Source organism: Roseateles sp. GW835-FHT13E02 (assembly GCF_058794035.1).
In genome coordinates, this window is sequence record NZ_JBXAGJ010000019.1 from 39600 (window position 1) to 97270 (window position 57671).

Consider the following 57671-nt stretch of genomic DNA (forward strand, 5'->3'; position numbering starts at 1 on the left):
CAGCTGACCAGCAGCACGCAGAGCGCCAAAGCCGACATCGCGGCCAAGGTGATCTCCGCCGGCGCGTCCAGCGTGGCCAGCAAGGTCTACGACGGCAGCACCGCCTCCAGCGTCACGGCCGGCGCCCTGCAAGGCGTGATCGGAGGTGACCGGGTCGGCCTGCAAGCCAGCGCCCAGTTCGCCGACAAGAACGCCGGCAAGGACAAGGCCGCTACCGTGAGCCTGGCCTTGAACGGCGCCGATGCGGGCAACTACCAGCTGACCAGCAGCACGCAGAGCGCCAAAGCCGACATCGCGGCCAAGGTGATCTCCGCCGGCGCGTCCAGCGTGGCCGGCAAGGTCTACGACGGCAGCACCGCCTCCAGTGTCACGGCCGGCGCCCTGCAAGGCGTGATCGGAGGTGACCAGGTCGGCCTGCAAGCCAGCGCCCAGTTCGCCGACAAGAACGCCGGCAAGGACAAGGCCGCGACCGTGAGCCTGGCCCTGAACGGCGCCGATGCGGGCAACTACCAGCTGTCCAGCAGCACGCAAGCCGCCAAGGCGGACATCGCCCAGCGCCAACTCGGCGCTGCGGCCCTGCAAGCCGAGGACAAACGCTACGACGGCAGCACCCAGGCCAGCCTGGGCGCCCTGCAGCTCCAGGGCGTGTTGGCCGGCGATCAGGTGCAAGGCCAGGTGCTGGGGCAGTTCCTGGATGCAGCGGTGGGCAGCGACAAGCCGGTGCAGATCAGCCGCGTGCAGCTGAGCGGTGCCGACGCGCAGAACTACAGCCTCGCCGCCGCCAGCATCCAGGCCACCGGCAGCATCAGCGCCCCACCGGCCAGCGATGCCACGGCCGCCACCTCCATCACCCCGCCGGGGGGCAACAGCACGCGCTCGGGAGGTCAGGCCGGTGCGGCAACAGGCGCAGCCAGCCCCCTGCTCGGCGGCGATGCCTCGAACGCGGCCGGCAGCCCGCTGGTGGCGTTCAATGCCGGCCCCGGCGCTGCGACGCTGAGCTCCGATGCCACAGGCGGCAGCCAGGCCCTGGGCCGCGGCGGCGCCTCGGAGCTAAAGGGTGGCGGCGGCGTCGCCCGCTTCGACACCGAGCAGGCGCTGTCGGCCCACGGCCGCGTCAGCATCGCCGTGGCGCAGGGCCCTCTGGAGCAGGCGCTGGCGGCCGATGTGCCCCTGTTCAGCCAACGCGCCAGCGAAGCGCTGGAGCCGCTGGGCCAGTTCAAGCTGACCGATCTGGGCGACAGCTTGGCCGTGGTGCGCGGCTCCAGCCAGCCCTCGCCCCTGCCGGAGCCGCAGCGCGGCCTGCGCTACAGCGGTGAAGCCTTGTTGGTGCTGCCGGGGGATCACACCAGCAGCCTGCGCCTCAGCTTTGGTGAAGACGGCAGCCTGCGCGTGCGCACGCCCGTCGCCGCCGCCGAACTGGGCCACGAGCTGCTCAGCGCCTACGCCTTGAGTGCGCTCAAGCGCGATGCCGGCATCGGCGTCGACCAGGTGCGTTCGGTGGTCTTGAGCTACGTGGAGTGAGGCCCAACCCAAGGCGCTGAGCCCGCACGCACGAAAACAACGGAGGAAAGCAGGCCCATCGCGGCCCTGTCGCCAAGCCGGCGCAAGACCGGCATGTCTCGCTCTTCGCAGCAGCCCGGCGCAGACCGGCGCGCAAGAGCCCCCTGGCTGGGGGACGCAGCCCAAGGCCCCGAGACGCGCATCGCGCCGTCCGGGGCTTTGCTTTGTCGATTCTTTCTGAAGCGCTCTCGCGCCCAAAAAAAAGGCCCCGCGGCTGGGCAGCCAACGGGGCCAACGAGGGGAGAGGGCAAGTTTCAGGGGTCGATCAGGGCGCAATCCGCAAGCCGGGCTCGGCCGCATGCGGATTCGGCGCGGGTGCAGGTTCGGGTGCGGGTGCAGCCAGCGCTGCGGCGATCAAGGCAGCGGCGGGGTGTTCTCCACGAAATACTCATGGCTGTCGGCGTTGTCCAGCGCCTTGGTCGGGTTGGACAAGGCCAGGGACTTGGCAGCACTCTGGCCGTAGGCCCAGTCATCCGTGCCCGCCACCACATTGAAATGGGTCATCTCATGGATCAAGGTCCCGGCCTTGGAGTCGGTGCCGGTCATCGGTGCGCTCCAGAAGGCATTGCAAAGGTAGATCTTGTACGGCTGGGTCGGGTAGACGTAGGCGTAGTAGCTCTGCTTGCAGCTGCAGTCCAGCGTGACCGCCTTGTTCTTGAAGGCATCATTGGTGGCGACGAAATGGGCCTTGGCCGTGTTCCAGCGCGCACTGGTGTAAGCGCCAAACCAGGTCTTGTAGCGCTGGGTGCCCGAGCCGGTGCCACTCAAATAGGTCTGGGCAGCCTGGGCATAGTTGGATGCGGCATTGAAGGCGCTGGCCAGCGTGGTCTTTTGCGATGCCGTGCAGTTGCCCGTGTAGCTGACACTTCCGGCCAATGACGGTGACGGCTCGGGGCGGGCCGATACGGGCTGCGGGCTGCGCCCTTCCAGCCAGATATAGGTCGGGGCCAGTTCACTGATCGCGCTGGCCGCCTCGGCCTGCTTGGCCAGACCGATGTACTCGATGGCATAGCGGCCGTTCTGGCTCAGATCGTAGGTGCCGGTCAGCTCGGCCTCGAAGGTCTGGGATTCCCCTGGCGCCAGGCTCAGGTAGTCGGCCTCGGTCAAGGGGCCGCGTTTGACCAGTGGGCCGGTGTAGTCGACAAGCTGGCCGTCACGGCTGATGCGAAACAGCGCCGCCATCGGCGCCGAACCTGGCAGCTGAGAGCGCAGGATCTGGCGCGGCTGGCGGCTGGTGTTGGTGATGCTGACGCTGACATGCACATCGACATCGCCCTTGAGCACCGGCTGAGCCACCGACAGGCGCACCTCCAGACCACTGACCGCCGCCGCGGCATGGGCGCCCCCCGCCACAAAACACACCAGGGCAGCCACGCCCCAGGGTAGCAGCGGGCTGTGGGACGTGGCAGAAGCGGTCGCGGCAGCAGAGGTTCGAAACATGAGTCAGGCACTCCAAGTAACGGTGAAAACAAATGGGGTCAACACAACAGACAGGTCAACACGCCACCAGAGGAACAAGGGGCAGATCCAGCACACCCAGCGCCCTCGATCGATCCGTCATTCGCCAGACCAGACCGAGCGCCAGGGCGTGCCGCCACTCTAGGCAAGCATGGCCCGGCTTCACACTGTCAGCTCTTACAGCTGGGAGCCATTCAGCGCCGCGGCTAGCCACTCGTCGCCCGCATCCGCTGTTCATCGCTCCGGGCCGCGGCGCCGCTCGGCGGCCGCCAACAATGCGCTCCATTCCCAGTCAACGAAGAGGAGACCGCAATGAACAAGCAGCAAGCACCCGGACTGAGCGCCACCCTGTGCCGGATCGGCGCCAGCCTGGCCCTGGCCGGCCTGAGCCTGATCAGCCACACGGCCCAGGCAGCGCCGGAAAAGTTCCAGGACCTGCAGATCAGCCGCAGCGGCGAAGGCCGGCCTGTGCTCATGATCCCCGGCCTGAACAGCCCCGCCAGCGTCTGGACCGAGACCTGCGCCCAGCTGCAACCGGGCGTGCGCTGCCTGATGGTGCAGCTGCCCGGCTTTGCCGGCAGCCCGGCCCTGAGCAAGCCGGAAGACTTTCTGCAGCAGATGAAGGGGCAGCTGCAGGCCCTGCTCCAGCAGGAAGCGCCCCAGGGTGCCACCGTGGTCGGCCACAGCCTGGGCGGCGTGCTGGGCCTGATGCTGGCGACAGACAAGCAGGGCAAGACGGTGAAGCAGCTGGTGGTGGTGGACTCCCTGCCTTTTCTGCCCGGTATCCAGAACCCGGCCGCCACGGTCGAGCAGGTCAAACCCATGGCCGAGGGCATGCGTCAGGGCATGCGCAATGCCCCGACCGAGGGCCTGCGCGCCCAGCTGACACCGATGATGGCCGGCATGACCCGTCAGAGCGAGCGCATCGAGGACCTGGTGCAGTGGGGCCTGAACAGCGACCGCCACACCACGGCCCAGGCCATGTACGAGCTCTGGACCACCGATCTGCGCCCCCAGCTGAGCCAGATCCAGGTGCCGACCACGGTGCTGGGCGCCTGGGCCGCTTACGAGCGCATGGGCAGCACCCAAGCCAGCACCCGCGCCATCTTCGAGCGCCAGTACGCCGATCTGAAGGGCCTGAACCTGCAGATGAGCGACAAGGGCTACCACTTCCTGATGTGGGACGACCCGAGCCTGGTGGTCGGCGCCATCAAGAAAGCCCTGGTCGCTAACTGATCAGTGCTGCGGCATGCTTTGCGGCCAGGCCCAGCAGGGCGCTGGCCGCCAGCACGCGGGGCACGCCCCATTTCCAGCGCATCAAAGCCCAGGCCGCGGCCAGCATCAGCGCAGCGGAAACGCCATCAAAGCGCCCACCCCAACCCTCCGGCCAGAGCAGGTGCAGGGCGAAGAACAGGGCCAGATTGAGGATGACGCCCACCACCGCGGCCGAGATCGCCGTCAGCGGCGCGGTGAAACCCAGGCGGCCATGCGTCGCCTCGACCAGGGGCCCACCCGCCAGGATGAAGACAAAAGACGGCAGGAAGGTGAACCAGGTCACCACCACCGCCGCCAGCGCCCCGCCGGCCCACAGCGCATCCGGTCCCAGCAGCTGCGCGCCCCAGCCGCCGACAAAGCCGACAAAGGCCACCACCATGATCAGCGGCCCCGGCGTGCTTTCGCCCAGGGCCAGGCCGTCCATCATCTGCGCGGCCGTCAGCCATTGCTGCTGCTCCACCGCGCCCTGGAACACATAGGGCAGCACGGCATAGGCGCCGCCAAAGGTCAGCATCGCCGCCTTGCTGAAGAACCAGCCCATCTGCGTCAGCACGCCCTCACGACCGCCCCAGAGCCAGAGCGCCGTCATGCTCAGCAACCACAGGCCCAGGCCCAGGCCCAGGACGCGGGCCAGGCCGCGGCGCGTGAAGTGCGCATGGGCCGGCGTCGGCGTTTGGTCGTCGATCAGCGCCGGCCCTGCCGAGACCGCCTGCGCGCCGCCGTGGCCGCCGCCCGTGGCAAAAGCATCCGGCCGCCAGCGCCCGCCCAGCCAGCCGGCCAGGGCCGCCGCGCCGATGATCAGCGGGAAAGGCAGCTTGAGCGCAAAGATGGCGACAAAGGCCGCCACGCCAATCGCCCAGAGCCAGCGATTGCGCAGCACCCGCCCGCCCAGGCGATGCGCCGCTTGCAGCACCAGAGCGGTCACGGCCGGCTTGATGCCGAAGAACAAACCTGCCACCAGCGGCTGCTGACCATGCACCAGGTACAACCAGGACAGACCGATCAGCAACAGCAAAGAGGGCAGCACGAACAGCGCCCCGGCCATCAGCCCGCCCCAGCCGCGGTGCAGCAGCCAGCCGATGTAGGTGGCCAGTTGCTGGGCCTCGGGGCCGGGCAGCAACATGCAGTAGTTGAGGGCATGCAAAAAACGCCGCTCGCTGATCCAGCGCCGTCGCTCGACCAGCTCCTGGTGCATCAGCGCAATCTGCCCGGCCGGCCCGCCGAAGCTCAGGCAGCCCAGCCAGAGCCAGAATTTGAAGGCAGCCCAGAAGCTGGGCGCCTGCGGCGGCAGCGACGGCGCCGTCGGCTCGGCAGCACTCATGCCGCAGCCCGCGCTCGCCAGGCCGCCCGGTCCATCTCGTACACCGCCGTGTCCATCTCATACCAGCGCTCCTGGCCGCGGTAGACCATGCCCAGCTTCTTCATCACATGGGCAGAGGCCTGGTTGTCGGGGTGACAGACCGCGCAGAGCAGCGGCGCTTGCAAGGTCTCGAAGGCAAAGGCTGCCATGACCTGCGCGGCCTCCGAGGCCAGGCCCTGACCCCAGCGGTCCTGGCGCAAGCGCCAGCCGATCTCGAGCGGCTGGGCCCGGTCCCGCCCCAGATGTTGGATGCAGCCGGCGCCGACCACCTGGCCGCTGGCCGCATCGATGAAGCTCCACCAGGAATAGCCCAGCTCGGCCCAGCGCGCTTGCACCCGCTCGATCATGGCCTGGGTCTCTTCCAGGGTCTCGGCCCGACCCGTGATGTAGCGCATCACCGCCGGGTCGCGGTTCATCTCGTGCAGCCCCGAGAGGTGCTCCGGGCGGCAGGGTTCGAGGCGCAGGCGGGCGGTGTGCAGGACGGTCATGGCGGACTCGCGCGTGAGGGAGTGGTGAGCTTGTTGGCCCCGCAGTCTAGCCAGCGCTCGATGACAAACCCAGCGTCTTCGCCCTCACCGTCGTTTCAAGGCAGAGCGCTGAGCGCGGGCTGCCGCGCTTCATCACGGCGCGGCAAACAAGGCCTCGGCTTCGCCGAAGCCGTAGAAGCGCTCGCCCATCACCTGCCAGCGCCCCGTCTGCAACACTTCACGCCCCAGGTCGCGCAGCAGGCCCATGACGCTGAGCATGGGGCACAGGCCCAGGCTGACACGCTGGGCGCCAGCCTCAAACAGCTCGCCGGCGCTTGGCGCGCCGGGCATGGCCATCAGGTTCAAGGGACCGCCCAGCTGGGTCGCCAGCGCCCGGATCTGCCCGAGATCAAGCAGGCCCGGCACGAACACCATGTCCGCCCCCGCTGCGAGATAGGCTCGGCCCCGCGCCAGGGTCAAGGCCAGACGCTCGTCTGAATCCTGACCTTCTGCCAGCAGCACGCTGTCGATGCGGGCGTTGATCCACAGCGGCAGGCCACTGCGCTCGGCAGCCGCACGCGCGGCCTCCAGTCGTCGGCATTGCTCGGCGATTGCGTACTGGCCCTGCCCTGCCTCGCCATGCCGCCGGTCCTCCAGGTTGACGCCGACAGCGCCGGCCCGAATGGCCGCGGCCGTGCTCAACGCCACCGCCTCGGGCGAGGGGCCATAGCCCGATTCGATGTCGGCATTCAAGGGCAGACGCAAGGCAGAGGCCAAGGTGGCGATCTGGGCCATCATGGCGTCGCGGCCCAGGCGCTCGGCATCACCGAGTCCGTGGGAGTAGGCGATGGCCGCGCTGCTGGTACCGAGGGCAGCGAAGCCCTGCTGCTCGAACAGCCGGGCGCAGCCAAGATCCCAGACATTGGCCAGGAGCAAGCCGCCACGCCGGTTGAGCGCGGCGAACTCCAGCGCCCGGTGGCGCTGGGCCTCACGCTCGTCGCTCTTGTCAGATTGCTGATGTTGATGCTGTTCCTGAGGTTCTTGGGTGTGCAACATGGAATTGAAAGGCCTTGCGGAGGCCTTGCCTTGGGTGATGGAAAGGGGAAAGGGGAAAGGGCCGCCATGGTCGCGAATGCGTCGCCGCTTGGCTCGCGCCTTTCGGACAGCAATATCGTTCGCGACCTTGATGTCCGAAAAGCGCCAGTGCGCAGCACCTCAAGCCACGAGAATTCGCCCATGGACCTGCCCCTGGACCCCGACAGCTGCTACCGCGCCCTGGCCAGCCGCGACGCCCGTTTCGACGGGCGCTTTTTCATCGCCGTGCACAGCACCGGCATCTATTGCCGCCCCATCTGTCCGGCGCCCACGGCCAAGCGCGAGAACGTCAGCTTCTATCCCAATGCCGCGGCGGCCCAGGAAACCGGCTACCGCCCCTGCCTGCGCTGCCGGCCCGAGGCTGCGCCCGAATCCAGCGCCTGGCGCGGCGTGGCCAACAGCGGCCACTCCCATGCGGTCACGCGCGCGCTGGAGCTGATCGAGCTGGGCGCACTGGACGAGGCAGGCGTGGCCGAACTGGCCGATCGCTTGGGCCTGGGCGAGCGCCAGCTGCGCCGCTTGTTTGCCGAGCATGTCGGCGCCTCGCCGCTGAGCGTGGCGCAAACCCGGCGCGTGCTGCTGGCCCAGCAACTGCTGCGCGAAACCGCCCTGCCCTTGACCGAGATCGCTTTTGCCGCCGGCTTCGGCAGCATCCGGCGTTTCAACGAGGTCTTTCAAGCCTTGTTCCAGCGGCCGCCCAGCGCGCTGCGCCACGGGCCCGGGGCGCGCATGCCGGCGCCGCGGGCCGGCGAGGTCAGCCTGCTGCTGCGCTACCGGCCACCCTACGACTGGCCGGCCATGCTGGGCTTTCTGCGCGCCCGCGCCATTCCCGGGCTGGAGCAGGTGGACGACGCCATTGAGGGCGGGCGCTATGTGCGAGTGCTGGAGATCGGCGGTCAGCAGGGCCGGGTCTGCGTCAGCCATGCGCCCGCGCAACAGGCCTTGCGTGTGCAGCTGCGCGCCAGCCACCTCTCCCTGCTGCCCCAGGTGATTGCGCGCCTGCGCCGCATGTTCGACCTGGGAGCCGACCCCGAAACCATCGCCAGCCAGCTGGGCGAGCGCGATGCCCTGATGGCCCGCCTGCTGCAGGAGCGGCCCGGTTTGCGCGTGCCCGGCTGTTGGGATGGTTTCGAGCTGGCCATCCGCGCCGTGCTGGGCCAGCAGATCACGGTGGGCGCTGCCATCCAGCTCGGTGGCAAGCTGGTGCAGCAACACGGGGCGCCCCTCCACGCGCCCGACCCGGAGCTTCCCGGGCTGAGCCATCTGTTTCCGAGCCCCGCCGCGCTGGCCGCGGTGGATCTCGGCCCCCTGGGCATGCCGCGCAGCCGCGCCGCCACCTTGTCGGCGGTGGCCCAGGCCTGCCTCGCCACACCGGCCTTGCTGGAACGCCAGGACAGTCTGGAGCACGCCCTGGCGCAGTGGCGCGCGCTGCCGGGCATCGGCGACTGGACGGCCCAGTACATCGCCATCCGCCAGCTGCGCGAGCCCGATGCCTTCCCGGCCGCCGATGTCGGTCTGATGCAGGCGATCGAGAAGCTCGAAGGCAGCCGCCCCAGCGCCAGGGAGCTGGCCGAACGGGCCCAGGTCTGGCGGCCGTGGCGGGCCTACGCAGCACAGCATCTGTGGACGGCGCTGTCTTCGGCAAGCGCCCGCCCCTCGACAGGCAAGACCACAAACTGAACCCGGGCTTCGCGCGCTATGCGCACCACTGTTTCACTTGGGGTCAGGTCTTGCCTGCCCGCCCATTGGCCGCCCCTGGGGCCACCACGCCGATGCCACGGCAGCTCCGGTGCTGCACCGCCGACCATCGGGGCTAACCCGCTGTCAACTCTTACAGCTGGGAGTGTCTTCACTCGCTGAGAACAATGCGCCCGTGCCGAGACGAGGGCTCACAAGCCTCTCGCCGCTTCTGCCCCCAGTTGGGGCCGGTTCACACCGGACTCGGTCACAAGCCCATCGACTTTGAACCCCACAAGGAGTTTGATATGAGCACCACTGTTACCCAGCACATCGACAGCGAAGCCGCAGCCCTGGTTGCCCAATGGCGCAGCCAGGCCGACGGCAGCAACCCGGCCGGCCCGCTGTTCATCGGCGGCGAGTACGCCGAAGCCGACATCGTCGGCGACACCAGCACCATCTCGGGCAAGTGCGGCACCGCCTGCTCGGGCTCGCGCACCCGCATGTGCTGCTGATTCACCATGGCGTCTGTTCCTGCAGACGCCGGTGAATTCGACACCGTTCTGGCTTGCCTGATCCCGTCCGCGCTGGATGGGCTGGCAAGCCAGCTGCGCGAGATCACCGGATTCCAGCCTGCCGAAGCGCAGGTGCTGCTCGACGCCACGCGCGAGCAATTGCTGGCCCAGCTGCACAGCAAACTCAGCCGCCTGCTGGTGCTGGAGCTCAATGCCGCGCGCGTCACCGGCCAGCTGCGCGCCGAGGACAGCGAAAGCCGCTGGCAAGAATTTCTTCAGTACGCGGCCACGCCCGAGTTCTGGGTCGGCCTGTGGGGCAGCGAGCAGTCGCCCGCCTCCTGCCCCTACCCCGATCTGCGCCAGCGCGTGCAAGGCCTGATCGAGGCCCGCTGCGCCAGTGCGGCCCGCTTTGCCCGGCGCTTTGCCCGCGACCGGGCGGGCTTGAGCGAGCTGCTGGGCCAGGACTGCGGCGCGCTGCAGGCGCTGGAGTTCGGCGCCGGTGACAGCCACAGCGGCGGCGAGACCGTGGCCCTGCTGCGCTGCCAGGGCGGCCGCCTGGTCTACAAACCGCGCTCGGTGGCCGTGGATCAGGCCCTGGCCGATTTCATCACCGAGCTGCAGGCCGATCTGCAAGCCCGCGCCGAAGCACCCAGCAGCATGCGCGTGCCCCGGGTGCTGCGCGGTGCCGATGACGACTGCGGCTGGAGCGAGTTCATCCCCCACCGCCATGCCCAGGGTCGGGCCGAGCTGCAGGCCTTCTACCGCGGCATCGGCCACTGGCTGGCCTTGATGCGCCTGCTGTCGGGCAGCGATCTGCATGCCGAGAACCTGATCGCCCACGGCCCGCATCCGGTGGTGGTCGATTGCGAGACCCTGTTCACACCCAAGCCCACGCCGATTCCCTCGGGCCTGGGCGCGGCGGCCGACCGGGCCGCGCGCCTGGTCGGCGGCACCGTGCTCAATGTCGGCCTGCTGCCCGGCCGCGGCATGGGTCTGGGCTGGCGCGGCGTGGACAACTCGGCGCTCGGCGCCCTGCCTGGCCAGCAACCGCTGCTGCCCCAGCCCGACATCCTGCAGAGCGGCTCCGACCAGGCCCACATCGGCCACCGCCTGATGGAAGCGCCGCTGGCCCAGAACCACCCCAGCGCCGAGCCCGATCTGGCTGAGTACTGGCCGCAGGTGCTGCAGGGCTTCGAGGGCCTGAGCCGGCTGCTGCAAGCGCTGGACCAGGACGGCTTGCTGGCGCCGCGCCTGCGCCGTTTCGAGCCCTGCCGCATCCGCGTGGTGCCGCGCGCCACCGAGGTCTATGCCGAGCTGGCCCGCATGCTCTGGCACCCGGTCTCTCTGCACCGGCCAGCGCCGGCGATCGAGCGGGCCACCGACTTGCTGGCCCGCGCCGCGGCCCATCTGGCCATGGCTCCCAATGACCCGGCCGTGATTGCGGCCGAGGTCGAAGACCTGCGCCAGGGCGATGTGCCCTGCTTCAGCGCCCTGGCCGGCCAAGGCCGCCTGCAAGGCCCCGGCGGCACGCATTGGCTGCCCGCTGGCAACTGGGTGGAAGAAGCGCTGCAGGACTGGCGCGCGGCCGACTTCGACCTGGAGCGCCACTGCATCCGCGCCGCCCTGGTCAGCGCCTTCATCAACGAGGGCTGGATGCCGGCCGAATGCTCGCTGACACCGCAGCAGCTCGATCTGCACGGGCTGGACACGCGGCGGCGGCAGCAGGCCGCGGCCATCATGAGCCAGCTGGTCGCCACCGCCATCCTGGCACCGGGCGAGCGCGGCCACACCGAGGACCCAGGCCCCACCGTGGCCTGGATCGCCCCGGTGCTCAGCCCCACCGGCTGGGCGGTGCAGCCGCTGGACCCGGATCTCTACGGCGGCCTCTCCGGCATCGCCCTGCTGGTGGCGGCCTATCTGGCCGAGCAAGCGGCCGGGCGCGCCGATCCAGTGCCGGGCCTCGCCGCCCTGCTGCCCGCCCTGGTGCACAGCCTGCACCGGGCCGAGGACCAGCGCCATGCCGAGCGCTTCCGGCAGCGCGGCAAGACCCGCCCTCCCGCTGCCGGCGCCTACCTGGGCCTGGGCTCGCAGATCTGGGCCTGGCTGATGCTGGCCGAGCTGGCCCCGCGCCTGCCCGAGCCCGGCGGCTTGCGGCCGCGGGAATGCCTGGAGCGGGCCTGCGCCCTGGCCGAGCTGCTGCCCGAGGCTTGCGCGGCCGATGACATCCACGATGTGCTCAGCGGCAAGGCCGGCGCCATCCCGCCCCTGCTGCTGCTGGCCCAGCGCAGCGGCCAGGCGCGCTATCTGCAGATGGCCGTGGAGATCGGCGATCAGCTCTGCGCGCAGGCAAGGCTGGAGCAACGCGGCGGCCAGACACTGGCCTGCTGGACGCACAGCCAGTGGCCCGAGGGCATAGGCGGCTTTGCCCACGGTGCCAGCGGCATGGCCTGGGCCCTGCAGCAGCTGGCACGGGCCAGCGGCGAGGCCCGCTTTGCCGAGACCGCCGCCGCCGCCCAGGCTTTTGAAGACCAGCTCTGGAGCGAGGAAGACGGCAACTGGCTGGACCTGCGCGGCTTGGAAGGCGCCAAGACCGCCGCCGCCTGGTGCCATGGCGCCGTGGGCATCGGCCTGGCGACGCTGGATCTGGACCCGCAGGCCCGGCAGCCACAACAGGCCGAACGCGTGCGCCGCGCCGCGGCTGCCAGCTGGCGCCTGGGTCTGGGCTGGAACCACTGCGCCTGTCACGGGGATCTGGGCGTTTGGGAGCTGATGTCGCGCGCCCTGGATCTGGGCCTGGCCCCGGCAGGCCTGAGCCACGAGCAGCTGCTCGCCACCCTGCTCGGCAGCCTGGAGACCCATGGCCCGATCTGCGGCATCGCCCGCGATGTCTTTGTGCCGGGCCTGATGCCAGGCCTGGGCGGCGTGGCCTACCAGCTGCTGCGCGCCCACCCGGACAGCCGACTGCCCTCCATCCTGATCCCGGCCACGGCATGAGCGGAGACGCCCTCAGCCCGGAACTGGAGCGCCCCTACTGGCGCTTGCAGGACGAGGCCGATGCCGCCCGCCCCGGCGGCGGCGGATTGAGCGCAACCCGCCTGCTGGGGCGCCTGGCCCAGGCCGCGGTGCCGCTGTGGCAGCTCTTGCGCGCGGCCGCACCCCGGGCCGGTGCGGGCCTGCTGCTGAGCCAACTGCTGGTCGGCGCGGTCAGCGCCGCCGCACTGCTGCTGAGCACCCGGGTGCTGGAGCCCCTGCTGGCCGGCGGCAGCGCGGCCGAGCGCCTGCAGGCGGCCTTGCCCGATCTGTTGAGCCTGGCCGGCCTGCTGGCCCTGGGCCTGGCCCTGGAAAGCGCAAGCGCGCGGGCGCGCGCCCATCTCGTGCCCCAGCTGCGCCGGCTGGCCGAGGAGCGCCTGTTCCGCGCCAGCCTGCGGGTGGACCTGGCGGCGTTTGACGACCCCGGTTTCTACGACCAGCTGCACCGCGCCCGCGACCGCGGTGTGCTGCACCTGGAAGGCGCGCTCGAGTGTGCGCTGGAGCTGCTGGCCGGCGCCATCGCCGTGCTGGCGGCCCTGCTGGCCCTGGCCTGGCTGCACGCCCTGCTGCCGCCCTTGCTGCTCTTGGTTCTGATGCCCCAGGCCTGGGCGGTCTGGAGCGCGGCCCGTTTGCAGTACGCCAGCATGGCCGCCACCGTGCGCCTGAGCCGCGAGACCGAGATGATGGCCGAGCTGGCCACCCAGCGCGAAGCAGCAGCCGAGATCCGCGCTCAGCAAGCGCCCGATTTTGTGATCGAGGCCTATGCCCGCAGCGCCGATGCCTTGCGCGACCATCTCGTCAGCCTGGGCCTGGCCGAGGCGCGGCGCCAGAGCCAGGGGCGCTGGCTGGCCGGCGCCGGCCTGGCGCTCACACTGGCCGGACTGGGCCTGCTGCTGCAGGCCGGCGCCCTGCCCCTGGCAGCGGCCGGCACGGCCGTGCTGGCCCTGCGCAGCGCCAGCGCCGCCCTCGAGCGCCTGACCCGTGCAGCCCACGAGCTGTTCGAGAAAAGCCTCTACATCGCCGACTACCAGGACTTTCTGCGCCAGGCCGAACAGCGCCGGCCGGCCTGCCCGCAGGGCGCCCTGCCCGCACCGGCCCAGCCCGGCACGATACGGGTGGAGGACCTGAGCTTTGCCTACCAGCCGGGGCGGCCGGTGCTGCAGGCCATCAACCTGGAAATCCAGGCCGGCCAGACCGTGGCCCTGGTGGGCGAGAACGGCAGCGGCAAGACCACCCTGGCCAAGCTGCTGGCCGGGCTCTACCGGCCCGACCGAGGCCGCATCTGCTGGGACGGCCAGGACATGGCCGACTTCGAAGCCGAGAGCCGCGCCGAGCGCATTGCCATGGTGCTGCAGGACCCGGTGCGCTGGCCGCGCAGCGCCCGCGACAATGTGCGCATCGGCCGCCACACCCGCCCGGATCCCGAGGACCGCGCCCTGCGGGCCGCCGCCCGCAGCGCCCGCGCCGACGAGGTGGTCGCCGGCCTGCCGCAGGGCTGGGACACGGTGCTGTCGCGTTACTTCCGCGGTGGCCAGGATCTGTCCGGCGGCCAGTGGCAGCGCCTGGCGGTGGCGCGCGGCCTGTTCCGCGATGCACCCCTGGTGATCTGGGACGAGCCCACCGCGCCACTCGACGCGCGCGCCGAGGCGGCCGTCTACGACTCGCTGCGCCAACTGGCCGCGGGCCGCACCGTGGTGCTGATCACCCACCGCCTGGCCAGCGTGCGCGCGGCCGACCGCATCTTCTTCATGGAGCGCGGCCGCCTGGTCGAGCAAGGCCGGCACGAGGAGCTGATGGCCCTGAACGGCCGCTATGCCGAGCTGGTGCGCTTGCAGAACCGCTTGCATGCCCTGCCGGACACGGACTCGAATGTGAACGCAGGCGCAGGCCGGGGAGAGGCCCATGGCTGAGGCACAGCGCCTGGCGGCTCAGCTGGACTGGTCGCCGCTGCTGCAGCGCTGGCAGGGTCAGGTCTTTCGCCCGGGTGAGCGCGCCGAAATCGGCGTGGGCAAGCAGCTGGCCGCCGCGGGCCGCCCCCTGCCCACATCCGCGCTGTGGCTGCGCGCGCGCAGCGAGTGCGATGTGCGGCGTGCGCTCGACTTTCTCGCCCGCCACGAGCAGGGCTTTGCCGTGCGCAGCGGCGGCCATTGCTTTGCCGACCTGTCCAGCCATGCCGAGGTGGTGCTGGACCTGAGTGAGCTGCGCCGCATGGAGCTGAACCTGCAAGGCCTGCGTGCCGGGCCCGGCGTCAGCGCCGGTGAAGCCAGTGCCTTCCTGACCTCGCGAGGCCGCCTGCTGCCCACCGGCGGCTGCCCTGGCGTGGCCCTGGGTGGCCTGGCCCTGGTCGGCGGCTTCGGCCTGCTGGGCCGGCGCCACGGTCTGGTCTGTGAGCAGGTTCAGGCCCTGCGCGTGGCCCTGCCCGGCGGCGATCTGGTCGAAGCCAGTGCGCATCACCATGCCGATCTGTTCTGGGCCCTGCGGGGGGCGGGCGCCGGGCAGTTCGGCGTGGTCACCGAGCTGCTCTTCGACACCCAGCCAGCCCAGGCCCTCAATGTGGTCCATGGGCGCTGGCCCTGGGACTGCGCAGCGGACGTGATCGAGGCCTGGCAGACCTTGGCGCCGGCGGCGGATCCGCGCGTGAACCTGGAACTGTCCCTGAGCGCGAGCGATGACCCCGAGGATGCCGACGAGGGCCCGCCACTGATTGAGCTGTTCGGCGTGGTCCTGGCCGAGGCCGAGCAGGTGCCGGCCCTGCTGGCCCCGTGGCGCCGCGCCCTGGGCAGCCTGGCCGAGGCTTTGTGTGAATGGCGCCTGCCGGCCGCCGCCGCCGCCAGCTATTTGTGCGGTCGCCTGGACCGGCGTTGCGAGCCGGCGTGGCAACCCAGCCAGCCCTACCGAGAACATGGCTACCAGTTCACCAAATCCGGCTTCTTCGCGCAGCGCCTGCCGGCTGGCGCCATCCACGACCTGCTGGCCCATTTCACCGCTGACCGTCGTTATGCCCAGTACCGGGAGCTGGAACTCATCCCCTGGGGCGGCGCCTACACCGGCGCCTACACCTCCACGTCAGACCAGCGGCCGCACGCCGACTGCGCCTTCAGTCACCGCGAGGCGCAGTTCATGATCCGTCACACCGCGGTGGTGGGCGCGCGCTCCAACGCCGAACTGCGCGCCCACGCGCGGCGCTGGGCCCAGGCCTCACGTGCCACCGTGGCCGCCGCCGGCAATGGTCGGGTCTACCAGGGCTACGCCGATCTCGAACTGCCGCAATGGGCCAAGGCCTACTACGGCGCCGATCTGCCGCGACTGCGCGCGCTCAAGAGCCGGCATGACCCATGGCTGCTGATGCAGCATGCCCAGGCCATCGAGCCCAGCTTTCAGGATCTGCCCAAGGGCTGAGCTGAGACCGAACACCCATGAAAAAAGCAGCCCGAAGGCTGCTTGACCTGCGAGGCAGGACGGGCCGGACTCAGTCGGCACGACGGCTGCGTCGCGCAGCCGCTGCCACAGCAAACAAGCCCAAGGCCATCAGGCCGTAGGTGGCGGGCTCGGGTACCGGGGTGGTGATGACGCTGCCGGGGCCGCTGACATTCAGGCTGTAGGCGCCGAACTCACTGGGGTCGAAACCGGTGGTGATGAAGAAGTAGTTGGTGCCGGCCGTCAGATTGACGTTGAAGCCCGACAAACCAATGCTGGGCCGGTCGTCATTGCCGACCACCCCGTTGACCAAGGGAGTGGCCGGATTGAAGGCGTCCTTGTAGATGAAGGTGAAGTTATCCCAGCTGGCCGTCGCCGTGTTCAAAAAGTCGTAGGCACCGGTCACCGAGACCGTGAAGGGCAGCACCTCGTACTTGACGCCGGTGCCGGCCGAGGACAGGCCGGAGAAGCTGGCGAAAGGCCGGTTCCAGATGGCGCCATTGCTGGTGTCGCCGGTGAACACTTCGGCCTGCGCGCCGGCGGCGGCACAGATCAGGGCGGCAGCTACGGCCAGGCGATGGAGCGGAGCTGCGGCGCGGCGCGAGTCGGAGCAGGTGCGGGTGAACATGGTGATACGGTCCCTTGCAGTCTTGCTGTTGTGGTCGGTCGCGCCATGAAGACAAACCAGATCGGGCGCGCCGGAATGAACACATCTCAAGCCCAGACGGCAAGGCGTCGAAAGCGCCGTACCAGCTGAACTTGCGATTTCATGCTATGCCCGGAAGACCAGAGGCTGGGAGGGCGGATGCCCGCAGCGCCGACGCGCCACGTCACGTGAAGCAGCTTCTGGGAAACCCTGAGGGTTGCGGACCAAGGCGGCCCAAAGCGATGCCGATCAAATGCCGAGGTAGGCGCGCCGCAGCCCCTCGAACTCCAGCTTGACCATGCCGAACATGGCGTGCATCACGCGGGCGGCCACGACGGGATCGGGGTCGCGCAGCCAGTCCGGCAAGGGTCGGGGCACGATCTGCCAGCTCAGGCCCCAGGGGTCGGTGATCCAGCCGCACTGCAGGGTCTTGCCACCGGCGTCCAGCAGGCGGCCCCAGATGCGATCGAGCTCGGCCTGGTCCTCGCAATCGACCGACAGCGAAACGGCCGGGCTCAGCGTGTACTGAGGCCCGCCATTGAGCAGTTGCAAGCTCATGCCGCCGAGCTCCAGGCGCGCCATCAAGAGGCTGCCGGGCGTGCCGGGGCCGGTCTCGCCCCAGTGCATCACATCGACGACGCGGCTGCCGGGAATCAGATCGAGGTAGAAGGCCATGGCCTCCTCGGCGCGGCCGTCGAACCACAGGCAGGTGGAGATCTGGGACATGGTCGGCTCCTTGGGACTGGGAAGGTCCTGGCGATCGATTGAAAAAACTCTCGAACGGGGGTTGCGCCGGCGCCTGGCCCCTCGCACGAGGTCAGCGGGCCAGGCAAGCCCTCGTCATTGACCGCCCGCCGCCTCCCGCGCGCGCTGCTGGCGCACCCGGTCGACATAGGTTTCGGCGCGGGCCAGCTCGGTCTTCAGGATGGCATTGTTCTGACCCATCACATCGATGGCCTTGGCGCGGAAGTTGTCCATCGCATCCATGGCCTGGAAGGTCTGGTTGAACATCTCTTTCATCTTGTCAATGCCCAGCATGGGGTTCTGCGCGAACTGGGTGGTCTGCTCGACATGCTGATTGAGCGCGCGGCCGGTCTCGCTGATGAGGTTGCCGATGGTGGCGTTGACGCCCTGCAGCATCTCCATCACCTGAATCTGGTTGCCGGTGGCGCGCGCCACGGTCTGGGCCACGGCCAGGGCGCTCATGCCGGTGGTGGCCACACGGGTGCAGCCATTGATCATTTCGCGGCCGGTCTTCTTCAGCACATCGAGCGCCAGATAACCGTTCACGCAGACGGCTTGCTGGGTCTGGATGTCCTGCAGGTTCTGGCGAGCGTAGAACAGCACCTCCTGGCGCAAAGCCTGGGCCCGCTGGGGATCGCTGAGCTCCAGGGCTTGCACCTTGTCGGCCAGCTGGCTGTCCAGGGCGCCGGCAAAGCGCGCGGCAGCGGCGAGCTTTTGCATCGCGTCCCAGAGCTTGGCGCGGGTGGCCTCGATGTCGATCACATCTTTTTGCATGTCATCGCGGGCGGCGTAGAGCTGGCCCATCGAGGTCTTGAGCTGCTCGGCCGCGCTCTGGTACTTGCGGAAGTAAGCCTCCAGCTTGTTGCCGAAGGGGATGATGCCCAGCAGCTTGCGCGGCTGCAGCAGGTCGCCATCAGCGCCGGGGTTGAGCTCGTCGAGCTGGGCGCGGATCTCGGCAATCGCCTTGTAGGCCGGCGTGTCCTCGATGCCGGCGAAATTGCGGTTCATGAAGCGGCCCTGCATCAGCGAGGACGCATTGGAGATCTCTTCCTTGCCCAGGGCGAAGGCGCTGTCCAGGCGCTGTTTGAAGGCTTCGCTGTGCAGGTCTTCGCGGGCCAGGGCGTCGATGAACTGCAGCACTTGGGCATCGACCTGCTGGGCCAGCTCGGGCTTGAGCGGCACGGCCTCGCGCGTGGCCTCGGCGGCCACCGGGTGGATGACCTCGGGCGGCTGCAGCTGGAAGGCGGGCGTGGCCGTGCTGGTCGGGGCGGACGGAGAGTTCATGGCTTGCGCTCCTCGGGGGCGGTGTTGAGTGCCGGGGCGTCCAGGCCTTGCGGGCCGAACTTCTGGCTCAGGAATTTGGAATGGACGAGAAAGGCGTGGGCATCCTGCGCCGCCAGATCGTCGCCCAGCTGCAGCACCTTGGCCTCCAGCTCAGCCAGGGTGTCGGCGAAGGTGGCTTCGGCGGTCTTGCCGTTGTCCAGGATCTTGCGGCTGGCAAATGCCGCCGGAATGGACAGGTAGGTGTTGAGCGCCTCGGGCAGGTAGCGGATGGCGATGTGGCGCGCGTGAAAACTGTCCTGCAGGGAGAGATTGCCCTTGCTGCGCTCCCATTGCTGCAGCAGGCCATCGAGCGCCGTGCACAGGGCCAGCACGCGGCCCTGCAGGGCCGGCGGAATACGCTGCTCGGGGTTGTACTCGGTCAGGCGGCGCACACCCTCGAGCGCGCGCTCCATGGCCTCGCGGGCATCGCCCTCGTCGCTGAACTGCAAGGCCTCCCAGGCCGGCTCGCGGCGGGACGGAAAGCCCCACCAAAGCCCGCCGATGACAAAGCCAGCGCCATAGCCCAGAGCCGCCACACCGAGGCCCCAGCCAGCCCCCAGCAGGCCCACGGCCTTGAGCAGCAGAACCCCGCTGGCCAGGCCCAGGCCGCACCAGTTGGCCGGTGAGGCCACGAGCCGAAACACTGCCGCCGCCAGCCCCATCACTGATACGCCCGGATGTCCTTGAACACGCTGTACAGCGGCGTGCGGCGGGCATCAAAGACGCGACCGCCGGTGGTCTTGACCAGCGCCTTCAACTCGGCCTCGTTGGCCTCGCCAAAGACGACGACAAACACCGGAATCGCGCGCACGTCCTCGGGCAGGGCCTGGTAGTCGCGCTCGAACTGCGCCAGCGAGCGGCCCTTGTTGACCTCACCATCGGTGAAAGCCACGACCGAGTACTGGTAGCCGGGGTGCTGGTTGCGCTGCTCCAGCATCTGAGCCAGGGCCAGGTAGACCGCATCGTAGAGCGCGGTGCCGCCTTTCATGCGCAGCTCGTCGGCGGTCTGGCGCACCTGGGCCAGCACCTGCTGCTTGGCCTCGCTGTCGGCCTGCTCGGCCACGCCGCGGCCTCCCTTGCCGACGGCCGGCAGCTCGAAGGGCTGCAGCTCACCGGGCCGATCCGAGAAGGGCAGCAGCCAGAGCCGCTCGCGGTTGCTGAGGCGGGCGATGCGGCCGGTCAGCGAGGCATCGGCACCGGCGATGTAATGCAGGGCCTCGACCAGTTGCTGGCGCCGGCCGCCACCGGCCATGCTGCCGCTGGTGTCGAGCACAAAGGTCGAGGCAATCGGCGTGCGGAACTCATTGAGGTAGGCGGCGATCAGGCCATCGGCCAGCGCCCGGTCGGGCGAGAAAGGCAGCTCGACCTGCAGGCCCTGGCGCGGCAGCACATCGGCCACGCGCTCGTTCAGCTCGGGTTTGATCGGGCGGCGCAGGGTCTGGCGCGCCAGCCAGAGCTGGGCCGGCTCGCTCTTCAGATATTCGGCCACCTTGAGGTAGTCGGCCCGCTTGGCCTCGTTGAGCAGCATGAAGGGGTAGTCGGCCGTGCTGACGCCCTCATGCGGGTAGATCAGGGTCAGCTTTTCGCGCAGCTTGCCCGAGGCATTGAGGCTGAGCAGCCAGCTCTCGTAATTGATGAAGGCATTGACCTTGGGGCCTTGCTGCAGGATGAACTGCTCGGAGAGATAACTCGAGTTGTCACCGGGCAGCTTGTAGCCCTTGAGAAAATCGGCGATGGCGCCGCGGTCGACATCGGCGGCGCTGAGGGCTTCGGACTTCTGGCTGGCGGCGGCCACCACGCCCATCAAGGCCATGAAGCCCTGGTTGGAGGTGGCGGGGTTGGAAAGCGCGTACTTCAGCTGGCCGGCCTTGGCGGCGTTGGCGATGTCTTTCCAGGTCAGCTTGAGATCGGGCCGGTCCCAGCCCTGTTTACGCGCATCGGACTCGCTGACGCCGATAGCGATCGGCGAGAGCATGATTTTTTCCTGCAGCTTGACCCGGCCCTGGCCCTGCGGGCTGGACAGCAGATACTTGGCATTGGCGAACCAGGCGGCATCGCTCTTGGCCTCGCCGCTGAGCACGGCCTCGGTGCTCTCCATGGTGCCGCCGAACTTGAGCTTCAGGCGCACGCCGGTGGCCTTGCGCACCATCTCCTGCAGCGGTTCCACATCCTTGAGGTCGCTGGTGGCCAACACGGTGAAGTCTTCCGCTGCGGACTCCAGCTTGGGTGCGTCGGCAGCCGGCGCGGCCGGCTCGGCCTTGCGTCCGCAGCCGGCCGTGGCCAGCAAGAGCGCGCTCAGGGACGCCAGGCCCAGCCCTCGAATCCAAGGCATTGTGTTCACGCGGATCATTGCGCCATCTCCTGGGCCACCACCTCGATCATCTCGGCCATCAATTCAAAAGACGGCGGGTCCACCACCTGGGTCAGCCGCGGCTCCACGCCCAGGCCCGTGGCCTGCACGGTCTTGACGAAGCGGGCCGTGTCGGCGATGCGGAAACCGTACTCGACCGCAATGCCCTGCAGCTCTGCATCGTTGGCCAGCAGCTCGCCCAGGGCCTTGGCCCGCTCGTTCAGCGAGACGAACACCACCTTGTTGACGATGGTGGGCTGCGGGTAGAGCAGCACCATGTCGGCGCTGACGCCCTTCTTGGCCAGGGCATGGCTGACCAGCTGGTTCTCGTAGATGAAGGCCAGCGGCGTCTTGCCCATGCCGATGGCCACGTAATCGTCGAAGTTGCCGTTGACGTAGTTTTCCTGGTAGCCCTGGCGCTTGAACAACTCGGCGAGCTTGAGGGCGGTGGCGCGGGCGGTCGGCCGGTCGGTCACCACATCGCCGTTCAGGGCCTGGCTGGTCAGGGCCAGGTACATGGCGCCCGAGTTGCTGCGGCGAAGATCCGTGGTGGAAACCAGCACGCTGCGGCTGACTTCGTAGGCACCGGCGTCCTTGAGCTCCTTCCATTTCTTCTTGGCCAGCATGAGCTGGGTCAGCGCCGCCATGTCCAGGCCATAGACCTTGGGCGAGAGCGGCTTGGCCAGGCCGTTGGCCACCAGGATGCGCGCCACCGGCTCCCAGGAGGCCACCACCATGGGCGTGTGAAAGGGCGCGAGCTGGGCCACGGGCAGCTGCGCCTTGCGGGCCGCATCGACCACCTGGTTGGCGGCCACCACACCGGAGGGGAAGAAGAAATCCGGCGCGCCGCTACGGCCGGCGCCGTCGAGCTTGGCCGCCATGTCTCGGCTGCCAACCCGGGACACGCTGACTGGCAGGCGCGCGGCAGCCAGGCGTTGGACCACGCGCGGGTCTTTGAAGAAGGTCTCCACATCCAAGGCGATCAAGCCCTTGAGCGGCAGCACGGCAGCCTGCTCGGCCGCTTCCAGCTGCGCCTGAGCCTCCTGCTTCTGCCCCCGCAGCGCCAGGAACAGGCTGCCACCAAAGGCCGCAGCCACCGCCACCGTGATCAATGCGCGCTTGCTCTTCGAGATCGCAGCCACAGGTCTCCCTCGCTGATTGGATTGCGCGCAAATATAGACGCAAAGCGGGGCGACAGACCGCCGTCATGGCGGCGGTGCAGCCCGCGCGACACGCTCACCGACAATCGCACCATGCGCAAGCGCCAAGATGCCCACCTTCTTGAAGCCCCCCACGCAGCCACCCGACCTGCGCCCACGCGCCTGTGGCGCGGCCTGGCGCTGATGCTGGCCGGGGGCGGGCTCTTGGCTCTGTCGAGCTGGGTGTTCGGCCCCGAGGGGCTGAAGGTGGAGCAGGTGGCCAAGACCTGGCGGCTGGAGATCGAGGTGGAGCGCCGCACCCTGGAAACCGGCAGCGGCTGGTGTGACGAGCTGCCCGAGGGCGCCCAGTTGCTGAGCCGCCGCCTGCTCGACAGCGACCCCAGCGGCCAACGCAGCGGTGCCCTGGAGCATTGCCACTACCGCGCCCTGCAATGGCGCACCTCGTACCTGGCGCTGCGCCAAGGCCAGGCGCCCGAGGCACCGCAATGGCCCCGGCCCGATCTGCGCCCCGGCGACCCCGAACGCCAGGGTCTAGGCGAAGAACGCTTGGGCAAGCGGCAAAGCTTTTACGAGCTGCAGCTGCGTGCCAGTGACGGGCGGCAGTGGAGCTGCCGGCAAAGCCTGGAAGACTGGCAGGCCCGACCCGAGAAAGCCCGCTACCGCGTTCAGGTGGATCGTTACGGCGTGGCCAACTGCGCCAGCCTGCCGCCCCTGAGGCTGCCGGCGCGCGGCCGCTGAAGCCGGACACCCCAGCCCAGCAACTGCCTCATTTCGCGGCAGGACAAGTTTCTCCCTTTGGCATCAAGCACTTGCCGGGCTCGCCCGCAGCTTGCCCACGGACTTGTCCACAGCGCTCGGGGACAAGCTCCGCCGAGGGCTAGGGCCGGCCGTTTGCGGGGGCTGCATCCACATTGCTCGATTTCGCAGCAGGGCAAGAAAAACTCAATCGGATCAGTCACTTGCAGCCACCGCCCGCAGCTTGCCCACGCACTTGTCCACAGAGGCTGGGGACAGTGCAGCGGGCCCAGCCCTGTCAGAACTTACACATGTCGCCGCACGGGCTTGTGTCCATCATGCGCGGGCCGGTGTCGAGCGGTCCCGGCGCCGCTGCAGGCGCGATCCATCCACCCATCCGTCCTGCGGCTTCACTTCACGCGACATGTTTGTCGAGAAAGAGCCTCTTCCATGCGACACCTATCCAGCTTGAGCCTTTCAGGGCTCGCCCTTGCTGCCAGTCTGAGCAGCCTTCTGCCCGTGACGGTGCAGGCCGAGACAGGCCGGACCGACGCGGTCAAGACGAACCCTGCGGCCCTTCCGGGCACCTTCGCTGCCCGGCCACTGACCGTGGCGCGCAGCTGGCCCAGCGAGCAGCGCCTGGACGCCGAAGCAAGCGAGGCCTCAGCCTCAGCCGCTCAGACAGCCCGCGAGCGCCGCATCGAGCGGCAGTTCCACAAGGCTGGCGCCGATTTCATCAAGCTGCACTTCGCCGATTTCCGCCTGCCCAAGGGCGCCTATGTGCTGGTGAGTTCGGCCGATGGCCAGGAACTTCATCGTTATGAGGCCGAACCTGCGCGCGCCGACAACCGCACCTTCGATCGCAGCCTCGGTGAAGACGGATTGCGGCAGTTTGCCGCAATGTCGGTGTTCGGCGAGCGCGCCCGCCTGACCCTGGTGCTGCCAGCCGGCGTGCGCTGGGGGCCCGACCATGCCTTGCACATCGACCGTTTCCATGCCGGGCAGTTCGACGCTGACGAGGCCGCTGGACGCGGCCCTGGCTCGGGCCCGGCCCCACTGTCCGTGTGTGGCGGCGACGAACGCCGCGATCCGGTCTGCCTGGCTGCCAGCCACGCCGGTGCCGTGGATCGCAGCCGCCCGGTGGCACGGCTCCTGATGGCCGGCAGCGGCCTGTGCACCGGCTGGCGGGTCGGCGCCGACAACCGCATGTTCACCAACAACCACTGCCTGTCGACCCAGAACACCCTGAGCAATACCGAAGTCTGGTTCAACTACGAGAGAACCAGCTGCGGCGGCAGCACCCTGGCCGCCGTGACCAAGGTCACCGGTCAGACCCTGCTCAAGACCGACGCCACCCTGGACTACTCGCTGTTCACCATCAACGATTTCGCCAAAGTGGCCAGCTTCGGCTACCTCGGTCTGGATCCGCGGGCTGCGGTCAAGGGTGAGCCCATCTTCATTGCCCAGCACGGGGGCGGCAAGCCCAAGCAGCTCGCCGTCACCAGCGACCAAAACGGCGGTGCGGCCTGCCAGATCGACAATGCCTCGGTGGCGGGCAATGCCTCGGGTACCGATGTCGCCTATTACTGCGACACCGAGGGCGGATCCTCGGGCTCACCGGTGATTGCAGCCGGCAGCCGCAAGGTGCTGGCCCTGCACCACTTCGGCGGTTGCACCAACCAAGGCGTGCAGATCAGCAAGATCTGGCCCCAGGTGGCCACCCACTTCAACAACCAGGTGCCAGGTGGAGACGATGGCGGCAATGGCAGCAATCGGCCACCCGTGGCCGAGTTCAGCAGCAGCTGCAACGGCCTGGTTTGCAGTTTCAACGGCAGCGCCTCCAGCGACAGCGATGGCCGCATCACCCGCTACGACTGGCAGTTCGGTGACGGCCGCACCGCCAGCGGCGCCCAGGTCAGCAACAGCTATCTGCAGGCGGGGCGTTACAGCGCCACCCTGAGCGTCACCGACGATCGCGGCGCCAGCGGCAGCAAGAGCCAGGACTTGGTACTGTCCAACAACACGCCGCTGGAGTTGCAGTCTGGCGTGCCGGTCAACAACCTGGGCGCGGCCAAGGATCAAACCCTGAGCTACTTCATCAAGACCACACAGCCCGGCACCCAGGTTCTGGTCGGCATCAGCGGCGGCGCGGGCAACAGCGGCAATGCCGACCTCTATGTGCGCGCCGGCGCCGAACCGACCAGCACGCAGTACGACTGCCGCCCGGCCCTGAGCGGCAACACCGAGAACTGCACGCTGCTGCTGGCCGCCCCGGGCACGGCCTACATCAAGCTGGTGGCCAGCAATGCCTTCACCGGCGTGAACCTGCTGGCCAGCCTGCAGGTCGGCAACAGCGGCTATCCCAAGACCGGCCTGGCCGCCACCAAGGGCAACTGGCTGCGCTATGTCTACACGGTGCCGGCCGGCCGCAGCAGTGTCACCTTCAGCACCAGTGGCGGCAGCGGCGATGCCGACCTCTACCTGCGCCGCGCCGAAGCCCCGGACACCAGCAACTACCAATGTCGCTCGAACGGCAGCACCAACAAGGAAACCTGCACGTTGACCGTCAACGCCGGTGAAACCATCCACATCGGCCTGCGCGCCTACAGCAGCTTCTCTGGGCTGACGCTGGATCTCAAGTGAGCCCAGGGGCAAGGCCAGGCAAGTCTTGCCCTCCCTCAAACGCTACCCCTTGCTGCATCAAGAAAAAAGGCCCGACTCCTGAAGGAGCCGGGCCTTTTCTTTCAAGCTTTCTCACTCACGAGTTCGCCGCCAGAGCGGATGCGTCGCTCGCGGACCCCAGGGTGCAAACCCCGGGGCGCCATCCTCACTGGGCGCGGGTGGTCGCCTTGAAGGGGACCTGGAAGCCGCCGATATTGAGCGTGGCGGTCGCGGTGGTCAGCGGCTGATTGCTGCTGCGCACACGGACGCGGATCGATTGACCCTTGGTGATGGTGCCAGGCACGCTGGTAAATGCCGCGCCTGCAATGCTGTACTCACCGTTCTCCACACTGACCGGGGCTGCCGTGTTGATGCCCCAGATGCCGGCCGACGACGAAGACACCCAGGTGTCCAGGGCGACGTTGGTCGCCTCGGTGAAGGCAAAGGCATCAGGAACCGCGTCTTCCGCCACGGTGGTGACGTCAAAGTTGCCGCTGACACCACCGATGGTGACCACAGCCCGCTTGGTGGACACGAAGGCACTGCTGCTGATGACGCGGACACGGATGCCCTGACCATTCAACACCGTACCCGGTGCACTGGTGAAGGCAGCACCGCTGATGCTGTACTCACCGCCTTCGATGGAGATCGGAGTGGGCGCATTGATGCCGTTGACCGTGCGGGTCGACGAGGTCACAGCCGTGTTGACCAGCACACCCGAGATCGGGTCGAAGGAGAACGGCGTCGGGACGCGATCGGCCACGGCCGTGGTGACATCGAAGCGGGTGCTGTAAGAGCCCACGGTCAATGTCACGCTCTGGCTGGTCTGATACTCAGGACCGGTGGTCAGGCGAACCCGAACCGACTGCCCCTTGGTGATGCTGCCGGCCACCGAGGTGAAGGCACCGCCCGCAATGCTGTACTCACCGCCGACAACGCTGATCGGCGTTGCCGTGTTGATGCCCGCCACAACCTTGCTTTCTGACACCACCACCGTGTTGGGCAATGCGGACACATTGGCCAGGAACGTGAAAGCCAGTGGCTCGGTGTCGGGAGCCGCTGTCACGGCCGTGAAGCTGCCACTCACACCACCCACATTCAGGCTCACCGTGCTGGCGGTGGAATGCTGGCTGCTGCTGGTGACGCGCACACGCACCGATTGCGCGTTGTTGACCATACCGGGCGCGCTGGTGAAAGCAGCGCCATTGATGCTGTACTCACCGCCCGTCACGCTGATCGGCGTGGGCGCGTTGATGCCCGTGACGACGACCACCGGCGAGGTGATCCAGATGCCCAGGTCGACATTGCTGAGGCCAGCGAAGCTGAAGGCCGCCGGGGTGGTGTCGACACCCGAGGTGGTCACCGCAAAACCTGCGGTAACGCCGCCGATGTTCAACACCGTGGTGTTGGTCGCGCCATAGCTGGAACTGCTCAGCTGACGCACACGCACGGTCTGACCCGACAAGACCGTCCCAGCCGCGCTGGTGAAGGCGCCGCCATTGATGTTGTATTCACCGCCGGTCACGCTGATCGGCGTCGGGCCGTTGATGCCGCGAATCATGACACCGGCCGAGGCCGTCTGGGTCGACAGGGCCGCGCCCGTGACTGCGGGGAAGGCAAAAGCGTCGGGCGTGGTGTCCAGATTGGCCGTCGTGACATTGAACACGGCGTTGACCGTACCGACGGTCAAGGTGGCACGGGTCGTCTCACCATACGCAGCAGCGCTGTTGACTCGCACGCGCAAGGTCTGACCCTTGGCCACGGTGCCTGGCGCCGAGGTGTACGGGGCACCGGCAATGCTGTACTCACCGCCCACGATGCTGATCGGCGTGGCGGTGTTCACACCCCAAATGCCAATGCTGTTCGAGATGATCTGCGTGTTCAGCGCAGCGCTTGGCACCGGAACGAAGGCGAAGGCATCAGGGGTGATGTCTTCGGCCATGGTGGTGACGTTGAAGGGCACGCTGAGCGAACCCACCGTCACAACAGCCGTCTTGGTGCTGCCGAAACTCGCGCTGGATTGCAAACGCAGGCGCACACCCTGACCGTTGGTCACGGTGCCGGCTGCGCTGGTGAAGGCGCCGCCGCTGATGCTGTACTCACCGCCCACCACCGAGATCGGCGTCGGGCCGGTGACGGTGATGGTGGCCGTGCCCGAAGACACGAGGGTGTTCAGGGCTGCGTTCGACTCGGGGTTGAAGACGAAAGGCTTGACATCGCCGCTGGCGGCCACGGTGGTGGTGTTGAAGCTGGCCGAGAAGCCGCCCACCACCACGGTGACGCCGCGGGTGGTCGAGTTGGTGTTGGCGCTCATCACACGCACGCGCAGCACCTGACCGGCCAGCACCGTGCCAGGGGCGCTGGTGAAGGCACCACCGTCCAGGCTGTACTCACCGCCGGTGACCTGGATCGGGGCTGCAGCATCGATGCCGGCGATGGTCGCCGGAGCCGACACCACCCAGCTGTTCAGGGCCACATTGGTGGCGCTGGCAAAGCTGAATGCGTCGGGGGTGACGTCCTTGTCCGTCACCACGACATTGATGGACTTCTGCGCGCTTTCGCCGCGGTCATCGGTCACGGTCAGCAGCACGGTGTAAGTGCCGGCTGCGGCATAGCGGTGGCTGGCCGTGGCGCCTTCGGCGCCGCTGCCATCACCGAAGTTCCAGAGGTAGGACACGATAGAGCCGTCGATGTCGCGGCTGGTCGAGGCGTCGAATGCGAAGGTGGTGTTCAGCGAACCCGTGGCCGGCGACACGCTGAATGCAGCCTGGGGCGCCTGATTGACCGTGCTGTCCGAATCCGCCAGGCTCAGATGCCAGACGCTGCCTTGAATGCTCTGGCCCGGCTCGCGGCCACCGTAGAGCACGGACACCTTGGCGATCGGGTCATAGGCCATCATGGCGAGATAACGCGCCGGCGGCGACACAGCTGGGGTCACTTCGGTCCAGGTGTTCTTGGCAAAGTCGTAAATCCAGGTGTCAGCCAACAGCTCTGCCGTCGTCGGCACGGTCGCGTAGAAGTCGCGCACCGAGGTACCGCCGTGCATCACCACCACCCCATGCTCCTTGTCGAAGGACATCTGGTGGCCCATGCGAGCCGGCGGGCTCACGGGGGTGATCATCTGCGTCCAGGTGTTGGTCGACAGTTTGTAGGCCCAGGTGTCGCCCAAGGGGCCCTTGCCACCCGGGCAGCGGGTGTCGGAACCGTCGCAACGGCCGCCGTACAGAATGAAGACATCGTTGACCGAGTCGTAGACCATGCCCGAACTGATTTCATTGCGCTTGTACGGGCCGACTTCTGCATTCGGCTTCTTCAGCGCCCAGGTCTTGGTGCGGGCATCCAGCACCCAGGTTTCATTCAGCGACACGCCGTTGATGGAGCCGCCGAACATGACGATGGCCTTGTCGGCCGTCGAGTAGGCCGCCGCCGGCGTGTTCGAGCCATAGCCCACATGGGGCGTCGGGCCGGTGTATCCGTAGTGGGCCAGCTGCAGCGCCGCCCATTGGCGGGTGACGGGCGAGTAGTACCACGAACCGCCGTCGGTCCACACCTTGATCTGGTAGGTCGAGCCCGGAGCCAGGCCGTAGACCGGGCTGGCCAAGGTCAGGGTCTTGGTGATCGAGTCGTAGGACTGGACATAGGCCTTGCCGTAGCCGGTGGCGACGGTCCAGTCTTTGAAGTGGTCCGAGGTCACATCGCTGGGCAGCGAGGAGTCCACCACGGTGGTCGTGTTGGTCCCGGCCTGAGCGGTGCGCATCGTGGCACGGGTGCCGGTGCACTTGTAGCCACCGCCGGAGAGCGACCAATACAGGTGGTTGTAGTCGTCGTAAATCGTGACCTGGGTGTCTCGACCGTCCGGGCCGGAGAAACCGAAGGTACCCGGGCAGTGATCCGCGGGGTTCTCGATGGCGGTCCACTGGTCGGCGACGGTGTCGTACTGCCAGATGTCGGCCACAAAGCCCGAAGCACTGCCTCCGAACAGCATCAGCTTGCCATTCAGGGAGTCAAAGTCCATGGAGGTCCAGGCGCGCGGGCCCGGGCTGGTGGCCGAGCGGAAGGGCTCCAGCGGCGCTTTTTTGGTCCAGGTGGCCACCAAATTGCCGGCCCAACTGCCGCCTGCGGCAAGTCCGAGCGCCAGAAGCGTGATCACGGATCTGGTTCGCTTGTCGTTGTACATATGCTGTCCCATGAAGCTTTGAAAAAGGGCAAAGCCCGGCACGCCGGGCAACTTTGGAAGCGTACGTCATCCACCATTTCTTGAACGCCCCCTTAGTCAGGGGGAACCCGTGGTGAAAGTCCGCACTTGCAGTCAGACCCCCTCGTTTGAGTGGTGCCGACCTTCCATGGCCCCAGCATCTCGCCCTCACCTCCGCGCGCCCACCGACACAGCGTCTGGCTTATGCTTCCAGGCACCATGGACTTGTTCATTGACGAGGCGCGCTATCAAGCCCTGCTGAGCAAGCTTGGGCAGGGGGCCGCGTCGCTGGACGAACGGGTGGCACTGTGCTGGCATCAGCGCCAGCGTGACCCGGCGGCGGCCCAGCAATTGGCCCGCGACCTGGTGGCCCAGCCGATCGCGCTGAGCGCGGGGGATCGCGCTCGTCTGGCGCTGGTGCGCGCCGAACAAGCCCTGCTGGCAATCCAGCCCGACGCTGCCCGCGCAGCCTTGCATGAAGCCCGCGAGGGGTTCAGTCTGACGGCCGACCCTGAAGGCTTGGCGGACTGCGCCTGGTTGCAAGCCCTGCAAGCCGTGCTCGAGGGCCGCCAGCCCCAGGCCCTGCCGTTTCTGGATGAGGTCCGTGAGCGGGCCGGTACAGATTCGCTGCGCGGACTGGCGGCAGGCTTGTGGGGGGACTTGCTGCGCACCTTTGCCGACCCTGCAGCAGGGCGGGCGCGCGGCGCCCCCGGCCAGGAAGCAATTGATGCATTGCCACTCGGGGCCAAAGCCTGGGCCCATGAGCTGCGCGGCACCCTGGCAGCCCAGCGCAGCGACTACGGGCGGGCCGCCGCCGAACGGCTGCTGGCCTGCGAGTTCGCCCTGGCCTCAGGCCAGGTGCAGCGCGCCGTGGTGGCCATCCACAACGCGGCCGATGCCTTGAACAATCTCGGCGCCTACGAGCAGTCTTTGCACTGGATGGAACGTGCCCTGGCACTCGTGCGTGAGCGCGCCTGGCCGCAGCTGATGGGCTACAGCCTGGCGCAGCTGGGGGATACCTTACGCCGCCTCGGACGGCTGGACGCGGCCCAGGAGGCGGTACAGGAAGCGCTGGCGCTCATGTCCAAAGCACCGACCTCGCGCCCGTTCGCGATTGCCTTGAAATGCGAGGGCGATCTTGCGCTGGACCGCGCCGAAGCCGCGGCGGCACTGGAGGCCTTCGAACAGCTGGGGCGGCACCCGCAAGCGCAGACGCAGCCCGATCTGGCCATCTTTGCGCTGCGCGGCCAGGCGCAAGCCCTGTCCCTGCTGGATCGGCCCGAGCAGGCCCTGGCCTGCGCCCTGCGGGCCCTGGAGCGCGCCACCGCCAGCGGCCACGCCTTCCGCCAGATTGAGGCCTTGCGCGCACTGGCCAGCCTCCACACACGCCACCCTGCGCTGCCATGCCCACCCGGCAGCATGGCGCCCAACGCCGCCCTGCACCACCTGTTGCAAGCTCAAGCCCTGGCCCAGACCCTGCCTGGTTTTGAAATCCCGAGCGAGCTGGCTGAAGCACTCGCCGACGCCTGGGCTGCAGCCGGCGACATGGCCCAGGCCTACCAGCTTTCACGCGCCGCCAACGCCGCCCGACAGCGCAGCCAGACCGAGCTGGCCAACCAACGTGTGCTGGCCATGCAGGCCCTGCACCAAACCGACAAGGCCCGCGCCGAAGCGGCCGAGCAAGCTCGCCGCGCTGATGCCCTGATGCGCGAAATGGCACAGCGGGTGCAGCAAGGCAAGTTGCAGGCCCTGGGGCAGTTGGTGGCCGGTGTTGCCCATGAACTCAACACCCCGATCGGCAACAGCATGATGGCCGCCAGCCACTGGCAGGCGCGCAATGAAGCGCTGAGTCAGGCCGTTCAGGCGCAGGCCCTGCGCCGCAGTGCCCTGGACGACTACCTGCTGCACGCCCGCCAGTCGGCTGAGCTCTTGGCCCGCAATCTGAGCCGAGCCGCCGCTTTGGTCGAGCAGTTCAAGCAGATCGCGGTGGACTCCACCACCGAGGCTCGGCGCCGCTTCAGCCTGCGCCCGCTGTGTGAAGCGGCCCTGCAAACCTGCCAGCACGAGGCCTTGCAGGAGCAAGGGCTCCAGCTCGAACTGGAGCTCCAAATCGATGCCGGGCTGGAACTCGACAGCGACCCGGTGGCCTTGCAACAGCTGCTGGCCGAGCTGTGCCGCAATGCCCGGTTGCATGCGTTCGTGGGTAGCAGCGAAGGCCGGCTGCGCCTGCAGCTCGAACCACGGCCCGGCAGCGCCGGCTTTCGCCTGAGCCTGAGCGACAACGGCTGCGGCATCGCCGAGGCCGACCTGGGCCGCATCTTCGAGCCCTTCTTCAGCACCCGCTTCGGCCAGGGCCGCAGCGGCCTGGGCCTGCATGTCTGCCACAACCTGGCCCTGGCCCGGCTGGGTGGCAGCCTCAGCGTTCAAAGCACACCCGGTCAGGGCACTTGCTTCGTGCTGGAGCTGGGCGACGCCCGGTCCTCCATGCCTTGAACCGCGCTCCACCCCAAGCGCATCACGCGCCCTGCTGAGTCTCAGGCCCGTACTCGGTTTCGCAAGAAGCGCGCGGCTGGGCCGGGTGAAAGGCCACCGACCGGTTCTTGAGGGATCACGGTGCGGCTTGAAATCAACAGGCTTCACTGTATATACTGTGTATAGACAATATACCCAGTGATTGATCGAGTGAGCGCTGAACTGTTTCTGTCGGCCTCCGACGCCCAGCCGATGTACCGGCAAATCGTCGAGCAGGTCACCATCAAGGTGCTGTCCGGTGATTGGCCAGCCGGCACCGCACTGCCGTCCATCCGCGAGATGGCAGCAGCCAACGGCGTCAGCGTCATCACCGTCAAACGCGCCTACCTTGAGCTGGAGCATGCCGGCGTGATCATCACTCGGCATGGCAAGGGCTCGTTCGTCGCCGACTCCACCGACGCACCACGCGCACAGCAACAGGCCGAACTGATTCTTCACCTCGATCAAGCCTTGGCCAGTGCGGAGCGCCTGGGTCTGAGCGACGCCGAGTTCCACGATCTCATCCAAACCCGGCGCGCCCAACGCGCCACTGATGGAGCCTCCTCATGAGCCCCTCCCCGGTTCCCGCCTTTGCCCTGCGGGGCGTCAGCAAACGCTATGAGGCATTCACCCTGCATCCCTTGGATCTCGAGCTGGCCGAGGGCCAGATCATGGGCCTGGTGGGCGTGAACGGCGCCGGCAAGAGCACGCTGCTGCGCCTGCTTGCAGGCCTGAGCCTGGCCGATGGCGGGCAGCTGGAGGTGCTGGGCCACCGCTTGCCGGAGCAGCAGGTGCAAGCCAAGCAGCACACGGCCTTGGCCTCGGAAGACATGCGCATGTATGGCTCGCAGACTCTGTCATGGCATTTCGACTTTGTGCGCCGCATGGTGCCGCAATGGGACGGCGCCTACGCTGAGCACCTGCGGCGTCGCTTTGACCTGCCAGCCGACCAGCGCGTGGCGGGCTTCTCACATGGTCAGCGCGTCAAAGCGCTCTTGCTGCTGGTGCTGGCCCGTCGCACTCGCCTGCTCTTGCTCGATGAGCCGACCACGGGACTCGATCCGGTGGCGCGCGCCGAGGTGCTGGACGCCTTGGCCGAGGTGTTGATGGACGAGCGCCGCAGCGTGCTGTTCTCCTCGCACCAGACGGGCGAAGTGGAGCGCTTGGCGGATCGCATCGCGTTCTTGCATCAAGGGCGACTGCTCACCGACGAGGCCAAGGACAGCTACCTGGAGCGCTGGCGCCGCATCGTCGGCCACGGGTACGCGCCGGACGACTTGGGCGACTGGCCCGAAGTGGCGCAGTGCCGTCGCAATGGCTCTTTGGTGGAGTTGCGCGTGCGCGCCTTCAGTCCGGGCTTGCAAGAGCGATTGCAGGCTCGGGGCATGCAGATCCATCAAATCACCCCCCTGACCCTGGAAGACATCTTCGTAAGCACCGTACGCGAACACAGCGGAGCGACAGCATGAACCCCTCACCCTTCACCCCCCAATGGCCTGTCATCCGAGCACTCGTCCAGAAGGACTGGCAATTGTTCGAGAAGCAGTTGGCCGCCTATGTGGGCGCCGGTGTCCTGGCCCTGGCCTTGATGGGCCATGCGCAGAGCTGGAGTTTCTACCTGGGATCGCTCTTGCTCATCATCGTGATGGTGGCGGCGTCCTGCTTCGCCGTCAGCACCGCCCTCATCAACGAACGCAAGGAGAAAACCTTGGCTTTCGTGATGAGCCTGCCCGTCACTCCGCTGGACTTCTACCTGGGAAAACTGCTGGGCAACCTCGTGACCTTTGGCGTTCCCTTCGTGCTGCTCACAGCTGGAGCCGTGGCCATCACGCTGTGGACCCCCTTGCCCGACGGCCTGCTGACCCTGGTGCTGCTGCTGGCCGGCCACCTCCTGCTGGCCTTTTGCCTCTCTCTCGCCGTGGCCATGCGCGTGGAATCAGAGGGCTGGAACATCTTCGTGATGATCACCGGCTCCGCGCTCATCAATCCGCTGATGGCCGGCTTGAGCCAGGTGCCTGACATCGCTCGACATTGGTCAGGCCCTGTGGTTGTGTGGAGCTGGCAAGTGCTGCTCATCCTTGGCGCGCAATTGCTCTTGAGTCTGGCGCTGATGCTGAACACCGGTTGGCATCACCTCCGCAAGCCCGCGTTCTACTGAGCGGCGCGCCATGCCGCCACGCTTGCACGCCCTGGATGCCCTGCGGGCCGGGGCCATGTTGGCCGGCGTGGTGTTTCACGTCGCCTTGGCGCACAGCCCATTGGTGGCTGCGCTGTGGCCCACCGCCGATCGATCCCAAGCCCCCGCCTTGGATCTGCTCTTGTGGCCTCTGCACTTGGTGCGCATGCCGGTGTTCTTCTGGCTGGCTGGCTTTTTTGCCGCCAGGCATTGGGCGCAACGGGGCTCGGCCGGGTTCTTGAGTTCTCGCCTGCGTCGCCTGGCCGTGCCGCTGCTCATCGGGGTGCCGCTGCTGCACTTGGCGATGGGCGCCTTGCTCAGGTGGGCCTTGGACCACGTCGCGCACCCCTCACCCCTGCTGCAGCTGATCAGGCGCGCCATGGACCAGGGCTGGACTTTGCCGCCACCAGGCACAGGCCACCTCTGGTTTCTGCTGTATCTGCTGTGGTTCACCTTGCTGGCCTGGGTGGCGCGCACTTTGGCCCCTCCCGCCTGGGCCGCGCGGCTGCGTGACTTGCCGCTGAAGTATTGGGTGAGCGCGCTTCCCCTGATCCTGCTGCCACTCTTGCACGCAGTGCCAGCCCCGCACCCTGCACCGGAGGCCTTGCTGCCGCAGTTCTGGGCCCTGTGCTTCTACGGTGCATTCTATGCAATGGGGGCGAGCAGCGCGGCGTGGTGGGAACGCCTGGCCCAGGCCCGATGGGCCGGGAGCTTGGCTGCAGGCTTTGGACTGGCTGCCTGCGCCTACCTGCTGCTGTTGCCTGCCACTGGCGCTTCGGCTTCATGGCCGGTGGCGGCCGCGGGGGCTCTAGGCTCCGTCTGGGGCTGCCTGGCGCTGCTCGGCTGGGCACAGCGGCTGGGCGGCTCGGTCCGCCGCGCCTGGCTCACGCATCTGGCAGATGCATCGTACTGGGTCTACCTCGTGCACCTGCCCATTGCGCTGGCGCTCCAGTTGGCGCTGATGGACCAGCCCTGGCCCTGGTGGGTCAAACTGCCCCTGGTGCTGGCGCTCACTCTGGCGCTGGCGCTTGGAAGCTTCGAGGCCTTGATTCGGCATGGCGTGGTGGGGCGATGGCTATTGGGTCGCAAAGCCTGGATCAATCCCAAGGATCGGCAAGCCGCCGTGAACGGCAACTCGGGCCTTGAGTGACGCAGCAGCGCCAAGCCGGGGCGCGCCATCAAGGGCGCAGCCCCAGCAAATCATGTCGCCGCCACAGTCACCGTGCCAAGCGCATCAGCTTGCCGCTGTCGGTCAAGAGCATCAAGGCGCCATCGGCGGCCTGGCGCACATCGCGAATGCGTTCGCCCTGGTCCTTGAACATCTCGGTGCGCGATTGCACGGTGTTGCCGTTCAATTGCAAGCGCCACAAGGCCTGTCCCGCCAGCGAGCCCGAGAAGAGCTGCCCCTGCCATTCCGGGAACATGCTGCCGGTGTAGAAGACCAAGCCGGCCGGCGCCACCGACACCGGCACCCAGTAGCTCAGAGGCTCCACATAACTCGGCGCATGGACGCCACCACCGAGGCGGCAGCCCTCGCTGACCGGATCCCCGTAGTTGCAACCGTAGCTCTTGACCGGCCAGCCGTAGTTGGCGCCGGCCCGGGCGATGTTGATCTCATCACCGCCCTGCGGGCCATGCTCGCTGACCCACAACTCGCCCGTGGCCGGATGCAAAGCCGCGCCCTGAGGGTTGCGGTGACCAATGCTCCACAGGCCGGCACGGGCGCCTGCGCCGAAGCTGGGGTTGTCGCTGGGGATGCTGCCGTCCCGCTGGATGCGCACCACCTTGCCCAGGGTTTGCGTCAGGTCTTGCGCCGGCGAGCCCAGCTGGCGTTCGCCCAGAGCCACAAACAGGCTCTTGTCCCTTGCGAACACCAGGCGCGAGCCGAAATGGCCGCTGCCGCTGACCTTGGGTGCCTGCCGGAAAATCGTCACCACGTCGAGCAGCGCATTGCCGACCAGACGCCCGCGGGCCACGGCCGTGCCGGACTTGCCGGCTTCCGCACCCTGCCCCGGCTCGGCATAGCTGAGGTAGACCCAGGGCGTGCTCGCAAAGTCAGGGTCGATGGCCACATCGAGCAAACCGCCCTGCCCCGCAGACGCCACCGCGGGCACTCCGCTGATCGCGACCGAAGCCCCTTGACCACTGGCCGGCAGCTTCAGCAGGCTGCCGCTTTTTTGCGTCACCAGCCACTGGCCGTCGGGCAGTTGCACCATGCCCCAGGGGCTTTGCAGATCGCTGCGCAAGGTGCTCAGCTGAGGCGCGGCCGGGGTGGGTGCGGGCGTTGGTGCGGGCGTTGGTGCGGGCGTTGGGGCGGGCGTTGGGGCGGGAGTCGGTGCAGGCGTTGAGCTGGGTTCCGCCGCGACGGAACTGCCCCCTCCACCACAAGCAACCAAGAGCGAGACGGAAATGCAAGCCAGGGTTCAAATCGAGGGTCGAGTGGTCATGGCGGCGGTCTCCGGTGGCAATGCTTGCCGGGAGTCTATGCCGGCCTCCTTTCAAGCGCACACGCCGGGCCAGATCCGGCAACACGAGCCCCGACGGCCTCCCTTTCGGGGCTCGGGTCTCGCCATGGATCTCGCCGCTTCCGCTGCCATGCCGACGTTTTCGCTCAGCGCTGGCCGCGGGTCGATGGTCTTGCCCATATCCACCACGTCCACCACGTCCACCACGTCCACCACGTCCACCACGTCCGCGCCGATCGCTAGGGCCAGGGCGATCTCGCTGCAGTCGACGCTTGACCCGCTAACTCTACATATGTAGAGTTATCAAATGACACGAACACGCGCACCCTCACAGCAGGCCCTGGCCGTGCTGCTGGTTTTGGCCGACGCCGGCGAAGAATGGCGTCATGGCTACGACATCGCCACGCAGGCCGACATCAAATCCGGCACCTTGTACCCCCTGCTGATGCGGCTTGAAGCGCAAGGCCAACTCGAAGCGGTGTGGCAGGAGTCGCCCACACCGGGCCGGCCGCCACGCCACGCCTACCGCTTGACGGAAGCGGGCCGTGCTTGGCTGGCCGGCATGGGCGAAGCACTCGACCAAGCGCGGGCTCGGCGCCGGGCCGCTGAGCTGCAAACCGGCTGGGCGGTCGCGCCGCGTTCATCGACCAAGCCATCATGAGCAAACCCGCACCAAGCGCCTTGCGACTCGTCCTCGCGCGATGGCTGATGCGCGCATGCCTGGCCCTGATGCCCAAGGCACAGGCGCCCTGGGCGCAAGCCATGGCGGCCGAGCTCGACGAGATCCGCGCTGCCGGAGCGGCCTGCAGTTTCGCCTTTGGTTGCTTGGCACTGGCGCTGAAGCTGCGTCTCTTGTCGAACTGGCAATCGGCTACAGCGAGCGCCAAGCGCATGACCGGAGCGTTTGCGTACCGGGGCCTGGGCGGCACCTTGCTAAAGCAAGTGCATGAAGCAAGCGCGGCACGCCTCGGCGCCGCAAGCGCCTGCCTGGCGGTGCTGATGGGTGGCGTGTTCATGGCCACGACGGGCGCACCCAAGGCCTGGCCCTGGATGAACGGCCTGTCCTTGGCCTTTGCCCTGGCCAGCCTGGCCCTGCTGCCCAAACAAGGGCTTCAAACAGACCCGCGCCTGCGCGAGCGGCTCTGCCTCCTGCTGGGCAGCCTCTTGCTGGCGAGTTGCGCATTGGAAGCCCGCGAGGGCTTGAACGGGCGTTGGCTGCAATTGGGCCCTGTGAGCGTGCAGCTGGTGTGGCTGCTCGTGCCCAGCCTGCTCTTGCTGTCGAATCGTCCGGCCGGACAGGCACAGGCCCGCCGTCCCCTGGGCAGCAGCCTGGGCTTGCTCCTGGCCATCGGCGCGCTCTGGGCGCAAACGGAGCCGATGTGGCTGTTGCTGATGGGTCTCATGCTGCTGCTGCGCAGCGCGCGAAGAAGCGAGCCTCAAGCGGCTCATCAGGCTGAAGCTTTGCTGGCCTGCCTGGCCTTGCTGGCGGCGGGCATGAGCAGCCAGCACTGGCAGATGCCAAACAGCCAGGCCTTCGTCGATCAGGTCCTGCTGCAAGCCTGGTCGCACAGCCCTCAGCCTTTGCTGACGGGGCTGATGCTCGCCGCCCTGCTGCTCTTGGTCTTGCCAGGATGGCGCCATCGGCACGCACGCGAACACAGCCTGCTCTGGGCCGGCCTTCTGTTGATGAGCCTGCCGGGCTTGCTGCCCACGCCGCTGCTGGGCATGGGCGGCAGCGCCATCCTGGGCTATGTGCTCAGCCTTGCAGCCGTCTCGGGGCCCGAACCCGGCCCACAGGCGCCCAGCAAGGCAGCGCATACGCCCCGACACCGGCGAGAGCCGCACAAAGCTCCATGGCGACGGCTCAAGCCTCGCTAGACACGGCAGAAACTCGCCTCACCCCAAGCCCAGCCGACTCGCATTCACCTGCGGCCCGCATCTCTGACTGAGCTCTCCCGAGCCCGGTTGAGGCTGCCGCATGGCCGCTTGAATTTCTCGTCTTATCCGCGGCCGCTCAGCCACTCCGCCTGCACAGCCAGGCAGGTACCACCCACATGAAACACCAAACCACCATGAAGCGCTCTCGTCGCACCTATCTCTCTGTCGCCGCCGTCTTGCTGCTGGCCCTCATCAGCATCAGCGCGCTACTCTGGCAACGCTGGAGCCAGCCCTGGGGGGATCAGGCCGTGAGCTTTACGCCGGCACAGCAGGAATGCGGGCAAGAAGGGCAGCTTCGCTACTGCATCAACCGGGATGTGGGCGGCGTGAATGGCGACTGGCTCTACCACCTGCATGGCCGCAAGCTCGACGAAACCATCTGGAACGACCCGTCCTACATGACCGCCATGATCCAGGGCGCTTGGCAGCGGATGGGCCAACGCCCTCCCACCGTGGTGACCCTGTCCTACGGACCCGTGTGGTTACTCACCCCCAAAGGCAAGGCCGAGGCCAGCGGCTTGCTGGAGCAGGTCCACACCGACATGGCCGCCATCGAAGCGCGCCACGGTCGCCCGGCGCGTCGCTTGCTGCTGGGGGAATCCATGGGAGGACTCAACGCCCTGATCCTGGGCCTGAGCCGGCCTGAGCACTTTGCCAAGGTGGCCGCGCTGTGCCCCGGTGTCTATGTGGACTCGCCGTTCGCACCCCTGAGCCAGCTGAAGGCTGCGCTGGAGCGCACGGGCGCCGACCCCAAGATCGGCTTCGGCGTCGTCCGTTTGGCGCGCCAGTATGTGACGGACGATGCGGAATGGCAGCGCGTTTCGCCGCTGGCCTTGATCGAACAAGAACTCCCCGCTTCAAGCCCACGTCCGCAGCTCTACGTCTCCAACGGCCTGTACGACCGCTATGGCAATTTCGAGGGCAGCCAGCGCCTGATCGAACGCGCGCGTGCTCAGGGTTGGCAGACCGAATGGCACCCGATTTACGGCGGCCACTGCGCGAGCGACATCGACTCGCTGGCGCGATTCCTACTTGCACGCTGAGGGCGGCCGGCCAATGTCGGTCAGGGATGGCGGCGGCGCCCTGGCTCATGAACGCCGCCGCAAACAGGGGCGGCCATCAACGACGAGCGCCCCGTCATTGCAAGCTCAGCTCTTGATTGAGCAGCCCTCGTTGGCGGCTGCCCGAGCGGAATCGATCTCACCGCCGCGCTGCCCGGCTTCAAGCACAGCGGGCATGCCACAGGTCGCGACTACACCCCTCAAGCACAACAAGCTGCCGCATCGTCATGTCACCAGGCGCAGACCCTGACCGCGTGCCCCACGATCTCTGAGCCTCTCTGCGAACGCGGAAGACCCTGACTTCACCAGCGTCCCAGGCTTCCTACAATCGCGCGCTTTCAAAACAATGGAGGAGAAACCATGTTGCGCAGAAATTTTGTCGCCGGCCTGGCTGGCTTGGGGGCGCTGCTGTCGGGCTGCGCCACGGCGCCGGCGGAGTATCAGGGTGCCGACGCCGGCACGGTGGTGGTGGGCCTGGGGATGTTGGGCGAAACCAAGATGGAGAGCATCCGTCTGATCGTGCAGCGCGTCGGTGCGCCGGCCGCTTTCCCATCGCTGAGCTACCAACACCGCAGCATGATGGGCGCCGACAAGCCCGACTTTCAATTCGACGACCGGGCCGAGCGCGGCGTGGTGCTGGTGCGGGCCATGCCGCCGGGCGACTATGTGCTCAGCGGCTTCAGCCTGGTTTGGGCCAACAACGCATTCACACCCCAGAAGGCCCTGGCCATCCGCTTCACGGTCAAGTCGGGGCAAGCCACTTACCTGGGCAACTACCAGTTCACCGAGGTGACCGAGAGCAATGTGTGGGGCATGACCGTGCCGGAAGGCGGCTTCTTTGCCGTGGAAGACCGCGCCGCCACTGAGCTGCCGCTGGCGCAGCGCAAGGGTCTGTCGCCACAGATGCCGGTCATCAATGCCACCGTCGATGCCGACCGCCTGAACCATCCCCTGTTGATGAGCGCGGCCAAACGCAAGCGTCTGGCCGCAGCGGCGGGCAAGGCCAGCTGAGCCTGGCCGTCGCTCGGCCGAGGCATGCCGGGGGAAGCATGCCAGCTGAGGCATGCCGGCTGAAGCAGCGGCCTGGCTCGGCCGGCTCACAGCCGAGCCGCCCTTGCCGCCAGAAAGCGCCGGTCGCTGTCGAGGGTCGCCAGTTCGATGGCCCGGTCGTACGCCCGCCGGGCTGCGTCGGACTGGCCCGCCATGACGAGCACGGCGGCGCGCGCGGCATGAAAGGGCTGGAAGTCTGCCAGGGGCTCCTGCAGTTCGTTCAGTGTGGCCACCGCGGCGCCCAGCAGCCCGTTCTCGGCCATCGCGACGGCGTGATTGACGCGCACCACCGGTGTCGGCTCCAAAGGCAGCAAGGCCGTGTACAGCTGAAAAATCTGAGGCCAGTCCGGCGCGTGTTCGGCCATCTGGCAGGCACTGATCGCCGCCTTGATCTGGAACGGCCCCGCCCGTTTGCGGCGCAAGGCCGTCTCCAGCCTGTGCCGACCTTCGGCCTCGAGCTCGCGTCGCCACAGCCGACGGTCCTGTTCCGCAGGCGGCACGGTTTCGCCGCGGGCGTTGACCCGCGCCGCCCGGCGCGCTTCGGTCAGCAGCATCAGGGCGAGCGCACCTTCGATCTCGGGCTGCTCAGGGCACAGCGCATCGAGCAGGCGGGCCAGAAACAGCGCCTCGGCGCACAGATCCCGCGCCTCGTCGGGCGCGGCGGTGTAGCCCGTGGTGAAGATCAGGTAGACGGTGGTGAGAACAGCCTGCAGCCGCTCGTCCCACTGTTCGGGCGGGGGCACGGCGTAGGCGATGCCCGCGCGGGCGATCTTGGCCTTGGCCCGGGCCTCCTGATCAAGGAACAAGCGGGCGATTTCGCCCGTGGAGAGGCCGCACACGGTCCGCAGCGTCAGCGCCACCCGCGACTTGAGCTCCAGCGCCGGGTGGCAGCAGGTGAAGACCAGGCGCAGGCGCTCGTCAGGAATGGGCTCAGGCTCGTCTGGCCCGAGCAAGTCATTGATCAACTGGACCGCCGCCTCGCGCTCGCCGTCGCGGCCCTCGGCGCGCAACTGGTCGAGCGCCTTGCGATAGGCCACCTGGATCAGCCAGCCCTGGGGCGACTGGGGCAGGCCATCGCGCGCCCAGTGGCTCAGCGCGGACACGCAGGCTTCTTGCAGCGCATCTTCCGCGCGGTGGAAGGAACCGAGCCGGTACGTCAACGCGGCCATCAGCCGCCCCCGGTCGCGGCGCAGCACGGTCTCCAGCGCCTGGACAAGCGCGATGGCCTGGGCGGGGGCGCTCATTCGCGAGCCAGCGATCAGGCGTCGGCCGGGTCGTAGTTCAGCAAGGGCCGCACCTCGACGGTGCCGAATGCGGCCACCGGCATCTGCGCCGCGTAGCGCAGGGCGGTGTCGAGATCGGGCACATCGAGCACGTAGTAACCGCCCAGGTGTTCGCGGGTTTCGGCAAAAGGGCCGTCCATGGTTTCGACCTTGCCACCACGCAGCTTGATGGAGGTGGCGGTTTCAATGCCTTGCAGGCCTTCGCCGCCGCGCAGAACGCCATCGGCCTGGGCCTTTGCGCTGAAGGCGGCGAAGTCGGCCATCATGGCCTGGAACTCGGGCGTGCCGTAGACGGGCTCAGCTTCGGGCGTGCTGTAGAGCAAGAACATGTATTGCATGGTGAACTCTCCAAATGATTCTAGAAACGACAGGACTGAGGGCTGAGGGCTGACAGTGCGTCACAAGCCTTGCCGACCGAGAAGCATGCCACCCAAAGCGGTGAGTCGCAGCAAGGCCCCAGCCCCCAAACCTAAGACGCCGCCGACGCTGCAGATTTCGACATCAACTGGCAAGTTTCTTCTCGTTTCTACTCGTCGGGTGAACGGCGGCGCTTCAGACACTGACCGCATCGAGCCGCAAGTCCAAGCGCAAGAGCAGCGGTCTTGCGCCTGCCTGGTGCAGGTCTCGGGTACCGGCCTCTGGTGCCGCCATCTGGCGCCGTCCCCAGGGTTTCATCCCAAGCGCGCACGGGCTGTCTGGACGCCTGCGCAGGCATGACAGCCCGGCGCAAAGAGCAAAAAGCCCCGGACAGTTTCCCGTCCGGGGCCTTGATTTGCAGTTCAGCGCAGCCGCAGACTACTTCCGCGCCGGTGGCAAATCCGTGCACGAGCCATGCGCCACTTCCGCCGCCATGCCGATGCTTTCGCCCAGCGTCGGGTGCGGGTGAATCGTCTTGCCGATGTCGACGGCGTCGGCGCCCATCTCGATGGCCAGGGCGATCTCGCCGATCATGTCGCCGGCGTGGGTGCCGACGATGCCGCCGCCGACGATGCGGTGGGTTTCCTCATCGAAGAGCAGCTTTGTAAAACCTTCGTCGCGGCCGTTGGCGATCGCGCGGCCCGAAGCGGTCCAGGGGAACAGGCCCTTCTTGACCTTGATGCCTTGGGCCTTGGCCTGGTCTTCGGTGAGACCCACCCAGGCTACTTCCGGGTCGGTGTAGGCCACGCTCGGAATCACGCGGGCGTCGAACTGGCTCTTGCTCAGGTGCGCGTCGCCGAGGATGGCACCGGCCGCCACTTCGGCCGCCACATGGGCCTCGTGCACCGCCTTGTGCGCCAGCATGGGCTGGCCGACCACATCGCCGATGGCGAAGATGTGAGGCACATTGGTGCGCATCTGCACATCGACATTGATGAAGCCGCGGTCGGTCACGGCCACGCCGGCCTTCTCAGCGGCGATCTTCTTGCCATTGGGCGTGCGGCCCACGGCTTGCAGCACGAAGTCGTAGACGCCTTCGCTCTTGACACCATCCAGGCCCTCAAACTGCACCTTGATGCCCTCGGGCGTGGCCTCGGCACCGACGGTCTTGGTCTTCAACATGATGTTGTCAAAGCGCTTGGCATTCATCTTCTGCCAGACCTTGACCAGGTCGCGGTCGGCGCCTTGCATCAGGCCGTCCATCATCTCGACCACATCGAGGCGCGCGCCCAGGGTCGAGTAGACCGTGCCCATTTCCAGGCCGATGATGCCGCCGCCGATGATCAGCATCTTCTTGGGCGTGCCCTTGAGTTCCAGCGCGCCGGTCGAATCGACGATGCGCGGATCTTGCGGCAGGAAGGGCAGGCGCACCGCCTGCGAGCCGGCCGCGATGATGGCCTGCTTGAAACGAACCACCTTCTTGGCGCCGGTCTTGGCCTGGGCCTCGCCGGCGGTTTCTTCGACTTCCACATGGAAGGCATCGATGAAGTTGCCATAGCCGCGCACGGTGGTGACCTTGCGCATCTTGGCCATCTGGGCCAGGCCGCCGGTCAGCTTGCCGATCACTTTTTCCTTGTGGCCGCGCAGCTTGTCGATGTTGACGGTCGGCGCGCCAAACTCCACGCCCAGATCGCCGAGGTGCGAGACCTCATCCATCACGGCCGCCACATGGAGCAAGGCCTTGGAGGGGATGCAGCCCACATTGAGACAGACGCCGCCCAGGGTGGCATAACGCTCCACCAGCACGACCTTCAGGCCGAGATCGGCCGCGCGGAAGGCGGCTGAGTAACCGCCGGGGCCGGCGCCCAGCACCAAGACATCGGCTTCCAGATCGACCGGGCCGCTGTAGCTGCCGGCGGCGGGGACGAAGGCGGGAGCGGGTGCGGCCACGGGGGCCGCCACAGGCGCTGCGGGTGCAGCCGCGACCGGTGCGGGCGCCGACGAAGCCGCGGCTTCCGACTCCAGCACCAGCAAGAGCGTGCCCTGGTTGATCTTGTCACCCAACGCGACGTTCACTTCCTTGACCACGCCGGCATGCGAGGAGGGGATCTCCATCGAAGCCTTGTCGGACTCCACGGTCACCAAGCTTTGCTCGACCTTGACTGTGTCGCCCACCTTGACCAGCAGCTCGATGACGGCCACATCCTTGAAGTCGCCGATGTCGGGAACTTGTACTTGAACCAATGCCATGACATGAATCCTATGTTTTCAGCTCAAAGCGCCGAAGCGCCCTGCCGGTTTGATCCAGCGGAACCCGCGGAACCGGCTTTGCCGGGCCGCTGGGTTCGCCCCCTTAAGGGGGAGGCGCGAAGCGCTTCGGGGGTGGGTCACAACACGATGCGGCGGAAATCGGCCAGCAGCGAAGCGAAGTACACATTGAAGCGCGCCGCGGCCGCGCCGTCGATGACGCGGTGGTCCCAGCTCAAGCTCAGCGGCAGCATCAGGCGCGGCTGGAAGGCCTTGCCGTCCCACTTGGGCTCGATCTGGCTCTTGCACACGCCCATGATGGCCACTTCCGGCGCATTGATGATGGGGGTGAAGTAACGGCCACCGATGCCGCCCAGGGACGAGATGGTGAAGCAGCCGCCGCTCATATCGGCCGGGCCCAGCTTGCCGTCGCGCGCCTTCTTGGCCAGCTCGCCCATCTCGGCGCTGATCTCGAAGATGCCCTTCTTGTCGGCATCCTTGATCACCGGCACCACCAGGCCGTTGGGCGTGTCCGCCGCAAAGCCGATGTGGAAGTACTTCTTCAGCACCAGCTTCTGCGCATCGCCCTCGCCTTCCAGCGAGGCATTGAACTCGGGGAACTTCTTCAGCGCCGCCACGGCCGCCTTGATCATGAAGGCCAGCATGGTGACCTTGATGCCGGATTTCTCGTTCTCCTTGTTCGTCTGAACACGGAAGGCTTCGAGCTCGGTGATGTCGGCATCGTCGTGGTTGGTCACATGTGGGATGACCACCCAGTTGCGGTGCAGATTGGCGCCGCTGATCTTCTTGATGCGGCTGAGGTCCTTGCGCTCGATGGCGCCGAACTTCTCGAAGTCCACCTTGGGCCAGGGCAGCAGGCCCGCCAGGCCCACGCCGCCGGCCGCAGCCGGGGCAGCGGCAGGTGCCACCGCCTTTTGCGCCGCGGTCTGCAGTGCGCCGGCCATCACGGCCTTGACGAAGGCCTGCAGGTCCTGCTCCTGGATGCGGCCGTTCGGGCCTGTGCCCTTGACCTCGTCCAGCGGCACACCCAGCTCACGCGCCATGCGGCGGATGCTGGGCGAGGCGTGCGGCAGCTTGCCCTTGAGGGCAGTCGGATCGTGGGCGGGGACTGCAGCGGCGACCGGCGCGGCAACAGGAGCAAGGACCACTGCAGCAGCGGCCGGCGCGGCCACGGGTGCCGCAGCGACGGGAGCAGCCGCCACCGGCGCCGCAGCAGGAGCAGCCGCAGCGCCCTGCACTTCCACCAGCGCCAGCAGCGAGCCCTTGGCCACCTTGTCGCCAAGCTTGACCTTGAGCTCCTTGATCACGCCGACGTGCGAGGACGGGATCTCCATCGAGGCCTTGTCGCTCTCGACCGTGATCAGGCTTTGCTCGACCTTGATGCTGTCACCGGCCTTGACGAAGACCTCGATCACCGCCACCGACTCGAAATCGCCGATGTCGGGCACAAAAACCTCGACCAGGCTGGCCGCCGCCGGGGCGGCGACTGGAGCAGCAACCGGCGCGGCAACAGGCGCTGCGGCCACCGGAGCCGGCGCTGCCACGGGCGCAGCAGCCGGCGCAGCCACTGCCGCCGAACCCGCCGCCTCGACCAGCAGCACGACGCTGCCTTCATTGACCTTGTCGCCCAGGGCCACCTTGATCTCGCGCACCACACCGGCGTGGGTGCTGGGGATCTCCATCGAGGCCTTGTCGCTCTCCACAGTGATGAGGCTTTGCTCCACGGCCACCGTGTCGCCCACCTTGACCAGCAGCTCGATCACCGCCACGTCCTTGACGTCCCCGATGTCGGGAACTTTCACTTCTACCAATGCCATGTCTGTCTCCGCGAGTGCGATCAAGCGTACAGGGGGTTGATCTTGTTGACGTTGAGGCCGTACTTGGCAATCGCCTCGGCCACCTTGGCGGCCGGGATCTTGCCTTCATCGGCCAGGCTCTTGAGCGCGGCGACGACGATGTAGTGGCGGTTGATTTCGAAGTGCTCACGCAGCTTGGAGCGGAAGTCCGAACGGCCGAAACCATCGGTACCCAGCACCTTGAAGCTGCGGCCGGCCGGGATGAAGGCACGGATCTGTTCCGCGTAGTTCTTCATATAGTCGGTCGAGGCCACGACCGGGCCGCTGGTGCGGCTCAGCTGCTGGGTCACGAAAGGCACGCAGGACAGCTCGGTCGGGTGCAGCAGGTTCCAGCGCTCGGCGTTCTGGCCGTCGCGGGCCAGCTCGTTAAAGCTCGGGCAGCTCCAGACATGGGCACCCACGCCCCACTCCTGTTCCAGCAAGACCTTGGCCGCCTGGCTTTCGCGCAGGATGCTGCCGGAGCCGAGCAGATTGACCGTCAGGGCGGTGCCGGCCTGGGCTTCTTCCAGCAGGTACATGCCCTTGAGGATCTGCGCCTCGGTGCCGACCTTGAGGCCCGGCATGGCGTAGTTTTCGTTCAGCAGGGTCAGGTAGAAGAACACGTTCTCCTGGTCTTCGACCATGCGCTTGAGGCCATGCTGCATGATCACCGCCACTTCGTGCGCGAAGGTCGGGTCGTAGCTGACGCAGTTGGGGATGGTGCCGGCCAGGATGTGGCTGTGACCGTCTTCATGCTGCAGGCCTTCGCCGTTCAGCGTGGTGCGGCCCGAGGTGCCGCCCAGCAGGAAGCCGCGCGCTTGCATATCACCGGCCGCCCAGGCCAGGTCACCGATGCGCTGGAAGCCGAACATCGAGTAGTAGACGTAGAACGGGATCATGACCCGGTTGTTCGTCGAGTAGCTCGTGGCCGCCGCGATCCAGCTGGCCATGCCGCCGGCTTCGTTGATGCCTTCCTGCAGGATCTGGCCGTCCTTGGCCTCGCGGTAGTACATCACCTGGTCCTTGTCGACCGGGGTGTAGTTCTGACCCTTGGGGTTGTAGATGCCGATCTGGCGGAACAGGCCTTCCATGCCGAAGGTGCGCGCCTCGTCGACCAGGATGGGCACCACACGCGGGCCCAGATCCTTGTCGCGCAGCAGCTGGGTCAGGAAGCGCACATAGGCTTGCGTGGTCGAGATCTCACGGCCTTCGGCGGTGGGCTCGAGCACGGCCTTGAAGACATCCAGCGCGGGCACGCTGAAGGTCTCCTCGGCCTTGACACGGCGCTGCGGCAGGTAACCACCCAAGGCCTTGCGGCGCTCGTGCAGATAGCGCATTTCGGGCGTGTCGTCGGCCGGCTTGTAGTAGGGCAGCTTGGGCAGCTCGCTGTCGGGGATGGGGATGCCGAAGCGGTCGCGGATGTACTTGATGTCCTCGTCGCTGAGCTTCTTGGTCTGGTGGACGGTGTTCTTGCCTTCACCGGCCTTGCCCATGCCATAGCCCTTGACGGTCTTGACCAGCAGCAGGGTCGGTTGGCCCGTGGTGTTGTGGTGGGCCTTGTGGAAGGCGGCGAAGACCTTCTCGGGCTGGTGGCCACCGCGGCGCAGCTCGAAGATCTCTTCGTCGCTCATGTGCTCCACGAGCTTGGCGGTCTCGGGGTACTTGCCGAAGAAGTGCTTGCGGACGTAGGCGCCGTCATTGGCCTTCATGGCCTGGTAGTCGCCGTCCACGGTTTCCATCATCAGCTGCTTGAGCTTGCCGCTCTTGTCGCGCGCCAGCAGCTCGTCCCAGCCCTTGCCCCAGATCAGCTTGATGACGTTCCAGCCGCTGCCGCGGAACTCGCCTTCGAGTTCCTGGATGATCTTGCCGTTGCCGCGCACCGGGCCGTCCAGGCGCTGCAGATTGCAGTTGATGACGAAGACCAGGTTGTCCAGGCCTTCGCGCGCGGCCAGGCCGATGGCGCCCAGCGATTCCGGCTCGTCCATCTCACCGTCGCCCATGAAGGCCCAGACCTTGCGGTTCTCGGTGTTGGCGATGCCGCGGGCATGCAGGTACTTCAGGAAACGCGCCTGGTAGATGGCCATCAAGGGACCCAGACCCATCGAGACGGTCGGGAACTGCCAGAACTCGGGCATCAGCTTCGGGTGCGGGTAGCTGGACAGGCCCTTGCCGTCCACTTCCTGGCGGAAGTTGTCCAGCTGCGCCTCGTTCAGGCGGCCTTCCAGAAAGGCGCGGGCGTAGATGCCGGGGGCGCTGTGGCCCTGGATGTAGAGCAGATCGCCGCCGTGATTTTCACTCTCGGCATGCCAGAAGTGATTGAAGCCGGCGCCCAGCATGGAGGCCAGCGAAGCAAACGAGCCGATATGGCCGCCCAGATCACCGCCGTCCGCCGGGTTCAGGCGGTTGGCGCGCACGACCATGGCCATGGCGTTCCAGCGCATATAGGCGCGCAGGCGCTTTTCGATCTCGATATTGCCGGGGCAGCGCGCTTCCTGATCGGCCGGGATGGTGTTCACGTAGGCCGTGGTGGCCGAGAACGGCACGTCGATGCCAGACTGGCGCGCATGCTCGATCAGGGTGTTGAGCAGGAAATGCGCACGTTCACCGCCTTCTTCACCGATGACGGCGGACAGCGCGTCCAGCCATTCCTTGGTTTCCTGCGTGTCGGTGTCAGTGGCGGCGGCGCCTGGAAGGGACTGGGGCTGCGCGGACATGGCTTGTCTCCGAAGATTTGACTCTTGGGGATGGCGGCGGCCGGCCACTGGCTGGCGACACCCGCGCATCCTCAGGCTAAAAAACCTTGCCCGGCGTGAATTCCGGACATGGCAACGGCTTGAACGTCGTGTGCGTTTGCGGCGAGTGTCGCACAAGATTTCGCCACTCTCAAATGGTGCGAAAGCATTTCGTATTGCGAAATAAGTTACATGAAGTTGTCAAACTCAGGCGCTTGTCCGCACCCGGATAATCGCCCGCTATGTCTTTTCTTACCGATCTCCAAGGCGCCGCGCGCCAGATGGTTCAACCGCTGCGCCGGGTGCTGGTGCGCTGGTGGCTCAGCCAGTCGCCCTCGCGGCAGGACCGCTTCGCCACCCTGGGCCCGCTGATCTCGGTCCTGCTCTTCCTGACCGCCATCATCCTGGCCTTCTGGTACCTGCGGAACGAGGAAATCGAGCGCGAGTCCGAGGCCGTCAAGCGCGACAGCGAGATCGCCCAGCAGCAGATACGCGTGCGCCTGAATGACAACCAGGAACAGCTGCTGCGCATCGCCCGCGAGATCGTCACCCGCGCGGTGGACACGCAGGAGTTCAGCGCCCAGGCCAAGGCCTTTGCCCGCGACCGGCCCGAGATCACCCACATCACCTGGCTGAGCAAGCACCGCGAGGCGCGCGCCAGCGTCAGCGGCGCCGGCTTCCAGGACGAGTCGCTGATGACGGCCGAGGGCAACGACCCCTCCATGCCCCTGGCCAACCAGAGCAACCCGGCCGAGCTGGCCTTCCAGGCCGCGCGCGAGCGCCGCCAGCCCAGCTACTCGCCGCCTTTTGCCGACAACATCGGCACCCGGGTGTTCCAGATCCATGTGCCCCTAATCGACCGCACGGGCTTTGCCGGCGTGGTGATCGCCGAGTACTCGATCGAAGCCCTGCTGCGCTACTACGTGCCCAGCGAAGTGGCGACACGCCATGTGGTGGCCATCCTCGACGCTGGCGAACAGGTGGTGGCCAGCACCGTCACGCAGATGCCGGGCAAGCGCCCCAAGCGCGCCCTGATCCAGCACGAAGTGCCCCTGGCCCCGGCCATGAACGGCCTGGTGCTGCGCGGCGAGGGCTACCGCACCTCCATCGGCCTGATCAGCAACACCTTGTTCTGGATGGTGGTGGCGCTCTCGGTGCTGACCGTCTGGATGCTGCTGGGCACCTGGAAGCACATGCGCCGGCGCCTGCAGATCCAGAACGCCCTGTCCAGCGAAACCAATTTCCGCCGCGCCATGGAGAACTCCATGCTGACCGGCATGCGGGCCATGGACATGGAGTCGCGCATCTCCTACGTCAACCCGGCCTTCTGCGCCATGACCGGCTTCTCGGAAGCGGAAATGATCGGCCGCAAGCCACCCTTCCCCTTCTGGCCGCCCGACCGCCTGGAAGAAAACGCCCGCCTGCTGCAGCAGGAGCTGCAGGGTCGCAGCCCGGCCGGCGGCGTGGAAGTGAAGATCCTGCGCAAGGACGGCACCACCTTCGACGGCCGCGTCTACATCTCGCCCCTGGTGGACAGCAAGGGCAAGCAAACCGGCTGGATGACCTCGATGACCAACATCACCGAGGCCAAGCGCGTGCGCGACCAGCTCTCCGCCTCGCACGAGCGCTTCACCACCGTGCTGGAGGGGCTGGACGCCGCCGTGTCGGTGCTCTCGGTGCAGCAAGGCGAGCTCTTGTTCGCCAACCGCAGCTACCGGCTCTGGTTCGGCGCCGACCCGGCCGGCCATGCCCTGCTCTCGGGCAGCCAGCTCGGCCGCAGCAGCGGGCCCGATGCCGACGAAGAGGTGGACGACTACAGCGGCCTGCCCGCCCAGGCCCTGACCGAGATGGGTTCGGACCCGCGCGAGGTCTTCGTCGAGTCGCTGGAAATGTGGTTCGACGTGCGCTCGCGCTATCTGCAGTGGACCGACGGCCGCCTTGCCCAGATGCTGATCGCCACCGACATCACCACCCGCCGCCATGCCGAAGCCCAGGCCGCCAGCCAGGCCGAAAAGGCGCAGATGACCAGCCGCCTGATGACCATGGGCGAGATGGCCTCCAGCGTGGCCCATGAGCTGAACCAGCCGCTGACGGCCATCACCAACTACTGCAACGGCATGGTCTCGCGGGTGCGCAACGACAGCATCCAGAAAGAAGACCTGCTGGCCGCGCTGGAAAAGACCGCCAAGCAGGCGCAGCGCGCCGGGCAGATCATCCACCGCATCCGCAACTTCGTGAAACGCAGCGAGCCCAAGCGCGAGCCGGCCCAGGCCTTTGACATCGTCGAGGACGCGGTCGAGTTGGCCGGCATCGAGCTGCGCCGCCGCAACGTGGCCATCCACACCTACATCGCGCAGCGCCTGCCGACCCTGATGGTGGACCCCATCCTGATCGAGCAGGTGCTGATGAACCTGCTCAAGAACGCCGCCGAGGCCATCGACAACGCCAACCTGCCGGTGTCGCGCCGCCACATCGAACTGCGCGTGGTGCCCAAGCACACCCCCGAACTCGGGGGCCATATCGATTTCAGCGTCACCGACATGGGCCCAGGCATGCCCGAGGAGGTGATCTCCCGGATGTACGAGGCTTTCTTCTCCACCAAGGCCGACGGATTGGGCATCGGCCTAGGGTTATGCCGGTCTATCGTGGAGTCCCACCAGGGCCGGATTCGTGCTGAGAACTTATACAATGGGGAGGCTGTTGTGGGCTGCAGGTTCGCCTTCAGCATCCCGGTAGACATCTCCCGAGTGGACCCGCCTGTACCCACAGGATCGCTCGGACCGACGACAGGATCCCCCGAGGGGTCCGCAGTGAACAACAAACAAGCGACACCATGAGTCTGATTCCGAAGAAGGGCAATGTCTACGTCGTCGATGATGACGAGGCCGTACGCGACTCGCTGCAATGGCTGCTCGAAGGCAAGGACTACCGGGTCAAGTGCTTCGACTCCGCCGAGTCCTTCCTCAGCCGCTACGACCCGCGCGAAGTCGCTTGTCTGATCGCTGACATCCGCATGGAAGGCATGAGCGGCCTGGAGCTGCAAGATCGCCTGATCGAGCGCCATAGCCCCCTGCCCGTGGTCTTCATCACCGGCCACGGCGATGTGCCGATGGCGGTGCAGACCATGAAGAAGGGCGCGATGGACTTCATCGAAAAGCCCTTCAAGGAAGACGAGCTGGTCGCCCTGGTCGAGCGCATGCTGGACCAAGCCCGCAACGCCTTCTCCACCCACCAGGAAGCCGCCAGCCGCGACGCCCTGCTCTCGCGCCTGACCACGCGTGAATCGCAAGTGCTGGAGCGCATCGTCGCCGGCCGCCTGAACAAGCAGATCGCCGATGACCTGGGCATCAGCATCAAGACGGTGGAAGCGCACCGCGCCAACATCATGGAAAAGCTGAACGCCAACACCGTGGCCGATCTGCTCAAGATCGCCCTGGGCGCACCGGCCAAGGCCTGATATCGACTCACCCTGACGAGGCCGCTGAATGCGGCCTCGTTGCATTTCTGGAAGCACAAACATGACCGCCCAACTGATCGACGGCAACGCCCTGTCCCAACAAGTCCGCGCCGAGGTGGCGCAACGCGCCGCGGCGCTGACGGCCCAGGGCTTGAAGCCGGGCCTGGCGGTGGTGCTGGTGGGCGACAACCCGGCCTCCCAGGTCTATGTGCGCAACAAGGTCAAGGCCTGCGCCGACGCCGGCCTGCACTCGGTGCTGGAAAAGTACGACGCAAGCATGAGCGAGGCCGAACTGCTGGCCCGCGTCGAGGCCCTGAACAAGGACCCCGCCATCCACGGCATCCTGGTGCAGCTGCCCCTGCCCAGGCACATCGACGACCACAAGGTCATCGAGGCCATCTCGCCCGCCAAGGACGTGGACGGCTTCGCGATCGAGAGCGCCGGTGCGCTGATGGTGGGCGAGACCGGCTTCAAGGCCTGCACGCCCTACGGCTGCATGAAGATGCTGGAGAGCATCGGCATGAAGGACCTGCGCGGCAAGCATGCCGTGGTGATCGGCCGCTCCAACATCGTCGGCAAGCCCATGGCCATGATGCTGCTTCAGGCCAATGCCACCGTGACGGTCTGCCACAGCGGCACCGCCGACCTGGCCCAGCACACCCGCCAGGCCGACATCGTCGTGGCCGCCGTGGGCAAACGCGATGTGCTGACAGCCGACATGGTCAAGCCCGGCGCCGTCGTCATCGATGTGGGCATGAACCGCAACGACGAAGGCAAGCTCTGCGGCGACGTTGATTTCGCGAGCGTCAAGGACGTGGCCGGCTGGATCACCCCGGTGCCCGGTGGCGTCGGCCCCATGACCATCACCATGCTGCTGGTCAACACCCTCGAGTCGGCCGAGCGCGCCGCCGCTGCCGCCCAAGCCGCAGGCGCCGTATGAGCAATCCGCTCCTGTCCACCGCCGCCCTGCCGGCCTTTGCCAGCATCCGCCCCGAGCACATCGCCCCGGCGGTCGAACAGCTGCTGAAAGAGGCCGATGCCGCCCTGGCCCTGGCCACCTCGGAGGCCACACCGGCCGACTACGAGGCCTTGTCCGCCAGCCTCGGCGTGGCCACCGAGCGCCTGGGCGCCGCCTGGGGCGCCGTCGGCCACCTCAATGCCGTGGCCAACACGCCCGAGCTGCGCGAAGCCTACAACGCCGCCCTGCCGGCCGTCACCGAGTTCTTCACCCGCCAAGGATCGGATGAACGCCTCTACGCCAAGTACAAGGCCATTGCCGCCAGCCCGGCCGCGGCCACGCTGAAGCCGGCGCGCCAGCAAGCGCTCAAGCTCTGGCTGCGTGACTTCGTGCTCTCCGGCGCCGAGCTGCAGGGCGAGGCCAAGACCCGCTTCGCCGCCATCCAGGAACGCAGCGCCGAGCTGGCTCAGACCTTCTCCGAGCATGTGCTGGACGCCACCGACGGCTATGCCTACTACGCCAGCGCCGACGAGATGGGCGGCGTGCCGGCCGACGCTGTGCAAGCCGCCCGGGCCGCCGCCGAGGCCGAAGGCAAGGAAGGTTTCAAGCTCACCCTGCATTTCCCCAGTTACCTACCTGTCATGCAGTACGGCAGCCACCGCGGCCTGCGCCAACGGCTCTACACCGCCTACGTCACGCGCGCCAGCGAGCTGGGCGACAAGCCCGAGCAGGACAACAGCGCCGTGATGCAGGAGCTGCTGCAGCTGCGCCAGGAAGAAGCCGCGCTGCTGGGTTTTGCCAATTTCGCGGAGGCTTCGCTGGCCGCCAAGATGGCCGATTCGCCGCAGCAGGTGCTCGATTTCCTGCGTGACCTGGCCCGCCGCGCCCGCCCCTTTGCCGAGAAAGACCTGGCCGAGCTGCGCGAGTTCGCGGCCCGCGAGCTGGGCCTGGCCGAGCTGCAGGCCTGGGACACGGCCTACGCCTCCGAGAAGCTCAAGGAAGCCCGCTACGCCTTCAGCGACGAAGCGGTGCGCCAGTACTTCCCGGTGCCACGCGTGCTGGCCGGCCTGTTCAGCATCATCGAGCGCCTGTTCCAGGTGACGATCCATGAGCAGGCCGCCGAGGTCTGGCACGAGTCCGTCAAGTTCTACCGTTTGGAGCGCAATGGCGCTCTCGTCGGCCAGTTCTATCTCGACCTCTACGCCCGCCCAGGCAAGCGCCCCGGCGCCTGGATGGACGAGGTGCGCAGCCGCTGGGCCCGACCCGAGGGCACGCAGCAAACACCGGTAGCGCAGCTGGTCTGCAACTTCACCCAGCCCGTCGGTGACAAGCCGGCCTTGCTGACGCATGACGACGTCACCACCCTGTTCCACGAGTTCGGCCACGGCCTGCACCACCTGCTGACCCAGGTGGATGAGCTGGGCGTCTCCGGCATCTCCGGTGTCGAGTGGGATGCCGTCGAGCTGCCCAGTCAGTTCATGGAAAACTTCTGCTGGGAATGGGAGGTGCTGCAGCAGCTGACCGCCCATGTGGACAGCGGCGAGCCCCTGCCGCGCGAGCTCTTCGACAAGATGCTGGCGGCCAAGAACTTCCAGAGCGGCATGCAGACCCTGCGCCAGATCGAGTTCGCCCTGTTCGACATGCGCCTGCATGCCGAGACCGGCAGCGCGGCGCAGATCCAGGCCGTGCTCAACGAGGTGCGCAGCGAAGTGGCGGTGATGAAGTCGCCTGACTTCAACCGCAGCCAGCACAGCTTCTCGCACATCTTTGCGGGCGGCTATTCGGCCGGCTACTACAGCTACAAATGGGCGGAACTGCTCAGCGCCGATGCCTGGAGCGCCTTCGAGGTGGAAGGCGTGTTCAACGCCGACACCGGCCGCCGCTATCTGCAGAACATCCTGGAAGTCGGCGGTTCACGGCCGGCCATGGACAGCTTCAAGGCCTTCCGCGGCCGCGAGCCGCAGATCGATGCCTTGCTGAGGCATCAGGGCATGGCTTGACATCGGCTTCACACGGGGATTTCTAGACTGGGTTCACCCTGAAGCTCTGGAGATCCCCGAATGAAAACGCCCCGTTTCCTGCGCCGTCTCAGCACGGCACTCACCGCCTTCACAACCCTGCTGGCGGCCGCCAGCTGGAGCCCGGCCCTGGCCACGCCCGCAAGCAGCAAAATCCTGATCGTCGTCAGCGGTGAAGGCCGCGACCAAGGCAAGACCCGGCCCGGCTTCGAAATGGACGAGTTCGCCCAGGCCTGGCTGCTGCTGCGTGCCAACGGCCTCAGCGTCGAGGTCGCCAGCCCCAAGGGCGGCGCCGTCGAGGCCGACCGCTACGACCCGAACGACGACTACAACAGCCGCCTGGCCGCCGACCCGCAAGCCCTGGCCGCCTTGAAGCACACCCGCAGCACGGCCGAACTGAGGGCCAGCGACTACCGCGCCGTGATGGTCATGGGTGGCAAGGGCGCCATGTTTGACCTGCCCAAAGACCCCGGCCTGCAGACGCTGCTGCGCGAGATGGATGCCCAGGGCGGTGTCATCGCCGCCGTCTGCCACGGCCCGGCCGCCCTGGCCGAAGTGCGGCGCGCCGATGGCCAGCCCCTGATCGCGGGCCGCCGCCTGACCGGTTTCAGCAATGAGGAAGAAGCCGCCTTCGGCAAGAAGTGGGCGGCACAGTTCCCCTGGCTGCTGGAAGACAAGCTCAAGGCCCAGGGCGCGCGATGGGACGAAGCCTCGCTGATGATGCCCAAGGTGGTGGTGGACGGCCGCCTGATCACCGGCCAGAACCCCTTCTCCACCACCGCCATGACCGAGGCCGTTCTGCGCGCCCTGGGCCAGGAGCCCAAGGCTCGCCTGCCCTTCCGCGACGAAGCCACCATGAGCCTGGCCCAGCGCTGGCTGGAGGGCGAGCAGGCCGCTGTGCAGGCGCAGCTGGCCGCCGATGCCAAGGCCTACAAAATGGAGCTGATCGCCATGCTGGGCGTCTACCAGTTCAAGAATGCCGGCGATGATGCAACGCGCCGACAGGCGCTCTCGCTGATGCGCCTGGCCGAGCCGCACTTCAAGCATGAGCGTCTGGGCCTGAGCATCCAGGAAGCGAAGCAATCACTGGCCACCGTCATTCACCACCAACCCTGATCGAGCAGCAAGGCCCCATGACGACGACGCCCAGCCAGCCTCTGCGCATCCTCGTGGTCGAAGACCACGCGCCGCTGCGCGCCCAGATCGCCTTGCTGCTGCAAGCGGCCGGCTGGCGCGTCGAGGAAGCCAGCGACGGCCGCCTGGGCCTGCAGCTGGCTCTGGAGCAGCCGCCCGATGTGCTGCTGCTGGACCTGGGCCTGCCCGGCCTCGACGGGCTGCAGGTCTGCCAGCGCCTGCGCGAGCAGGCCGATCGCCACATCCCGGTGCTGATGCTGACCGCGCGCGACAGCCTGGCCGACAAGGGCCAGGGCTTCGCCGCCGGCGCCGACGATTACCTGCTCAAGCCTTTTGCCGGCGAGGAACTGCTCTGGCGCTGCCAGGCCCTGTCCCGGCGCGGCGAGCTGGGCCGCAGCCCGCTGCTGGAACGCGGGCCGCTGCAGATCGACCGGCGCAGCGCCGAAGTGCGCATCGAGGGTCAGGTCTTGCCGACCCTGCCCCGCCAGGCCTACCGCCTGCTGCTGGCCCTGGCCGAGGCTCACCCGCGCACGCTCAGCCGCAGCGAGCTGCAGCACACCCTCTGGGCCGACGAGCCGCCCGAATCCGACGCCCTGCGCAGCCACCTCTACACCCTGCGCCAGGCCCTGGGGCCGGCGCAGGGCCTGGTCAAGACCGTTCACAGTGTCGGCCTGCGCCTGGACCTTCCCGCATGAGCCTGAGCCTCCACACCAGCGGCTACCGCGCCCGCCTGCGGCAGCGCCTGATGCTGGCCTTCACC

General features: G+C 67.5%; 42 protein-coding genes (1 of these 42 only partly in view). 25 read left to right on the forward strand and 17 right to left on the reverse strand.

From position 1 onward, the window contains the following. A partial coding sequence (locus AC1Q6P_RS17915) for a YDG domain-containing protein (protein WP_492703274.1) occupies positions 1-1521 on the forward strand: 1521 nt, incomplete at its 5' end. A 393-nt stretch (positions 1522-1914) separates the two neighbouring features. Here AC1Q6P_RS17915 and AC1Q6P_RS17920 read toward each other — a convergent pair. After that, positions 1915-3000 (reverse strand): M35 family metalloendopeptidase, encoded by a 1086-nt coding sequence (locus AC1Q6P_RS17920; protein ID WP_492665332.1) that lies wholly within the window; start codon positions 2998-3000, stop codon positions 1915-1917. Positions 3001-3330: 330 nt separating this feature from the next. Between AC1Q6P_RS17920 and AC1Q6P_RS17925 the strand changes: the two genes are divergently transcribed. Continuing rightward, positions 3331-4254, forward strand: a complete 924-nt coding sequence (locus AC1Q6P_RS17925; RefSeq protein WP_492665333.1) for an alpha/beta fold hydrolase — start codon at positions 3331-3333, stop codon at positions 4252-4254. Here the strand turns inward: AC1Q6P_RS17925 and chrA are convergent. The 3 genes from chrA to AC1Q6P_RS17940 all read right to left on the reverse strand — a co-directional run bounded on the left by chrA (position 4247) and on the right by AC1Q6P_RS17940 (position 7176). Then, complete coding sequence (gene chrA / locus AC1Q6P_RS17930) at positions 4247-5614, reverse strand: chromate efflux transporter (RefSeq protein WP_492665334.1); 1368 nt, start codon at positions 5612-5614, stop codon at positions 4247-4249. The genes AC1Q6P_RS17925 and chrA overlap by 8 nt on opposite strands. Continuing rightward, positions 5611-6141, reverse strand: coding sequence for a GNAT family N-acetyltransferase (locus AC1Q6P_RS17935; protein ID WP_271010220.1), 531 nt, complete (start codon positions 6139-6141; stop codon positions 5611-5613). Before AC1Q6P_RS17935 ends, chrA begins: the two co-directional genes overlap by 4 nt. Before the next feature lie 132 nt (positions 6142-6273). Beyond that, on the reverse strand, positions 6274-7176 hold the full coding sequence (locus AC1Q6P_RS17940) for an isocitrate lyase/PEP mutase family protein (RefSeq protein WP_492665335.1): 903 nt from the start codon (positions 7174-7176) through the stop codon (positions 6274-6276). 180 nt (positions 7177-7356) lie between these two features. Here AC1Q6P_RS17940 and AC1Q6P_RS17945 point away from each other — a divergent pair, with 180 nt between their 5' ends. The 5 genes from AC1Q6P_RS17945 (at position 7357) to AC1Q6P_RS17965 (ending at position 15836) form a co-directional block, all read left to right on the forward strand. Next, a complete protein-coding gene (locus AC1Q6P_RS17945; RefSeq protein ID WP_492665336.1) occupies positions 7357-8895 on the forward strand; it encodes an AlkA N-terminal domain-containing protein in 1539 nt (512 codons plus the stop codon). A 305-nt stretch (positions 8896-9200) separates the two neighbouring features. Continuing rightward, positions 9201-9407 carry a DUF6229 family protein gene (locus AC1Q6P_RS17950; protein WP_102766394.1) on the forward strand — a complete coding sequence of 69 codons (207 nt, stop codon included), beginning with the start codon at positions 9201-9203 and terminating at the stop codon, positions 9405-9407. A 6-nt stretch (positions 9408-9413) separates the two neighbouring features. Next, the gene (locus tag AC1Q6P_RS17955; protein WP_492665337.1) at positions 9414-12401 is read left to right on the forward strand and encodes a type 2 lanthipeptide synthetase LanM family protein; all 2988 of its coding nucleotides are present in this window, start codon (positions 9414-9416) and stop codon (positions 12399-12401) included. After that, on the forward strand, positions 12398-14347 hold the full coding sequence (locus tag AC1Q6P_RS17960; RefSeq protein WP_492665338.1) for an ABC transporter ATP-binding protein: 1950 nt from the start codon (positions 12398-12400) through the stop codon (positions 14345-14347). Before AC1Q6P_RS17955 ends, AC1Q6P_RS17960 begins: the two co-directional genes overlap by 4 nt. Next, the gene (locus tag AC1Q6P_RS17965; RefSeq protein WP_492665339.1) at positions 14340-15836 is read left to right on the forward strand and encodes an FAD-binding oxidoreductase; all 1497 of its coding nucleotides are present in this window, start codon (positions 14340-14342) and stop codon (positions 15834-15836) included. Before AC1Q6P_RS17960 ends, AC1Q6P_RS17965 begins: the two co-directional genes overlap by 8 nt. Before the next feature lie 70 nt (positions 15837-15906). On the opposite strand, the gene AC1Q6P_RS17970 is transcribed toward AC1Q6P_RS17965, so the two are convergent. The 6 genes from AC1Q6P_RS17970 to AC1Q6P_RS17995 form a co-directional block, all read right to left on the reverse strand. After that, positions 15907-16482, reverse strand: a complete 576-nt coding sequence (locus AC1Q6P_RS17970; protein ID WP_171826911.1) for a PEP-CTERM sorting domain-containing protein — start codon at positions 16480-16482, stop codon at positions 15907-15909. Between the two features lie 267 nt (positions 16483-16749). Continuing rightward, positions 16750-17226 carry a VOC family protein gene (locus AC1Q6P_RS17975; protein WP_102766390.1) on the reverse strand — a complete coding sequence of 159 codons (477 nt, stop codon included), beginning with the start codon at positions 17224-17226 and terminating at the stop codon, positions 16750-16752. Positions 17227-17340: 114 nt separating this feature from the next. Then, entirely contained in the window at positions 17341-18528 is a 1188-nt protein-coding gene (locus AC1Q6P_RS17980; protein WP_102766389.1) for a toxic anion resistance protein, read from the reverse strand. Next, the gene (locus tag AC1Q6P_RS17985; RefSeq protein ID WP_492665340.1) at positions 18525-19199 is read right to left on the reverse strand and encodes a hypothetical protein; all 675 of its coding nucleotides are present in this window, start codon (positions 19197-19199) and stop codon (positions 18525-18527) included. The genes AC1Q6P_RS17980 and AC1Q6P_RS17985 overlap by 4 nt, the downstream gene beginning before the upstream one ends. A gap of 29 nt (positions 19200-19228) precedes the next feature. Continuing rightward, positions 19229-20899, reverse strand: a complete 1671-nt coding sequence (locus tag AC1Q6P_RS17990) for a vWA domain-containing protein (protein WP_492665372.1) — start codon at positions 20897-20899, stop codon at positions 19229-19231. Positions 20900-20913: 14 nt separating this feature from the next. After that, positions 20914-22059: a hypothetical protein gene (locus tag AC1Q6P_RS17995; protein ID WP_492665341.1), complete on the reverse strand. Its 1146-nt coding sequence runs from the start codon at positions 22057-22059 to the stop codon at positions 20914-20916. A 111-nt stretch (positions 22060-22170) separates the two neighbouring features. Between AC1Q6P_RS17995 and AC1Q6P_RS18000 the strand changes: the two genes are divergently transcribed. Together AC1Q6P_RS18000 and AC1Q6P_RS18005 are read left to right on the forward strand one after the other, a co-directional pair. Beyond that, positions 22171-22815 carry a hypothetical protein gene (locus tag AC1Q6P_RS18000; RefSeq protein WP_492665342.1) on the forward strand — a complete coding sequence of 215 codons (645 nt, stop codon included), beginning with the start codon at positions 22171-22173 and terminating at the stop codon, positions 22813-22815. A 447-nt stretch (positions 22816-23262) separates the two neighbouring features. Continuing rightward, positions 23263-25455 (forward strand): pre-peptidase C-terminal domain-containing protein, encoded by a 2193-nt coding sequence (locus AC1Q6P_RS18005; protein ID WP_492665343.1) that lies wholly within the window; start codon positions 23263-23265, stop codon positions 25453-25455. Between the two features lie 184 nt (positions 25456-25639). Here AC1Q6P_RS18005 and AC1Q6P_RS18010 read toward each other — a convergent pair whose 3' ends face one another. After that, the gene (locus AC1Q6P_RS18010; RefSeq protein ID WP_492665344.1) at positions 25640-29623 is read right to left on the reverse strand and encodes a Kelch repeat-containing protein; all 3984 of its coding nucleotides are present in this window, start codon (positions 29621-29623) and stop codon (positions 25640-25642) included. 264 nt (positions 29624-29887) lie between these two features. On the opposite strand from AC1Q6P_RS18010, the gene AC1Q6P_RS18015 reads away from it, so the two are divergent. From AC1Q6P_RS18015 to AC1Q6P_RS18035, 5 genes are all read left to right on the forward strand, one after another. Next, positions 29888-32161, forward strand: coding sequence for an ATP-binding protein (locus AC1Q6P_RS18015; protein ID WP_492665345.1), 2274 nt, complete (start codon positions 29888-29890; stop codon positions 32159-32161). Positions 32162-32350: 189 nt separating this feature from the next. Further along, positions 32351-32749: a GntR family transcriptional regulator gene (locus AC1Q6P_RS18020; protein WP_223696650.1), complete on the forward strand. Its 399-nt coding sequence runs from the start codon at positions 32351-32353 to the stop codon at positions 32747-32749. Further along, complete coding sequence (locus tag AC1Q6P_RS18025) at positions 32746-33648, forward strand: ATP-binding cassette domain-containing protein (RefSeq protein ID WP_102766381.1); 903 nt, start codon at positions 32746-32748, stop codon at positions 33646-33648. The genes AC1Q6P_RS18020 and AC1Q6P_RS18025 overlap by 4 nt, the downstream gene beginning before the upstream one ends. A gap of 119 nt (positions 33649-33767) precedes the next feature. Continuing rightward, positions 33768-34337 carry a hypothetical protein gene (locus AC1Q6P_RS18030; RefSeq protein WP_492703277.1) on the forward strand — a complete coding sequence of 190 codons (570 nt, stop codon included), beginning with the start codon at positions 33768-33770 and terminating at the stop codon, positions 34335-34337. Positions 34338-34347: 10 nt separating this feature from the next. Beyond that, entirely contained in the window at positions 34348-35505 is a 1158-nt protein-coding gene (locus AC1Q6P_RS18035) for an acyltransferase family protein (protein WP_492665346.1), read from the forward strand. A 67-nt stretch (positions 35506-35572) separates the two neighbouring features. Here the strand turns inward: AC1Q6P_RS18035 and AC1Q6P_RS18040 are convergent, their stop codons facing one another. Next, positions 35573-36601: a PQQ-dependent sugar dehydrogenase gene (locus AC1Q6P_RS18040; protein ID WP_492665347.1), complete on the reverse strand. Its 1029-nt coding sequence runs from the start codon at positions 36599-36601 to the stop codon at positions 35573-35575. A gap of 526 nt (positions 36602-37127) precedes the next feature. Here AC1Q6P_RS18040 and AC1Q6P_RS18045 point away from each other — a divergent pair. The 4 genes from AC1Q6P_RS18045 to AC1Q6P_RS18060 all read left to right on the forward strand — a co-directional run bounded on the left by AC1Q6P_RS18045 (position 37128) and on the right by AC1Q6P_RS18060 (position 40830). Then, a complete protein-coding gene (locus tag AC1Q6P_RS18045) occupies positions 37128-37481 on the forward strand; it encodes a PadR family transcriptional regulator (protein WP_271010236.1) in 354 nt (117 codons plus the stop codon). A 20-nt stretch (positions 37482-37501) separates the two neighbouring features. Further along, positions 37502-38698: a hypothetical protein gene (locus tag AC1Q6P_RS18050; protein ID WP_492665348.1), complete on the forward strand. Its 1197-nt coding sequence runs from the start codon at positions 37502-37504 to the stop codon at positions 38696-38698. A 194-nt stretch (positions 38699-38892) separates the two neighbouring features. Beyond that, positions 38893-39801, forward strand: a complete 909-nt coding sequence (locus tag AC1Q6P_RS18055; RefSeq protein WP_492665349.1) for an alpha/beta hydrolase-fold protein — start codon at positions 38893-38895, stop codon at positions 39799-39801. Between the two features lie 378 nt (positions 39802-40179). Continuing rightward, positions 40180-40830: a hypothetical protein gene (locus tag AC1Q6P_RS18060; protein WP_492665350.1), complete on the forward strand. Its 651-nt coding sequence runs from the start codon at positions 40180-40182 to the stop codon at positions 40828-40830. 86 nt (positions 40831-40916) lie between these two features. On the opposite strand, the gene AC1Q6P_RS18065 is transcribed toward AC1Q6P_RS18060, so the two are convergent. From AC1Q6P_RS18065 to aceE, 5 genes are all read right to left on the reverse strand, one after another. Continuing rightward, positions 40917-42113, reverse strand: a complete 1197-nt coding sequence (locus tag AC1Q6P_RS18065; protein ID WP_492665351.1) for an RNA polymerase sigma factor — start codon at positions 42111-42113, stop codon at positions 40917-40919. A 14-nt stretch (positions 42114-42127) separates the two neighbouring features. After that, positions 42128-42490: a YciI family protein gene (locus AC1Q6P_RS18070; protein WP_102766374.1), complete on the reverse strand. Its 363-nt coding sequence runs from the start codon at positions 42488-42490 to the stop codon at positions 42128-42130. 457 nt (positions 42491-42947) lie between these two features. Next, positions 42948-44759, reverse strand: coding sequence for a dihydrolipoyl dehydrogenase (lpdA, locus tag AC1Q6P_RS18075; RefSeq protein WP_492665352.1), 1812 nt, complete (start codon positions 44757-44759; stop codon positions 42948-42950). A 137-nt stretch (positions 44760-44896) separates the two neighbouring features. Beyond that, on the reverse strand, positions 44897-46594 hold the full coding sequence (aceF, locus tag AC1Q6P_RS18080) for a dihydrolipoyllysine-residue acetyltransferase (protein ID WP_492665353.1): 1698 nt from the start codon (positions 46592-46594) through the stop codon (positions 44897-44899). A gap of 20 nt (positions 46595-46614) precedes the next feature. Next, the gene (gene aceE, locus AC1Q6P_RS18085; RefSeq protein WP_171826891.1) at positions 46615-49326 is read right to left on the reverse strand and encodes a pyruvate dehydrogenase (acetyl-transferring), homodimeric type; all 2712 of its coding nucleotides are present in this window, start codon (positions 49324-49326) and stop codon (positions 46615-46617) included. A 260-nt stretch (positions 49327-49586) separates the two neighbouring features. Here aceE and AC1Q6P_RS18090 point away from each other — a divergent pair, with 260 nt between their 5' ends. The 7 genes from AC1Q6P_RS18090 to AC1Q6P_RS18120 form a co-directional block, all read left to right on the forward strand. Continuing rightward, positions 49587-52181 carry a PAS domain S-box protein gene (locus tag AC1Q6P_RS18090; protein ID WP_171826890.1) on the forward strand — a complete coding sequence of 865 codons (2595 nt, stop codon included), beginning with the start codon at positions 49587-49589 and terminating at the stop codon, positions 52179-52181. Further along, complete coding sequence (locus tag AC1Q6P_RS18095; RefSeq protein ID WP_102766366.1) at positions 52178-52801, forward strand: response regulator transcription factor; 624 nt, start codon at positions 52178-52180, stop codon at positions 52799-52801. Before AC1Q6P_RS18090 ends, AC1Q6P_RS18095 begins: the two co-directional genes overlap by 4 nt. A gap of 61 nt (positions 52802-52862) precedes the next feature. Continuing rightward, positions 52863-53741: a bifunctional methylenetetrahydrofolate dehydrogenase/methenyltetrahydrofolate cyclohydrolase FolD gene (gene folD / locus AC1Q6P_RS18100; protein WP_492665354.1), complete on the forward strand. Its 879-nt coding sequence runs from the start codon at positions 52863-52865 to the stop codon at positions 53739-53741. After that, positions 53738-55759 carry a M3 family metallopeptidase gene (locus tag AC1Q6P_RS18105; RefSeq protein ID WP_492665355.1) on the forward strand — a complete coding sequence of 674 codons (2022 nt, stop codon included), beginning with the start codon at positions 53738-53740 and terminating at the stop codon, positions 55757-55759. The genes folD and AC1Q6P_RS18105 overlap by 4 nt, the downstream gene beginning before the upstream one ends. 60 nt (positions 55760-55819) lie before the next feature. After that, on the forward strand, positions 55820-56893 hold the full coding sequence (locus AC1Q6P_RS18110) for a type 1 glutamine amidotransferase domain-containing protein (RefSeq protein ID WP_492665356.1): 1074 nt from the start codon (positions 55820-55822) through the stop codon (positions 56891-56893). 17 nt (positions 56894-56910) lie between these two features. After that, a complete protein-coding gene (locus tag AC1Q6P_RS18115) occupies positions 56911-57606 on the forward strand; it encodes a response regulator transcription factor (protein ID WP_271010246.1) in 696 nt (231 codons plus the stop codon). Beyond that, on the forward strand, positions 57603-57671 hold the start of the coding sequence (locus AC1Q6P_RS18120; RefSeq protein WP_492665357.1) for a sensor histidine kinase. Its footprint extends 1272 nt past the window's final position; the window shows 69 of its 1341 coding nt (coding positions 1-69); the start codon lies at positions 57603-57605; its stop codon lies beyond the right edge, outside the window. Before AC1Q6P_RS18115 ends, AC1Q6P_RS18120 begins: the two co-directional genes overlap by 4 nt.

Coding starts and splice junctions, on each gene's coding strand:
- AC1Q6P_RS17920 (WP_492665332.1), bottom strand. CDS start 3,000: ATGTTTCGAACCTCTGCTGCCGCGACCGCTTCTGCCACGTCCCACAGC.
- AC1Q6P_RS17925 (WP_492665333.1), top strand. CDS start 3,331: ATGAACAAGCAGCAAGCACCCGGACTGAGCGCCACCCTGTGCCGGATC.
- chrA (WP_492665334.1), bottom strand. CDS start 5,614: ATGAGTGCTGCCGAGCCGACGGCGCCGTCGCTGCCGCCGCAGGCGCCC.
- AC1Q6P_RS17935 (WP_271010220.1), bottom strand. CDS start 6,141: ATGACCGTCCTGCACACCGCCCGCCTGCGCCTCGAACCCTGCCGCCCG.
- AC1Q6P_RS17940 (WP_492665335.1), bottom strand. CDS start 7,176: ATGTTGCACACCCAAGAACCTCAGGAACAGCATCAACATCAGCAATCT.
- AC1Q6P_RS17945 (WP_492665336.1), top strand. CDS start 7,357: ATGGACCTGCCCCTGGACCCCGACAGCTGCTACCGCGCCCTGGCCAGC.
- AC1Q6P_RS17950 (WP_102766394.1), top strand. CDS start 9,201: ATGAGCACCACTGTTACCCAGCACATCGACAGCGAAGCCGCAGCCCTG.
- AC1Q6P_RS17955 (WP_492665337.1), top strand. CDS start 9,414: ATGGCGTCTGTTCCTGCAGACGCCGGTGAATTCGACACCGTTCTGGCT.
- AC1Q6P_RS17960 (WP_492665338.1), top strand. CDS start 12,398: ATGAGCGGAGACGCCCTCAGCCCGGAACTGGAGCGCCCCTACTGGCGC.
- AC1Q6P_RS17965 (WP_492665339.1), top strand. CDS start 14,340: ATGGCTGAGGCACAGCGCCTGGCGGCTCAGCTGGACTGGTCGCCGCTG.
- AC1Q6P_RS17970 (WP_171826911.1), bottom strand. CDS start 16,482: ATGTTCACCCGCACCTGCTCCGACTCGCGCCGCGCCGCAGCTCCGCTC.
- AC1Q6P_RS17975 (WP_102766390.1), bottom strand. CDS start 17,226: ATGTCCCAGATCTCCACCTGCCTGTGGTTCGACGGCCGCGCCGAGGAG.
- AC1Q6P_RS17980 (WP_102766389.1), bottom strand. CDS start 18,528: ATGAACTCTCCGTCCGCCCCGACCAGCACGGCCACGCCCGCCTTCCAG.
- AC1Q6P_RS17990 (WP_492665372.1), bottom strand. CDS start 20,899: ATGCCTTGGATTCGAGGGCTGGGCCTGGCGTCCCTGAGCGCGCTCTTG.
- AC1Q6P_RS18000 (WP_492665342.1), top strand. CDS start 22,171: ATGCGCAAGCGCCAAGATGCCCACCTTCTTGAAGCCCCCCACGCAGCC.
- AC1Q6P_RS18005 (WP_492665343.1), top strand. CDS start 23,263: ATGCGACACCTATCCAGCTTGAGCCTTTCAGGGCTCGCCCTTGCTGCC.
- AC1Q6P_RS18015 (WP_492665345.1), top strand. CDS start 29,888: ATGGACTTGTTCATTGACGAGGCGCGCTATCAAGCCCTGCTGAGCAAG.
- AC1Q6P_RS18025 (WP_102766381.1), top strand. CDS start 32,746: ATGAGCCCCTCCCCGGTTCCCGCCTTTGCCCTGCGGGGCGTCAGCAAA.
- AC1Q6P_RS18030 (WP_492703277.1), top strand. CDS start 33,768: ATGGGCCATGCGCAGAGCTGGAGTTTCTACCTGGGATCGCTCTTGCTC.
- AC1Q6P_RS18035 (WP_492665346.1), top strand. CDS start 34,348: ATGCCGCCACGCTTGCACGCCCTGGATGCCCTGCGGGCCGGGGCCATG.
- AC1Q6P_RS18045 (WP_271010236.1), top strand. CDS start 37,128: ATGACACGAACACGCGCACCCTCACAGCAGGCCCTGGCCGTGCTGCTG.
- AC1Q6P_RS18055 (WP_492665349.1), top strand. CDS start 38,893: ATGAAGCGCTCTCGTCGCACCTATCTCTCTGTCGCCGCCGTCTTGCTG.
- AC1Q6P_RS18060 (WP_492665350.1), top strand. CDS start 40,180: ATGTTGCGCAGAAATTTTGTCGCCGGCCTGGCTGGCTTGGGGGCGCTG.
- AC1Q6P_RS18065 (WP_492665351.1), bottom strand. CDS start 42,113: ATGAGCGCCCCCGCCCAGGCCATCGCGCTTGTCCAGGCGCTGGAGACC.
- AC1Q6P_RS18070 (WP_102766374.1), bottom strand. CDS start 42,490: ATGCAATACATGTTCTTGCTCTACAGCACGCCCGAAGCTGAGCCCGTC.
- lpdA (WP_492665352.1), bottom strand. CDS start 44,759: ATGGCATTGGTTCAAGTACAAGTTCCCGACATCGGCGACTTCAAGGAT.
- aceF (WP_492665353.1), bottom strand. CDS start 46,594: ATGGCATTGGTAGAAGTGAAAGTTCCCGACATCGGGGACGTCAAGGAC.
- aceE (WP_171826891.1), bottom strand. CDS start 49,326: ATGTCCGCGCAGCCCCAGTCCCTTCCAGGCGCCGCCGCCACTGACACC.
- AC1Q6P_RS18090 (WP_171826890.1), top strand. CDS start 49,587: ATGTCTTTTCTTACCGATCTCCAAGGCGCCGCGCGCCAGATGGTTCAA.
- AC1Q6P_RS18095 (WP_102766366.1), top strand. CDS start 52,178: ATGAGTCTGATTCCGAAGAAGGGCAATGTCTACGTCGTCGATGATGAC.
- folD (WP_492665354.1), top strand. CDS start 52,863: ATGACCGCCCAACTGATCGACGGCAACGCCCTGTCCCAACAAGTCCGC.
- AC1Q6P_RS18105 (WP_492665355.1), top strand. CDS start 53,738: ATGAGCAATCCGCTCCTGTCCACCGCCGCCCTGCCGGCCTTTGCCAGC.
- AC1Q6P_RS18110 (WP_492665356.1), top strand. CDS start 55,820: ATGAAAACGCCCCGTTTCCTGCGCCGTCTCAGCACGGCACTCACCGCC.
- AC1Q6P_RS18115 (WP_271010246.1), top strand. CDS start 56,911: ATGACGACGACGCCCAGCCAGCCTCTGCGCATCCTCGTGGTCGAAGAC.